This is a genomic window from Sphingobium sp. (assembly GCA_023266575.1).
In the GTDB taxonomy this organism is placed as follows: Bacteria; Pseudomonadota; Alphaproteobacteria; order Sphingomonadales; family Sphingomonadaceae; genus Sphingobium.
In genome coordinates, this window is the sequence record JAHFPV010000002.1 from 225,697 (window position 1) to 281,254 (window position 55,558).

General features: G+C 63.5%; 59 protein-coding genes and 1 pseudogene (2 of these 60 running past the window's edge). 21 read left to right on the top strand and 39 right to left on the bottom strand.

The genetic code is table 11. The features are described 5' to 3' along the window. The 4 genes from Q0D44_RS03510 to Q0D44_RS03525 all read left to right on the top strand — a co-directional run. Positions 1-17 carry the 3' portion of a hypothetical protein gene (locus Q0D44_RS03510; protein WP_294132449.1) on the top strand. The gene continues 364 nt to the left of window position 1, outside the view, so only the last 17 of its 381 coding nucleotides appear in the window; its start codon lies off the left edge, out of view; it ends in the stop codon at positions 15-17. 218 nt (positions 18-235) lie between these two features. Then, positions 236-2,425 carry a phosphoribosylformylglycinamidine synthase subunit PurL gene (purL, locus tag Q0D44_RS03515; protein WP_294132452.1) on the top strand — a complete coding sequence of 730 codons (2,190 nt, stop codon included), beginning with the start codon at positions 236-238 and terminating at the stop codon, positions 2,423-2,425. Positions 2,426-2,808: 383 nt separating this feature from the next. Further along, positions 2,809-3,120 carry a GIY-YIG nuclease family protein gene (locus tag Q0D44_RS03520; protein ID WP_294132455.1) on the top strand — a complete coding sequence of 104 codons (312 nt, stop codon included), beginning with the start codon at positions 2,809-2,811 and terminating at the stop codon, positions 3,118-3,120. Between the two features lie 181 nt (positions 3,121-3,301). Next, on the top strand, positions 3,302-3,706 hold the full coding sequence (locus Q0D44_RS03525; protein ID WP_294132458.1) for a hypothetical protein: 405 nt from the start codon (positions 3,302-3,304) through the stop codon (positions 3,704-3,706). Here the strand turns inward: Q0D44_RS03525 and Q0D44_RS03530 are convergent. Further along, the gene (locus Q0D44_RS03530; RefSeq protein WP_294132461.1) at positions 3,695-4,465 is read right to left on the bottom strand and encodes a methyltransferase domain-containing protein; all 771 of its coding nucleotides are present in this window, start codon (positions 4,463-4,465) and stop codon (positions 3,695-3,697) included. The genes Q0D44_RS03525 and Q0D44_RS03530 overlap by 12 nt on opposite strands. Positions 4,466-4,524: 59 nt before the next feature. On the opposite strand from Q0D44_RS03530, the gene Q0D44_RS03535 reads away from it, so the two are divergent. The 3 genes from Q0D44_RS03535 to bfr all read left to right on the top strand — a co-directional run bounded on the left by Q0D44_RS03535 (position 4,525) and on the right by bfr (position 6,621). Beyond that, on the top strand, positions 4,525-5,763 hold the full coding sequence (locus Q0D44_RS03535) for a DUF418 domain-containing protein (protein ID WP_294132464.1): 1,239 nt from the start codon (positions 4,525-4,527) through the stop codon (positions 5,761-5,763). A 58-nt stretch (positions 5,764-5,821) separates the two neighbouring features. Beyond that, a complete protein-coding gene (locus Q0D44_RS03540; protein ID WP_006954746.1) occupies positions 5,822-5,992 on the top strand; it encodes a (2Fe-2S)-binding protein in 171 nt (56 codons plus the stop codon). A gap of 149 nt (positions 5,993-6,141) precedes the next feature. Next, a complete protein-coding gene (gene bfr, locus Q0D44_RS03545) occupies positions 6,142-6,621 on the top strand; it encodes a bacterioferritin (protein ID WP_217671781.1) in 480 nt (159 codons plus the stop codon). Positions 6,622-6,654: 33 nt separating this feature from the next. Here the strand turns inward: bfr and Q0D44_RS03550 are convergent, their stop codons facing one another. Next, positions 6,655-7,062: a (deoxy)nucleoside triphosphate pyrophosphohydrolase gene (locus Q0D44_RS03550; RefSeq protein WP_294132475.1), complete on the bottom strand. Its 408-nt coding sequence runs from the start codon at positions 7,060-7,062 to the stop codon at positions 6,655-6,657. 81 nt (positions 7,063-7,143) lie between these two features. Here Q0D44_RS03550 and Q0D44_RS03555 point away from each other — a divergent pair, with 81 nt between their 5' ends. Together Q0D44_RS03555 and Q0D44_RS03560 are read left to right on the top strand one after the other, a co-directional pair. Next, complete coding sequence (locus Q0D44_RS03555; protein ID WP_217671779.1) at positions 7,144-7,329, top strand: Flp family type IVb pilin; 186 nt, start codon at positions 7,144-7,146, stop codon at positions 7,327-7,329. 137 nt (positions 7,330-7,466) lie between these two features. Continuing rightward, entirely contained in the window at positions 7,467-7,628 is a 162-nt protein-coding gene (locus Q0D44_RS03560) for a Flp family type IVb pilin (RefSeq protein ID WP_006954731.1), read from the top strand. A 214-nt stretch (positions 7,629-7,842) separates the two neighbouring features. Here Q0D44_RS03560 and Q0D44_RS03565 read toward each other — a convergent pair whose 3' ends face one another. The 5 genes from Q0D44_RS03565 to Q0D44_RS03585 all read right to left on the bottom strand — a co-directional run bounded on the left by Q0D44_RS03565 (position 7,843) and on the right by Q0D44_RS03585 (position 13,283). Continuing rightward, positions 7,843-9,321, bottom strand: a complete 1,479-nt coding sequence (locus Q0D44_RS03565; protein WP_294132478.1) for a M48 family metalloprotease — start codon at positions 9,319-9,321, stop codon at positions 7,843-7,845. A gap of 71 nt (positions 9,322-9,392) precedes the next feature. Next, positions 9,393-10,337 carry an acetyl-CoA carboxylase carboxyltransferase subunit alpha gene (locus tag Q0D44_RS03570; RefSeq protein WP_294132479.1) on the bottom strand — a complete coding sequence of 315 codons (945 nt, stop codon included), beginning with the start codon at positions 10,335-10,337 and terminating at the stop codon, positions 9,393-9,395. A gap of 11 nt (positions 10,338-10,348) precedes the next feature. After that, positions 10,349-11,278 (bottom strand): tyrosine recombinase, encoded by a 930-nt coding sequence (locus Q0D44_RS03575; RefSeq protein ID WP_294132480.1) that lies wholly within the window; start codon positions 11,276-11,278, stop codon positions 10,349-10,351. Then, positions 11,278-13,089, bottom strand: coding sequence for a hypothetical protein (locus Q0D44_RS03580; protein ID WP_294132483.1), 1,812 nt, complete (start codon positions 13,087-13,089; stop codon positions 11,278-11,280). The genes Q0D44_RS03575 and Q0D44_RS03580 overlap by 1 nt, the downstream gene beginning before the upstream one ends. Before the next feature lie 5 nt (positions 13,090-13,094). Then, positions 13,095-13,283, bottom strand: a complete 189-nt coding sequence (locus Q0D44_RS03585; RefSeq protein ID WP_217671775.1) for a hypothetical protein — start codon at positions 13,281-13,283, stop codon at positions 13,095-13,097. 94 nt (positions 13,284-13,377) lie between these two features. Between Q0D44_RS03585 and Q0D44_RS03590 the strand changes: the two genes are divergently transcribed. Next, a complete protein-coding gene (locus tag Q0D44_RS03590) occupies positions 13,378-13,926 on the top strand; it encodes a shikimate kinase (RefSeq protein ID WP_217672384.1) in 549 nt (182 codons plus the stop codon). Continuing rightward, the gene (gene aroB, locus Q0D44_RS03595; RefSeq protein WP_294132486.1) at positions 13,917-15,023 is read left to right on the top strand and encodes a 3-dehydroquinate synthase; all 1,107 of its coding nucleotides are present in this window, start codon (positions 13,917-13,919) and stop codon (positions 15,021-15,023) included. Before Q0D44_RS03590 ends, aroB begins: the two co-directional genes overlap by 10 nt. A 157-nt stretch (positions 15,024-15,180) precedes the next feature. Here the strand turns inward: aroB and rpmE are convergent, their stop codons facing one another. The 12 genes from rpmE to rpsB form a co-directional block, all read right to left on the bottom strand. After that, the gene (gene rpmE / locus Q0D44_RS03600; protein WP_006954711.1) at positions 15,181-15,405 is read right to left on the bottom strand and encodes a 50S ribosomal protein L31; all 225 of its coding nucleotides are present in this window, start codon (positions 15,403-15,405) and stop codon (positions 15,181-15,183) included. Positions 15,406-15,528: 123 nt separating this feature from the next. Next, positions 15,529-16,008, bottom strand: a complete 480-nt coding sequence (gene fabZ, locus Q0D44_RS03605; RefSeq protein ID WP_119745545.1) for a 3-hydroxyacyl-ACP dehydratase FabZ — start codon at positions 16,006-16,008, stop codon at positions 15,529-15,531. A 6-nt stretch (positions 16,009-16,014) separates the two neighbouring features. After that, a complete protein-coding gene (locus Q0D44_RS03610; RefSeq protein WP_294132506.1) occupies positions 16,015-16,668 on the bottom strand; it encodes an OmpH family outer membrane protein in 654 nt (217 codons plus the stop codon). After that, positions 16,668-19,328: an outer membrane protein assembly factor BamA gene (gene bamA / locus Q0D44_RS03615; protein ID WP_294132515.1), complete on the bottom strand. Its 2,661-nt coding sequence runs from the start codon at positions 19,326-19,328 to the stop codon at positions 16,668-16,670. The genes Q0D44_RS03610 and bamA overlap by 1 nt, the downstream gene beginning before the upstream one ends. Before the next feature lie 87 nt (positions 19,329-19,415). Then, positions 19,416-20,549, bottom strand: coding sequence for an RIP metalloprotease RseP (gene rseP / locus Q0D44_RS03620; RefSeq protein ID WP_294132518.1), 1,134 nt, complete (start codon positions 20,547-20,549; stop codon positions 19,416-19,418). Beyond that, positions 20,546-21,706, bottom strand: a complete 1,161-nt coding sequence (locus Q0D44_RS03625; RefSeq protein ID WP_294132521.1) for a 1-deoxy-D-xylulose-5-phosphate reductoisomerase — start codon at positions 21,704-21,706, stop codon at positions 20,546-20,548. The genes rseP and Q0D44_RS03625 overlap by 4 nt, the downstream gene beginning before the upstream one ends. After that, positions 21,703-22,479 (bottom strand): phosphatidate cytidylyltransferase, encoded by a 777-nt coding sequence (locus tag Q0D44_RS03630; protein ID WP_294132524.1) that lies wholly within the window; start codon positions 22,477-22,479, stop codon positions 21,703-21,705. Before Q0D44_RS03630 ends, Q0D44_RS03625 begins: the two co-directional genes overlap by 4 nt. Before the next feature lie 5 nt (positions 22,480-22,484). Further along, positions 22,485-23,225 (bottom strand): isoprenyl transferase, encoded by a 741-nt coding sequence (locus Q0D44_RS03635; RefSeq protein WP_294132527.1) that lies wholly within the window; start codon positions 23,223-23,225, stop codon positions 22,485-22,487. A gap of 44 nt (positions 23,226-23,269) precedes the next feature. Then, positions 23,270-23,827 (bottom strand): ribosome recycling factor, encoded by a 558-nt coding sequence (frr, locus tag Q0D44_RS03640; RefSeq protein WP_294132531.1) that lies wholly within the window; start codon positions 23,825-23,827, stop codon positions 23,270-23,272. Between the two features lie 4 nt (positions 23,828-23,831). After that, positions 23,832-24,557: a UMP kinase gene (gene pyrH / locus Q0D44_RS03645; RefSeq protein ID WP_006954692.1), complete on the bottom strand. Its 726-nt coding sequence runs from the start codon at positions 24,555-24,557 to the stop codon at positions 23,832-23,834. Between the two features lie 169 nt (positions 24,558-24,726). Further along, positions 24,727-25,656 (bottom strand): translation elongation factor Ts, encoded by a 930-nt coding sequence (gene tsf / locus Q0D44_RS03650; RefSeq protein WP_294132539.1) that lies wholly within the window; start codon positions 25,654-25,656, stop codon positions 24,727-24,729. Positions 25,657-25,769: 113 nt separating this feature from the next. Beyond that, on the bottom strand, positions 25,770-26,528 hold the full coding sequence (rpsB, locus tag Q0D44_RS03655) for a 30S ribosomal protein S2 (protein ID WP_006954689.1): 759 nt from the start codon (positions 26,526-26,528) through the stop codon (positions 25,770-25,772). A gap of 257 nt (positions 26,529-26,785) precedes the next feature. Here rpsB and Q0D44_RS03660 point away from each other — a divergent pair, with 257 nt between their 5' ends. Beyond that, positions 26,786-27,013, top strand: coding sequence for a hypothetical protein (locus Q0D44_RS03660; RefSeq protein ID WP_294132543.1), 228 nt, complete (start codon positions 26,786-26,788; stop codon positions 27,011-27,013). A 6-nt stretch (positions 27,014-27,019) separates the two neighbouring features. Here Q0D44_RS03660 and Q0D44_RS03665 read toward each other — a convergent pair whose 3' ends face one another. Together Q0D44_RS03665 and Q0D44_RS03670 are read right to left on the bottom strand one after the other, a co-directional pair. Continuing rightward, a complete protein-coding gene (locus Q0D44_RS03665; protein WP_294133193.1) occupies positions 27,020-27,748 on the bottom strand; it encodes a phosphatidylcholine/phosphatidylserine synthase in 729 nt (242 codons plus the stop codon). 50 nt (positions 27,749-27,798) lie between these two features. Beyond that, positions 27,799-28,533, bottom strand: a complete 735-nt coding sequence (locus tag Q0D44_RS03670) for a phosphatidylserine decarboxylase (RefSeq protein ID WP_294132545.1) — start codon at positions 28,531-28,533, stop codon at positions 27,799-27,801. Positions 28,534-28,701: 168 nt separating this feature from the next. Between Q0D44_RS03670 and Q0D44_RS03675 the strand changes: the two genes are divergently transcribed. From Q0D44_RS03675 to Q0D44_RS03685, 3 genes and pseudogenes are all read left to right on the top strand, one after another. Further along, positions 28,702-29,922, top strand: coding sequence for an NADP-dependent isocitrate dehydrogenase (locus Q0D44_RS03675; protein ID WP_294132547.1), 1,221 nt, complete (start codon positions 28,702-28,704; stop codon positions 29,920-29,922). A gap of 95 nt (positions 29,923-30,017) precedes the next feature. After that, positions 30,018-31,631: a carbon-nitrogen hydrolase family protein gene (locus tag Q0D44_RS03680; protein WP_294132549.1), complete on the top strand. Its 1,614-nt coding sequence runs from the start codon at positions 30,018-30,020 to the stop codon at positions 31,629-31,631. 315 nt (positions 31,632-31,946) lie between these two features. Beyond that, positions 31,947-32,066: pseudogene (locus Q0D44_RS03685) on the top strand (biopolymer transporter ExbD); the annotation flags it as partial. 82 nt (positions 32,067-32,148) lie between these two features. Here the strand turns inward: Q0D44_RS03685 and Q0D44_RS03690 are convergent. The 7 genes from Q0D44_RS03690 to glmU are packed head-to-tail and all read right to left on the bottom strand — an operon-like array spanning position 32,149 to position 37,606. After that, a complete protein-coding gene (locus Q0D44_RS03690) occupies positions 32,149-32,499 on the bottom strand; it encodes a toxin-antitoxin system HicB family antitoxin (protein ID WP_294132552.1) in 351 nt (116 codons plus the stop codon). Next, positions 32,492-32,740, bottom strand: a complete 249-nt coding sequence (locus Q0D44_RS03695; RefSeq protein ID WP_119745578.1) for a type II toxin-antitoxin system HicA family toxin — start codon at positions 32,738-32,740, stop codon at positions 32,492-32,494. The genes Q0D44_RS03690 and Q0D44_RS03695 overlap by 8 nt, the downstream gene beginning before the upstream one ends. A 46-nt stretch (positions 32,741-32,786) precedes the next feature. Beyond that, positions 32,787-34,610: a glutamine--fructose-6-phosphate transaminase (isomerizing) gene (glmS, locus tag Q0D44_RS03700; protein ID WP_294132558.1), complete on the bottom strand. Its 1,824-nt coding sequence runs from the start codon at positions 34,608-34,610 to the stop codon at positions 32,787-32,789. 16 nt (positions 34,611-34,626) lie between these two features. Further along, entirely contained in the window at positions 34,627-35,007 is a 381-nt protein-coding gene (locus Q0D44_RS03705; protein ID WP_294132562.1) for a type II toxin-antitoxin system VapC family toxin, read from the bottom strand. Continuing rightward, positions 35,004-35,378 carry a ribbon-helix-helix domain-containing protein gene (locus Q0D44_RS03710; protein ID WP_366008927.1) on the bottom strand — a complete coding sequence of 125 codons (375 nt, stop codon included), beginning with the start codon at positions 35,376-35,378 and terminating at the stop codon, positions 35,004-35,006. Before Q0D44_RS03710 ends, Q0D44_RS03705 begins: the two co-directional genes overlap by 4 nt. 33 nt (positions 35,379-35,411) lie before the next feature. Further along, on the bottom strand, positions 35,412-36,311 hold the full coding sequence (locus Q0D44_RS03715) for a metallophosphoesterase (protein ID WP_294132566.1): 900 nt from the start codon (positions 36,309-36,311) through the stop codon (positions 35,412-35,414). After that, positions 36,308-37,606 (bottom strand): bifunctional UDP-N-acetylglucosamine diphosphorylase/glucosamine-1-phosphate N-acetyltransferase GlmU, encoded by a 1,299-nt coding sequence (glmU, locus tag Q0D44_RS03720; RefSeq protein ID WP_294133198.1) that lies wholly within the window; start codon positions 37,604-37,606, stop codon positions 36,308-36,310. The genes Q0D44_RS03715 and glmU overlap by 4 nt, the downstream gene beginning before the upstream one ends. A 148-nt stretch (positions 37,607-37,754) precedes the next feature. Between glmU and Q0D44_RS03725 the strand changes: the two genes are divergently transcribed. Then, positions 37,755-38,423, top strand: coding sequence for an HAD family hydrolase (locus Q0D44_RS03725; RefSeq protein WP_294132571.1), 669 nt, complete (start codon positions 37,755-37,757; stop codon positions 38,421-38,423). Beyond that, the gene (locus tag Q0D44_RS03730; RefSeq protein ID WP_294132574.1) at positions 38,420-39,181 is read left to right on the top strand and encodes an enoyl-CoA hydratase-related protein; all 762 of its coding nucleotides are present in this window, start codon (positions 38,420-38,422) and stop codon (positions 39,179-39,181) included. Before Q0D44_RS03725 ends, Q0D44_RS03730 begins: the two co-directional genes overlap by 4 nt. Positions 39,182-39,254: 73 nt before the next feature. Here the strand turns inward: Q0D44_RS03730 and lpdA are convergent, their stop codons facing one another. The 8 genes from lpdA to Q0D44_RS03770 all read right to left on the bottom strand — a co-directional run bounded on the left by lpdA (position 39,255) and on the right by Q0D44_RS03770 (position 49,535). After that, positions 39,255-40,655: a dihydrolipoyl dehydrogenase gene (lpdA, locus tag Q0D44_RS03735; protein ID WP_294132577.1), complete on the bottom strand. Its 1,401-nt coding sequence runs from the start codon at positions 40,653-40,655 to the stop codon at positions 39,255-39,257. Positions 40,656-40,786: 131 nt separating this feature from the next. After that, the gene (odhB, locus tag Q0D44_RS03740; protein ID WP_294132581.1) at positions 40,787-42,037 is read right to left on the bottom strand and encodes a 2-oxoglutarate dehydrogenase complex dihydrolipoyllysine-residue succinyltransferase; all 1,251 of its coding nucleotides are present in this window, start codon (positions 42,035-42,037) and stop codon (positions 40,787-40,789) included. Between the two features lie 8 nt (positions 42,038-42,045). Beyond that, a complete protein-coding gene (locus Q0D44_RS03745) occupies positions 42,046-44,841 on the bottom strand; it encodes a 2-oxoglutarate dehydrogenase E1 component (protein WP_294133201.1) in 2,796 nt (931 codons plus the stop codon). An 82-nt stretch (positions 44,842-44,923) separates the two neighbouring features. Then, a complete protein-coding gene (sucD, locus tag Q0D44_RS03750; RefSeq protein WP_119745596.1) occupies positions 44,924-45,808 on the bottom strand; it encodes a succinate--CoA ligase subunit alpha in 885 nt (294 codons plus the stop codon). Between the two features lie 96 nt (positions 45,809-45,904). Continuing rightward, entirely contained in the window at positions 45,905-46,867 is a 963-nt protein-coding gene (mdh, locus tag Q0D44_RS03755) for a malate dehydrogenase (RefSeq protein ID WP_294132586.1), read from the bottom strand. Between the two features lie 306 nt (positions 46,868-47,173). Beyond that, on the bottom strand, positions 47,174-48,286 hold the full coding sequence (gene zapE, locus Q0D44_RS03760) for a cell division protein ZapE (protein ID WP_294132588.1): 1,113 nt from the start codon (positions 48,284-48,286) through the stop codon (positions 47,174-47,176). Further along, positions 48,283-48,741 (bottom strand): PaaI family thioesterase, encoded by a 459-nt coding sequence (locus tag Q0D44_RS03765; protein ID WP_294132590.1) that lies wholly within the window; start codon positions 48,739-48,741, stop codon positions 48,283-48,285. Before Q0D44_RS03765 ends, zapE begins: the two co-directional genes overlap by 4 nt. A gap of 5 nt (positions 48,742-48,746) precedes the next feature. Beyond that, a complete protein-coding gene (locus Q0D44_RS03770; protein ID WP_017182650.1) occupies positions 48,747-49,535 on the bottom strand; it encodes a succinate dehydrogenase iron-sulfur subunit in 789 nt (262 codons plus the stop codon). Positions 49,536-49,694: 159 nt separating this feature from the next. Between Q0D44_RS03770 and Q0D44_RS03775 the strand changes: the two genes are divergently transcribed. The 3 genes from Q0D44_RS03775 to Q0D44_RS03785 are packed head-to-tail and all read left to right on the top strand — an operon-like array spanning position 49,695 to position 52,290. Further along, positions 49,695-50,762: a glycosyl transferase gene (locus Q0D44_RS03775; protein ID WP_294132594.1), complete on the top strand. Its 1,068-nt coding sequence runs from the start codon at positions 49,695-49,697 to the stop codon at positions 50,760-50,762. Continuing rightward, positions 50,759-51,856: a CDP-alcohol phosphatidyltransferase family protein gene (locus tag Q0D44_RS03780; RefSeq protein ID WP_294132597.1), complete on the top strand. Its 1,098-nt coding sequence runs from the start codon at positions 50,759-50,761 to the stop codon at positions 51,854-51,856. Before Q0D44_RS03775 ends, Q0D44_RS03780 begins: the two co-directional genes overlap by 4 nt. Continuing rightward, positions 51,853-52,290, top strand: a complete 438-nt coding sequence (locus Q0D44_RS03785; protein ID WP_294132600.1) for an HIT family protein — start codon at positions 51,853-51,855, stop codon at positions 52,288-52,290. Before Q0D44_RS03780 ends, Q0D44_RS03785 begins: the two co-directional genes overlap by 4 nt. 28 nt (positions 52,291-52,318) lie before the next feature. On the opposite strand, the gene Q0D44_RS03790 is transcribed toward Q0D44_RS03785, so the two are convergent. Continuing rightward, positions 52,319-53,083: a phosphocholine cytidylyltransferase family protein gene (locus tag Q0D44_RS03790; RefSeq protein WP_294132602.1), complete on the bottom strand. Its 765-nt coding sequence runs from the start codon at positions 53,081-53,083 to the stop codon at positions 52,319-52,321. 197 nt (positions 53,084-53,280) lie between these two features. On the opposite strand from Q0D44_RS03790, the gene Q0D44_RS03795 reads away from it, so the two are divergent. Next, a complete protein-coding gene (locus Q0D44_RS03795; RefSeq protein ID WP_294132605.1) occupies positions 53,281-54,621 on the top strand; it encodes a lipopolysaccharide biosynthesis protein in 1,341 nt (446 codons plus the stop codon). Positions 54,622-54,827: 206 nt separating this feature from the next. Here the strand turns inward: Q0D44_RS03795 and rpsI are convergent, their stop codons facing one another. After that, positions 54,828-55,394, bottom strand: a complete 567-nt coding sequence (rpsI, locus tag Q0D44_RS03800; protein WP_294132608.1) for a 30S ribosomal protein S9 — start codon at positions 55,392-55,394, stop codon at positions 54,828-54,830. Beyond that, positions 55,394-55,558 carry the end of a 50S ribosomal protein L13 gene (gene rplM / locus Q0D44_RS03805; RefSeq protein ID WP_217671740.1) on the bottom strand. The gene runs 315 nt beyond the window's last position, so only the last 165 of its 480 coding nucleotides appear in the window; its start codon lies off the right edge, out of view; its stop codon occupies positions 55,394-55,396. The genes rpsI and rplM overlap by 1 nt, the downstream gene beginning before the upstream one ends.

Below are 55,558 nucleotides of genomic sequence, written 5' to 3' on the forward strand. Positions count from 1 at the left end.
AGGCCTGCCACGTCTAAGACGCGCGCAGCCTCATCCTCTTCCCAGGCCGGACCTTCCCAAAGGTCCGGCCTTTTTCTTATCCCACCTACCTTCTCCCCGCTGGGGAGAAGGATAGTAAGCCTTGCCGAACGCAGTGAGGTTAGGCGCACTTGGAAGAGGGGGTTCGACGCGGGTGCTGCGCGCCCCCCCACACCCACCATTGTGAATCCCGCTTGGCCCAGCTAAAGGCGCGCACATGTCCAGCACCGCTCCCCACATCACCCCGGATATCGTCGCCGAACATGGCCTCAGCCCGGAAGAATATGACCGCGTCCTGAAGGCGATCGGCCGCGAGCCGAACCTCACGGAACTGGGCATATTCTCGGTCATGTGGTCGGAGCATTGCAGCTATAAAAGCTCCAAAATCCACCTGATGAAGCTGCCGACCACCGGACCGCAGGTCATCTGCGGCCCCGGCGAAAATGCCGGCGTCGTGGACATTGGCGATGGTCAGGCGGCGATCTTCAAGATGGAGAGCCACAACCACCCGTCCTATATCGAACCCTATCAGGGCGCGGCAACGGGCGTTGGCGGCATATTGCGCGACGTGTTCACCATGGGCGCGCGCCCCATTGCCAACATGAACGCGCTGCGCTTCGGACGGCCCGATCATCCCAAGATGCGCCACCTGATCAGCGGCGTTGTGCGCGGCATTGGCGGCTATGGCAATTGCGTCGGCGTCCCGACCGTAGGCGGCGAAGTCAATTTCCACCCCGCCTATGACGGCAATATCCTGGTCAACGCCATGACCGTGGGCATCGCCGACACCGACAAGATTTTCTATTCGGCCGCGTCAGGCGTCGGCAACTCCATCGTCTATGTCGGCTCCAAGACCGGCCGCGACGGCATCCATGGCGCGACCATGGCCAGCGCCGATTTCGGCGACGACGCCGACGCCAAGCGCCCCACCGTACAGGTCGGCGACCCCTTCACCGAAAAGCTGCTGATCGAGGCGTGCCTGGAACTCATGGCGTCCGATGCGATCGTTGCCATTCAGGATATGGGCGCGGCGGGTCTCACCTCCTCCAGCGTCGAAATGGCGTCCAAGGGCGGCGTCGGTCTGCTCCTCAACATGGACGCCGTACCGCAACGCGAAACCGGTATGACCGCCTATGAAATGATGCTCTCCGAAAGTCAGGAGCGCATGTTGATGGTGCTGAAGCCCGGCCGCGAAGCCTTTGCCGAAGCCATTTTCCACAAATGGGAACTGGATTTCGCGGTGATCGGCACTGTCACCGACACGGGCCGCATGGTCCTCGTCCATCATGGCGAAACCGTCTGCGACATTCCGCTCGCCCCGCTGGCCGACGACGCCCCGCTCTATGATCGCCCCTCCATGCCGGTGGACGACTATAAAGCCTGGTCGGGCGTAAAGCCGCTCGGCGACATCCCCGAAAGCACCGACATCGGCGCGGACCTGCTTAAGCTGATGGGCAGCCCCGACATCGCCAGCCGTCGCTGGATCTGGGAGCAATATGACCATATGGTCGGCGCCGACACCGTCCAGCGCCCCGGCGGCGACGCCGCGGTCGTGCGCGTCCACGGATCGAACAAGGGCATCGCGATCAGCACCGATTGCACCCCGCGCTATTGCTATGCCGACCCCTATGAAGGCGGCAAGCAGGCGATCGCCGAATGTTACCGCAACCTGTCCGCCGTCGGCGCGACGCCGCTAGCGGTCACCAACTGCCTCAACTTCGCCAACCCCCAGCGCCCCGAAATCATGGCCCAGCTGACCGGCTGCCTCGACGGCATGGGCGACGCCTGCCGCGCACTGGACTTCCCGATCGTGAGCGGCAACGTCTCGCTTTACAACGAGAGCAAGGCGACCGGCGGCGGCAGCGCGATTTTGCCGACACCCGCGATCGGCGGGATTGGCTTGCTGGCGGATGTCGATGTGATGGCAACGGTGGCGTTCAAGAATGAAGGCGACGCCATCTGGCTGATCGGCGGGCCAGAAGGAGCTTTGGGCACGCATCTGGGCCAGTCCATCTGGCTGCGCGAAATCGCCGGACGTGAAGCGGGCGAAGCGCCCAGGGTCGATCTGACCGCCGAGCGCGCCAACGCCGACACGATCCGCGCGCTGGTCGCGGCAGGCACCGTCAATGCCGTCCATGATATTGCCGACGGCGGCCTGATCGTCACGATCACGGAAATGGCGCTGGCGGGCAAGATCGGCGCAAAGCTCGACACCACCCTCACCACGGCTTCCGCCTTTGGCGAAGATCAGGGTCGGTACGTCGTTGCTGCGCCACAAGGCATCGACATTCCGGGCGCTGTCCGCATCGGCACTACCGGCGGACTGGAAGTGGCGGGCGTCCCCCTCACCGACCTGCGCGCCGTGCATGAAGGCTTCTTCCCCAAACTGATGGACAGCGAACTCTAACCCCAACCCCACGAACCCCCGTCATCCCCGCGGACGCGGGGCCCCAACTCTCGTGAAGCGCCTTCGATCGCAGTGTTCGTTGACGCAGGCGCTGCTTCGTGGGTCCCCAAGCGCCGCGCTTCTGGAAAACCTCCGGTAGCCACGACCAAAGGCGCATGGCCCAACTTGGGTCCCCGCCTCCGCGGGGATGACGAACAAGGAAGAACGCAGGCCCTCCGTCGTCCCCGCAAAAGCGGGGACCCAACGCCCGTTGCGCACCTTGATACAATCGACGCGCAACGCGCTCCGCCGTAACGCAACCCTATTTCGCTCCCCGCCCCTAACGCCGGACGAAATTTGGTTCCCACTTCCTTGGACACGACGGGTATTGTTAAAACCACGCAATGCGAATCCTCCAGCCTTGCGTCTATATCCTGGCCAGCCAGCGCAACGGCACCCTCTATATCGGCGTTACATCAGACCTCATCACCCGCCTGCACCAGCATCGCACCGGTGCCGTCCCCGGCTTCACCCATGATTACAACGTCAACCGCCTCATGTGGTTCGAGCAACATGGCACGATGGACGAAGCCATCCTGCGCGAGAAGCGCGTGAAAAAATGGAACCGCGCCTGGAAAATTGCGCTGATTCAAGACCGCAACCCGTACTGGGATGATCTGGCAATAGGCTTGGGGTTCGAGCGCTTACCTGATTAGTCCCCCGTCGTCCCCGCGCAGGCGGGGACCCAACTATCGGCTCGCACATTGGCATTGTTGGCGCAGCTTGGTCGCACCACGCGCCAATCCAGTCGCGCAACGAAAGCTGGACTCCCGCCTTCGCGGGAACGACGAAGCTGGTTATACAGACGGGGGCAAATCCCTAAAGGAGCCAAGCCTCATGACCACCGGCTACTCCACCACCCCACTTGCCAAAAAGCTCAGCCTGAAACCCGGCCAGCGCGCCTGGTGGGATGCCATGCCCGCGTCGGTCGCGGCCGAACTGGCCGACTCTGGCGTCATCCGCCTGCCCCACCCGCAAGCGCCGATCGACGCCGCCCATATCTTCGTCACCGACCGCGCTGACATGACCGCGAAAATCGCCGCACTCCGCCCGCTGCTAGCGCCCACCGGCTTCCTCTGGATCAGCTGGCCCAAAAAGGCCTCCAAAGTCCCGACCGATATCACCGAGGACGTGATCCGCGCCGTCATCCTGCCCGCGACCGATCTGGTCGATGTCAAGGTCTGCGCCATCGACGCCATCTGGTCGGGCCTCAAACTGATGATCCGCAAATCAGCGCGCTGATCGCGTCACCCGCCCGAACAGTATCTGATAGCCGTCATCGCCGCCCGCGGCTTCAAACGCCGCCATCACCCGCCGCAAATCGCCCGGGACAAGCGGCGCGCGCCCCGCGCCCGGCACCACCGCGCCAATACCGCGCAAATGCGCGATCAACCCGCGCGCCCCGCCGCAATCCAGCGCATACTCCTCGTCAAAGGCGAACGCATCGCCGAACCCCGCCAGCATCGCGCGCAGCTCGTCCAGCGTCGGATAGTCCGGCACCCCCGCCACCAGCCCGCATCGCGCGTGCGCCGCCCGCCAGCGCGCGAAACTCCCCTGCCCCATGGTCGAGAAGATCAGGCTCCCGCCCGGCCGCAACAGCCCCGCCAGCCGCGATATTCCGCTGCCCAGATCATCGAACCATTGAAACGCCAGACTGGACAGGATCAGGTCGAACCACGGCCCGTCGAAAATCGGCGCTTCCCCGTCCATCGTCAGGAAACGGCCCGCGACATGGCCGTGCGATGCCGCCTGTTCCAGCATCCCCGGCGACAGGTCGGTCACCACCATCTCCGCCCCCGGCCAGCGCGCCTGCACGTCGCGCGTCAGGAAACCGGTGCCGCATCCAATCTCCAATATGCGCCCGACCCCGTCGGGCTTCTGCCGCTGAGCCAGCTCCGCCACCAGCGCCGCCGCCTGCCGTTGCGGCCCGGCATGGTCATCATAATGCGCTGCCGCCGCGCCGAAGGCGTCGCTGATCCGTTGCTTGCGGGCATCAATCATGGCTACGCGCCTTGGCAGAGGCTTGCGCCGCTGACCAGTCCCCTTCATGGATGGCTCCCATGACATCCCCCCGCATCCCCGCCATGGACGTGCTGCGCGGCTGCGCGGTGATGGGCATCCTGTGGATGAACATCACCGCCTTCGCCCTGCCGCAATCGGCCTATTTCAACCCGGCCGCATCGGGATCGCTCGGCACCGGCGACATTGCCTTTTGGCTCAGCAGCCTGATCCTGTTCGACGGCAAGATGCGCGGCCTGTTCGCCATGCTGTTCGGCGCCTCGATGCTGCTGCTGATCGACCGGGAAGAAATGGCCGGGCGCGACGGTCGCCGCAGCCAGTTGATCCGCGCGGGCTGGCTCTTCGCCATCGGCATGGCCCATTATCTGCTGCTCTGGTGGGGCGACATTTTGGCGATCTACGCGCTGGTCAGCCTTGTCGCGCTCCGTTTCGTGCGACAGGAGCCGATGGCGCTGGTCAAGAGCGCCTTCCTCATCTTCCTTCTCCACTTCCTTCTCTGCGCCGCCTTCATCGCCACCCTCTACGCCTGGGGCCATGCCGCAGCCCTTCCCGACGCCAGCGCCGCCACGCGCGATGGCTTTGCGACCTTCATGGCGACCATGGCCGACCCCGCCAGCCCCGGCGTCCAGGCGGACCTCGCCACCTATCGTAGCGGCTATGGTGCAATCCTGGCGCACAAGCTCGCATCCTTCCCCGGCGAATGGGTCTGGGGTTTCCTGTTCACCGGCCTCGACGTTCTGGGCTTCATGCTGCTCGGTATGGCGATGCTGAAGGGCGGCTTCCTCACCGGACGCTGGCCCGCCGATCAATATTGGCGCACCGCGCGCCATTGCTTCCTCATCGGCCTGCCGCCGATGATCGGCCTTGCCATCTGGATCATCGCCAGCGGCTTTGCCCCGCTGCCCGCTTTCGGCACCGTCCTGCTCTGGTCCTTCCCCTTCCGCATCCCGCTTGCCGTGGGCTGGGCGGCGCTCATCCTGTGGCTGCTTGCCCGCCATCGCGATCATCCGCTGGTCGCGCGCCTCGCCGCCACCGGGCGGATGGCGCTCAGCAATTATCTGGGCTCCAGCCTGCTGATGACCGCGCTCTTCTACGGTTGGGGGCTGGGCCTGTTCGGCCATGTCCGCCCTGCACTGTTGCTTCCCTTCGTCCTGGGTGCCTGGGGGTTGATGCTGCTCTGGTCGCCGTTATGGCTGTCGCGATTCGCGCTTGGCCCGGCGGAATGGCTCTGGCGCAGCCTGATCCGCGGCCAAGCGCAAAAGATTCGCAAGAGCAGCTGATTACTATTGCGACCTATTATCATCTGCGCTATCTCTCTCCCAACAGGAGAGTGTTTCGATGGTCGTCTGTATCTGCAATGCCATTCGTGAAAAGGACTTGAAGGAAGCCGTGCGCGACGGCGCGGATACGCCATGCAGCGCCTATGCCCGCTTTGGCCACCGCCCCAAATGCGGCCAGTGCGTCCCCTTCGCCCGCACGATCATCGCCGCAGAGCGCGCATCGGCCTGACACGACTGCAAATCATCCGCATGAAAGCATCGCGAAGCCGACGCAATAGCGTGCGATAAAATGGCGAAATATCAAGGCTTTTCAGCTTAACAGCGCCGATCCTAACGCCTATAGTCCGGCGGCATTTCCCCCCAGCCGGAGTATCCGCCATGAAAGGCGACCCGAAGGTCATCGACTATCTGAACGAGGTGCTCAAAAATGAGCTGACCGCGATCAACCAATATTTCCTCCACTATCGCATCCTCAATCACTGGGGCGTCGAAAAACTCGCCAAGTTCGAATATGAGGAATCGATCGACGAGATGAAGCACGCCGACAAGCTGGCGGAGCGCATCCTCTTCCTCGACGGCCTGCCCAATTTCCAGCTGCTGGGTCGACTCAAGATTGGCGAAACGGTCGAGGAAATCCTCAAGGCTGATCTCGCGCTCGAATATGAAGCTCTGCCCCCGCTCAAGGACGGCATCGCCTATTGCGAATCGATTCGCGACTATGTGACCCGTGACCTGTTCCAGTACATCCTCGAAAGCGAGGAAGAGCATATCGACACGCTGGAAACCCAGTTCGAAATGATCGAACGCATGGGCATCCAAAATTACATCCAGCTCCAGAGCAAGGCACGCGAAGAGTGACGCGCAGGCGGGAGGGGATCAACCCTCCCGCTATTACAGCAACGCTTCCAATATCCCGATCAGCGGCAGGTCGGCGGGCGGCATGTCGAGCGCGTACATTTGCGCCGGGCGCACCCATTGCAGCGCCGTGGCATGGCGTGCCTGCGCCACCCCTTCCCATTTGCGGCATACATAAAGCAGCAGCAGCAGATGCCTGTCGCCCAGCGCTTCGCTGGCAAAGGTCGCGGGCGCTAGGCAGCTCGCATGGGTGCGGATACCCAGCTCCTCCTCCAACTCGCGGATCAGCGCCGCTTCAGGGGTTTCTCCCGGCTCCAGCTTCCCTCCCGGAAACTCCCACAGCCCCGCCATCGACCCACCCGGCGGCCGTTGCTGCACCAGAACGCGGCCATCCGCATCGATCAGGGCGGCGGCCACCACCAGCAAAGGCGAAAAACTATCCATAAAGGTCCAATGAAAGGGCTTTGTTAACCGTGGGTCTTTTACAGGTCTGTCGGGGACTGTCTGTAGTGAACTGGGGACCGTATGCGCGGGATCATCGAAATCATCGCCCGCCTGGGCCTTACGCGATGCGAACGCGGCGCGACCGCGGTCGAATATGGACTCATCATCGCGATGGTCGTTCTGGCCATGATCACGGCGCTGACCAACGTCGCCAACAAGACCACCGGCATGTGGAACAACGTGTCCAATGAAGTAACGTCGCGTTAACCATCAATATCTGACAGCAGCTTGATCCTCATTAACAGTTTTTCAACTGACCTCCTCTAATCCGTTCCTTGCTGACCACATTTATCTAGCGGGGCGGCCGGGTAGTTAAACGCAGTTTCAAGACAAGGAGACCTAACATGCAGTTCATCCGTAAGATGCTGAAGAACGACAAGGGCGCGACTGCCATTGAATATGGCCTGATCGCGGCTCTGATCGCTGTCGCCGCCATTGGCGCGATGACCAGCCTGGGCACGAAGCTCGGCAGCACCTTCAACAATGTTTCGGGCAACCTCAAGTAAGCCCGACACACTGTCGAATCAGGGGGCGGCGAAGGCAACTTCGCCGCCCCTTTTCGTGTGATGACGTCGGAGAATGTGCCATCGCACATCCATACCGCACCGGTCCGCTCGCCCATCCGGCCAGCCAACGTCAGTATCATATGGGTGGCCGGGTGGTGGAGCGGGCCGGTGCGGCTCTAAAAATGCGCTCTTTCGCGCATTTTTCAAATGAGTTTCACCAGGTCACGATCTTGACCCGCTGCCCCGGCCGCAGCGACGCATTGGCCGCCAGCGCGTTGATCGTCAGAAACCGCTCCAGCTGATAGTCGCTATAGGCCATGCGGCGGCTGAGCAACTGGACCGTATCCCCCGCCTTCACCGTCACCACATCCACCCGGCGCGGCTTGATCGCGGCGGCTTCCTGCACCGAAAGACGCTGGACCGACTGCACCATGGCGTTGAACGGGCCAATGCCCTGGCCCGCCGCGGTCAGCAGCAGGAAGTGATAGGCTTTGCCGCCACCAAAATCATAAGCAAACACCGTCGCATCCACCGCGCCCGACTGGCTGTTCGCGCGCACCGTGCGCCACGCAGCAGGCAGCCCATTAACAGTCGTCCGCCGCACCTCGCCCTCCGGCACGCCGCCATTCGCCCCGCCCAGCTTGGCAAAGACGCTGTCGATATAGGCTGCCAGATTGCCGGAATAGGGGGCCGCGCCAAATTGCGCCTGCCCGCCCGATCCGGTCACCGACACCGCGTCCGCGCCATTTTCCATGCCAAAACCGGTCGGCGCGGTGAAGGTCAGGCGCAGGTCGGGATGACGAAAGCGATTACCCTCAATCACGCCCTGCCGGGGATCATCGCCATAGAGCAGCCCGTCGAGCGCGTTGAGGAAGGCGTCCCGGTTGCGCACGACGCTCTTCGATCCGCTGCCTGCCGCGCCCTTGGCTGCGCGCGCGACGCGGGACGCCGGGTCGGGATGGGTGCTGGCCCATTCCGGCATTGTCCGCGCACTGCCCGCGACTCGCGCATCCAAATTGCTCTGCGCCGCCAGCGACGCCAGCATCCCCGACAGCGCGCGCGGATCATAGCCACCAGACGCCAGATAACGGATGCCCAGATCGTCCGCCTCATATTCCTGCGTGCGGGAGAATCGCAGCGTCAGCAACTGGCTGCCCGTGCCAATCCCCTTCTGGATCAGCCCGGCAAAGCCCGAATCGCCCAGCAGCGCCCCCGTCAGCACGCCCAGCAAAGCCCCGCCAATCGCGTTGCGTTGCGCCGCCTGTTGCCGCCGCTGGCCATGGCGGGCCGCTACATGGCCCACTTCATGCCCCAAAACCCCGGCCAGTTCCGCCTCATCATTCATCAACGCCATCAGCTGGCGCGTGACATAGACATAGCCGCCCGGAATCGCGAAAGCATTGTTGACCGGCGAATTGAGCAGGCTGACGGTAAAATCGCTCTGCGCATTGGAGAGGCCGGACTGCACCGCGATGCGCCGTCCGACACTCTCGACATAGCGCGCCTGCGGCCCGGCATAGGGACCGCCAAATTCCTTGAGCAGTTCGGGATGCTGCTTCGCACCCGTAGCCTTGTCCTGCGCGCTGATCGACGAGACAGTGCGTATCGCGCGCTGCTGACCGATCACGGCAGGCGCAGCCACCAGCGCGGCCATACCCACACCGGCGCACGCCAGCGACAATTTCCAGTTCATCCCCTAACCTCCACCTCTGTTACCTCATCGTAACGAGAAGAGGGGCCGGAGCGTTCCCCGTCAAGCGTCCGTCAGGCACCAATGGCGAGAAATTTGTCCGCCCGGTCGGTGCGCAGCGCCAGCGCGTCCATGCCGTCCATCGCCGCCAGTTCCGCCTCGATCGCCGCACCCAGGCTGGCAATCGCCGCAACGGGATCGCGATGCGCCCCCCCCACCGGTTCCGGCACGATCGTGTCGATGACGCCCAGATTTTTCAAATGCTGCGCGGTCACCTGCATCGCCGTTGCCGCGTCGCTGGCCTTGTCGGCAGTGCGCCACAGGATCGACGCGCAGCCTTCGGGCGAAATCACCGAATAGACCGCATGTTCGAACATCAGCACCCGATTGGCCGCCGCCAGCGCAATCGCGCCGCCCGACCCGCCTTCGCCGACCACCGCCGCGACCATCGGCACGCCCAGTTTCAGGCAGGCCTCGGTCGACCGCGCAATCGCTTCGGCTTGCCCGCGCTCTTCGGCTTGCACGCCGGGAAAAGCGCCCGACGTATCCACCAGCGTCACCACCGGCAGGCCGAACCGGTCGGCTAATTCCATCAGGCGGATCGCCTTGCGATAGCCTTCGGGCTTCGCCATGCCGAAATTGTGCCGCACCCGGCTGGCGGTATCATCGCCCTTTTCATGGCCGATCACCATCACCCGCCGTTCGCCCAGCGTCGCAAAGCCGCCCAATATCGCCTGATCGTCGGCAAAGGCGCGATCGCCCGCTAAGGGAAGGAAATTATCGAACATGCCCGCGACATAATCCTTGAAGTGCGGGCGTTCGGGGTGGCGCGCCACCTGCGTCTTTTGCCAGGGCGTCAGCTTGGCATAGGTGTCGCCCAGCATCTTGGCCGCGCGCTGCTCCAGCGTCGCGATCTCACCGTCAATATTGATGTCACCGACACTGGCAGTGGCGCGCAGTTCGACAATGCGCGCTTCCAGTTCGGCAACGGGCTTTTCAAATTCCAGAAAGCTGACCATGGCGCATGGCGTTAGGGCGATGTCGCGTCGTCGTCAACGCGCTGCAGCGGCATTTTCGGCACCATCTGCCCCAACGGATGGCGGCTATTGACCAGTTCAACGAGGCGGCGGCTATCGACATGGGTATAGATTTGCGTCGTGCCAATGTCGGCATGGCCCAGCATCGACTGGAGCGCGCGCAGATCCGCGCCGCCCTCCAGCAAATGGGTGGCAAAGGCGTGGCGCAGCACATGCGGGCTGACCCGTTCGGGCGCGATTCCCGCCGCCCCCGCCAGCGCCTTGACGATCTGGTAGAGCCGTATGCGGCTGAGGTAACTTTTCCCCGACGGAAACAGCCAGGCGCTATCCGTCGGCACATGCGCCAGCCAGGTCGCGACAGCCGCCCGCGCCCGGTCGGAAATCGGCACCAGCCGCTCGCGCCCGCCCTTGCCCTTCAGGATCAGGAAGGGCCGGTCCGCCGCCAGCGCCCGGCGCGGCAGCGACACCAGTTCGGTGGCGCGCAGCCCGGAGCCATAGAGCAGCTCGATCAGCGCTGACAGCCGCAGGTCGCCGGGCGCAGGATGCGCCACCGCCAGCCGCTCGGCGATCAGCGCGAACAGCCTATCGACTTCGGCACCCGACAATATTTTGGGCAGTGGCCGCCGCATCACCGGGCGCGGCAGCGCACTGGCGGGATTGTCCGCGCGCAGCCCTTCTTCCTCCAGAAAACCGTAAAAGGCCCGCAGCGCCGACGCCTTGCGCGCCACGGACGATGCCGCCAGCGTCGCCCATTCGCCCGCCAGTCTGCCCAGCGCCTCCTTGCTCGCCCCGGCCAGCCCGCCGATCAGCGCCGCCGCACCGTTCAGGTCAGCCCGATAGGCCAGCAAGGTATTGCGCGACGCGCCCCGCTCCGCCGCCATCATTTCCAGAAAGCGGTCGATCAGGGCATCATCGTCACCCATCAGAGCCGCGTGATCGCCTCCGCCGCGATCATCCGCGCTTCGGGGTCCAGCCCGACGCGATGCAGCGCGGCGACGACATGGTAGAGATGCCCCGGCGGCAGGCGGTTCCAGTCGCTCCCCTGCATCCCCACCGCCGCCAGCAGTGCTACGGTGCCCTTTTCGCCCCGCTGCGCCGCCGCACCGATCGCGCGCGCCCAGCGGCTGTTGGCGGCAAGGTTCACGCCATTCTCCTGCGCCAGACTGGCCGCATCATCAGCCGACAGCCGCGCCAGACCGGCCAGCGCCGCGATCAGCATCCGGCCCTTCGCCGGCCCGGCCTCGCCAACATAGGTCGATACCCGGCCTTCGTTGATGTCCACGACCGGGCTTGGTGCGCCGACCGCCAGCAGGCCCCAAAATTGCGCCGCGCCATCGCCGTTCAGTTGCCCCAGCGCCCGCGCCCAGCGCGCCGCGTTGCGATCATAACCGGCGGTCATCATCGCCGCGACCAGATTGGCCGCGTCGCGCGCGTCTGCCTGCGCCACGGGCAGGGCCGCCGCTGCCCGCGCCGTCGCGATCAGCCCGACATAGTCGGGCCGCGCGCCATCCTGCCACCATGTCTGCATCGCGCCGATCCGCTCGCCCACCGTCGCCCCGGCATAGGCGGTGCGCAGCGCGTCTATCCGGTCGGCGATCTCCGCCGGGGCGTCGCCATCGGCCGCCAGCTGGCTGTAGAAACCGACCAGCGCGGCGTTGGAAAACACCCCCAGCCGCGCCGCAATCTCCGCCGCAGGCCGCCGCCGCACCGCTGCCAGCGCGGGCGCACGTGCTTCCCACGCCCGCACATGCGACCCAACCGTGCCATAAAGCGTATCGGGAATCTCGACATTCAGCGCCGTCGCCAGACCAAAGCGCCAGGCGGTCAGCTTGTCGACCCCGTCCCACTCGATCTTCACCGAACGGCGCGCATTGAAACCGGTGCCGACCACCTTTTCGGCCAGCCGATAGTCGATGCCGCGCACCACGCCGCGCCGCTGCGCCTGATTGAGCGCGCCGCTGGCTGATCCCTGATCGCCCGACAATGCCGGGCAGATCGCCCGCGTCATGTCCCAGCCCGGCTCTTTGCTGAAACGCAACGCACCCTCAGACAGCGGGCACAGCCCGGCGGGGTCCGCGCTTGCCAGATAGGTCTGCATCGCAATGGCATAGAGGCGAGGCGAATAGCGGTCGGGATCGACGCTCTGCACCATCATCCGCGCGCTGTCCGCCTCACCCATGCGCAGCAGCAGCCAGGCGCGCTCCGCCGCCCAGTCCGCCCCGTCAATGTCGCGCGGCGTATCGACCGCAGACAACAACGTCCGCCGCAACAGGATCGCGGCCCAGCGCGACATGATCGGCGCATGGGTCTGCTGCATCAGCGTGGCCAGAAACTTGCCCGACTGCCCGCCAAAGGCGTTCGGCTCCATCCCGCGCGTGGCGGGCGTCAGCGGGCCGATGCGGTCCAGCGACCGACGCGCCGTATCGGGCAGGTCATATTTCGCCTTCTGCGCCGCCAGCTCTTCAGGCGTCAATTCTTCGTCGGCCGCATTGGCCGCCGTCGGTGGCAACAGCGCCAGATCGGGCGGGGTCGCAGGATTGAGCGACGGGGCAGGCGCGACACCCGGCGTTGATCCCGGCGCAGGGCGCGCGGGCGTTGGCGCAGGCGCTTCAGGCGCGTCGCCAAAACCGGGCGGCAACAGCGATTCGGGCGCCTGTTGCGCCACGACCGGCAGCGCCAGTGCCAGCGCAAAGCTGCCCAGCGCCCATTTCGCCTTACCCCCGGACCTGCGCATGGGCTTTACTGGCCCAGCTTCTCGGCGGGGATGGCTTTCTCGACACGCTGCTGCGGCTGCTCGCCGCCGCGCGACCACAGGAAGGCCAGCAGCGCGACGACCAGCACCACCAGGACGATGGGCAGGATCGGCAGGCGCGTGCCACGACGGCGGCCAGCGCCCTCAAAACTGCTGAAATTGCGGTTGTTCTTCATGAGTCCTTGCTACGGCTGGTCCCGCCATCGCGCAAAACGACAGGGAAAGATGCGATTTGCCTCTGTGACGGGTCGCTGTATAGCCCCGGTCGCCATGCAGCGAAACAGCAAATTCCCGGCAACCAACGCCAAGCGCGGTCCCATCGTCCTGGTGGGCATGATGGGCGTGGGCAAATCCACCGTCGGACGGCGGCTCGCCGCGCGGCTGGGCGTGACTTTCGTCGATGCGGATGAGGAGATTGAGAAAGCCGCCGGGCTGTCCATCACCGAAATTTTCGCCCGCTATGGCGAACCCCATTTCCGCGACGGCGAACGCCGCGTCATCGCCCGGCTGATGGACGGCGCGCCCAAGGTGATCGCGACCGGCGGCGGCGCGTTCATGCAGGATGATACCCGCGCGCTGATCCTGGATCAGGCGACCGCCATCTGGCTGGACGCGGACATTGACGTGCTGGTCGATCGCGTGTCCCGCCGCGAAGGCCGCCCCCTGCTCAAGGATCGCGATCCCCGCACTGTGCTGACCGATCTGGCGGCGGTCCGCAATCCGGTTTACGCGCTCGCCCCCATTCATGTGAAGAGCATCGCTGCCCCGCATGACATCACGGTCGACCGCATCATGGAGCATCTGACGGCATGGCAATAGTCCCGGTCGCGCTCGGCGCGCGCAGTTACGATATTCTCGTCGAACAGGGCGCGCTCGACCGTGCGGGCGACATCCTGGCCCCCTATGCGCGCAAGGGGCGGCTGGTCGTCGTCACCGACGCCCATGTCGCCGCCGCGCAACTCCCCCGCCTCGACGCCAGCCTGCGCGCTGCCAATGTGACGCTCGAACCGATCATCCTGCCGCCCGGCGAACAGACCAAGAGCTGGCGGCATCTGGAACAATTGCTCGACGCGCTGCTGGCGCTGGAGATTGAGCGCGGCGATCATGTCGTGGCGCTGGGCGGCGGCGTGATCGGCGACCTCGTCGGCTTTGCCGCCTCCATCCTCAAGCGCGGCTGCCACTTCATCCAGGTGCCGACTACCCTGCTGGCCCAGGTCGATTCGTCGGTCGGCGGCAAGACCGCGATCAACACCGCGGCAGGCAAGAATCTGATCGGCAGCTTCTACCAGCCCGCCCTCGTCCTGATCGACCCCTCGACCCTCGATAGCCTGCCCCAACGCGAAACCCGCGCGGGCTATGCCGAAGTCGTCAAATATGGGCTGATCGACGATCCCGATTTCTTCGGCTGGTGCGAAGCCAATGCCCAGGCGCTGCTGGCCGGTGATCCCGACGCCCGCACGATCGCCATCGAACGCAGCGTCCGCGCGAAAGCCGCGATCGTCGCCGATGACGAGCGCGAAACATCGGGCCGCCGCGCCCTGCTCAACCTTGGCCACACATTCGGCCACGCGCTGGAGGCCGACACCGGCTTTTGCGATACCCTGCTCCATGGCGAAGGCGTCGCGGCAGGCATGGCGCTGGCCTTCCGCTACTCAGCGCGCCTCGGCCTCTGCCCCCAATCTGATGCAGACCGCGTCACCGCGCACCTCAAAGCCGTCGGTCTGCCCCACAACCTCGCCACCGCCCACGTCACCGCCGATGGCCCAACACTGGTCGGCCACATGCTCCACGACAAGAAGATGGCGGCAGGCACCCTCCCCTTCCTGCTGGCGCGCGGCATCGGCCAGACCTTCCTGTCAAAGGATGTCGTGCTGGACGATGTAGCGGCGTTTCTGGACGCGGATCGGGCTTCCTAAGTCCCCCTCCCGCTTGCGGGAGGGGTTAGGGGAGGGTCTGTAAATCCCCTCGCGCCCGCACAAGCCCTCGCCCGACCCCTCCCGCAAGCGGAAGGGGAGAAGAAACAAAAAAAGGGCGCCACATCGGGCGCCCTTTCCTTGAACCTTGTAAGGCCGATTACTTCTTCAGCGTCAGACCGCCAAAGCGCTTGTTGAAGCGCGCCACCTGGCCGCCCTGATCCAGCTGGCGCTGGCCACCGATCCATGCGGGATGCGACTTGGGGTCGATGTCGAGCGCCATCTTGTCGCCTTCCTTGCCCCAGGTCGAACGGGTCTGGAACGTCGTGCCATCCGTCATCTGGACGGTGATCATGTGGTAGTCGGGGTGAATATCGGCCTTCATGGCGTCATGCTCCGTAGTGCGCCGGTTCCGACCGGCTGTGGATGCGGGAAAAGTGCGAAGGCGCGCCGTTAGCCGGTTTGGCGCGCCATGGCAAGCGCGATGCGCCATCCCGCCCCCTCGCCCTCAATCCTTGGGCGGATCGCTGATCATCGCGACGAACTGCGCCTCGGCGGCCAGCTTGTCGCCCAGCATCGCCTTGCCAGCAAATTTGCAGATCGCGCCGCGATTCTGGGTCACCTCGACATGCAGGTCGAGCAGGCAGCCCGGCTCAACTGGCGATCGGAACTTCGCGCCGTCGATGCTCATGAAATAGACGAGCTTGCCCGAATCGGCCAAATTCATTGATTCCACCGCCAGCACGCCCGCCGCCTGCGCCATCGCTTCGACGATCAGCACGCCCGGCATGATCGGCCGGGTCGGGAAATGCCCCTGGAAAAAAGGTTCGTTCACCGACACCGCCTTGATCGCGTGGATCGACTGGTTCGGCACCAGCGACACCACACGGTCGATCAGCAGCATCGGGTAACGATGCGGCAGCGCGGCCATGACCCGACGGATATCCATCGGGCCACGCGCGCCTTCATTTTCAACTGCCCCCGTCATGCTGGATCAGCGCGACTTGGGCGCCTGCGCCGGGTTCGCCGGTGCGGGCTGGCCTGCAGCCTGACCCTGACGGCCCGGCTGCCAGCCGGCGGGCGGGGTGATCGAAACGCTGGGGACCAGCGCGTTGATTTCGGTCACGACGGCAGCCGTAATATCGACGGTCGGCTGGTAGGACACGGTCGCGTCGGGGGCCAGCACCAGGTCAACCTTGGCCTTCGCCATCGCGGCCTTCAGCGCGTCCGAAAGCTTGGCGGTGATCTGCTCCTCGACATAGGCGTTGGCGAGCGCGATCGGCTGGCCCATGCGCTGCAATTCCGCCTGTGCGCTCTGCTGCGACTGCTGGAACGCCTGATACTGGGTCTCGATCGCCGGGGTGGGTTTGTTGCCCGCCGCGGTCAGCGCCTTCTGGATCGCATCGCCCTTGGTCTTGAGGTCGGCGTCGATCGCCGTCTTGCGCGTGTTGAACGCATCGATCTGCGGCTTGTAGGTCGTCTGCATCTGGGTGCGGGCGACGGTGTAGGCCGCGCTGGTGCCAACCGCGCGTTGCAGGTCGGCGACGGCGATGCCCAACTTGGACTGCGCAGCGGCGGGAACGGCGGTCAGTGCAATGGCGGTCATCGGCGCGAGAACGAGCGCCGCAGCCTTGATAATGGTCTTCATCAGAATTGAGTCCCTACGTTGAAGGTGATGAGCTTGTTGTCGTCCCCTGGTTCTTTCAGCAGCGCCTTGGCGATATCGATACGGAACGGGCCGAACGGCGAGTTCCAGTTGACGCCAAAGCCAACCGACAGGCGGGGTTTGAGCGTATCGCCGAGATATTCTTCCACGAAATTGCCGCCGGAGAAGGTGTAGTTCACGTCGCAGGTCGGTTGATAGGGCGTGCCCCCGGCCCGCACCGTAGCGCCAGTCCCCGATGTGGGTGAACAATAGCCAGCAAAGGCGATTGTGCCGGGATTTTTCAGTCCGGCCACGGCGCCTGCATCCATGAAGATCGAGGGGCGCAGGCCCATTTCGCGCGCACCCGATCCCAGCGGAATTTCGACTTCGGCGCGGGCCAGATAATAGATTTTGCCGCCCAGCGCGTCGTCCGACACATTATTATTATCGGTATTCTTGACATAGCCGGTGGTGTTGCCGTTCGCATCCGTCTCCGCCGTCAGGTAGAAGCGCTTGACGCGGGGGCCGACACCGCGAATGTCAAAGCCCCTGAATTGCGGTTCGCCCAGGAAGAAACGGTCAGTCAGGCGGATCTTGTCGACCGACTGCCCGGTCGAATCCAGACGTTCGCCTTCCAGGCTGTGGATATAACCACCCTCGCCGGTCAGCGAGAAAATGAAGCCGCCACCCAGCGGGAAGAATTTGGAGGCGTTCAGGCGCGTGCGCACATATTTGACGCTACCGCCAAGCCCGGCAAAATCCTGGCTCAACACGATATTATGTCCGCGCGTCGGACGAATACGATTGTCGCGCGTGTCGTAGATCAGCGAATAGCCGAGCGACGATGTCGTCCGCTTGCCGATCGCATCGCAGAGATAGCGGCCCGCCAGCAACGGATCGCATTCGGTGATGCCATCGCCATTGGTGTCCGAATAATAAGTATCCTTGTCGAGCGTCACATCGTCCAGATTGAGGCTGTAACGCAGCGCCAGCGACATGAACTCGGTGATCGGCACACCCGCGCGGATCTGGAAACCCGTCGTCGTCTGTTCGTAGGTCGTATCGCGGTCATTATTGGTCAAATAGCGGAAGCTATTGAGATCGCGGCGATAAATATCACCGCCCAGCGCGATATTCTTGTCGAGAAAATAGGGTTCGGTAAACCCGACTTCCACCGACTTGCTATAGGCCGAATAATTGACCGAGGTGCGCAGTTCCTGGCCCTTGCCGCGGAAGTTGCGCTGGGTGATCGAAGCCGACACGATGAAGCGTTCCAACGACGAGAAACCGGCCGACAGCGACAATTCGCCGGTCGATTTTTCCTGCACATTGGTTTCCAAGATGATGCGATCAGGCGCTGAACCCGGCTTCTGCTCCACGTCCAGCTTTTCCTGGAAGAAGCCGAGCGAATTGATCCGGTCCTTCGACCGCTTGACCAGGAAGCTGTTGAACGCGTCCCCTTCGGCCAGACGGAATTCGCGGCGCACGACCTTGTCCTGCGTCAGCGTATTGCCGTTGATGTCGACCCGCTCGACATAGACGCGCGGCGCATTGGCGATGCGGAAATTAATCCCCATCGTCAGCGTATCTTTGTCGCGCTGGAAATCGGGCGACACATCGGCAAAGGCGTAACCGAACAGGCCAGCCGTCTCGCTGAGCGTGTCGACCGTATCCTCGACCTGCTTGGCGTTATACCAGTCGCCCTTCTTCATCGGCAGACGCTTGGTCAGGCCATCGCCCGACAGGTCGCGAATGTCCGATTCGACCTTCACGTCGCCAAATTTATAGCGGTCGCCTTCTTCCACCACATAAGTGATGATGAAGTCCTGCTTGTCGGGGGTCAGTTCCGCCACGGCGGAAATCACGCGGAAATCGGCATAGCCCTCAGTCAGATAATATTGGCGCAGCTTCTGCTGGTCATAAGCCAGACGATCGGGATCATAACTGGTGCCCGACGAAAACAGGCGGAACCAGCGCGACTGCTTGGTCACCATCTGGCTGCGCAGCGCGCCGTCCTTGAACTTCTCGTTGCCGATGATGTTGATCTGGCGGACCTTGGACTTCGGCCCTTCGGTAATTTCGAACACGATATCGACGCGATTCTGGTCCAGCTGCACCATCTTCGGCTCGACGCTGGCGGCAAAACGGCCCTGGCGGCGATAGAGTTCGATGATGCGCGCCACGTCGGCGCGAACCTTGGAGCGCGTATAGATTTGCCGCGGGGCCAGCTTGATTTCCGGCCGAATCTTATCCTCTTTCAGCCGCTTATTGCCTTCCAGCACGATGCGGTTGATGACCGGATTTTCCTTCACCTCGACAATCAGCGCGCCATTGTCGTTGCGGATCTGGACATCGGCGAACAGCTCGGTCTCATACAGGTCGCGCAGACCCTGATCGAGCGTTTCCTGGGTGAAGGGCTGGCCAACGCGCAGCTTGGTGTAGGACAGGATCGTGTCCGGCTCCAGCCGCTGGGTGCCGGTCACGGTGATCGCGCTGATCGTGCCGACCGGCGCGGGAGCGACGGGCGGGGCCAGCGTCGGCGCGGGTGCGCGGGCAGGCGCTGCCGCCTGCTGCGCCATCGCGGGCACCGTCGCAAAGCCAGCGATCATCGTCGTCGCCAACAGGGCCGTGACGACCGGGCGCTGCCTCTTGCTGCTCATCATCGCTGTCACCCGCATCACCTCAAACCATATAAAATTGTTTCCGCCGACACAGACGACGCCAAACCGCGTCTCCCTGCCCGAAGCGGCTCAGCCGATCAAGCCGGACAGGCTTTTCCACAGTCCGAAAGACGACAAATCGTTGAAAGTCACCAGCACCATCATGGTCAGCAGCACAGCCAGACCCGATTTATAGGCCCATTCCTGCACCCGTTCGCTGACCGGCCGCCGCTGCACTGCCTCTATTCCGTAAAACAGCAGATGCCCGCCATCCAGCATCGGGATTGGCAACAAATTGATGAACCCCAAGTTAATCGAGATGAGCGCGGCAAAGAAGATGAAGCTTTCGATGCCCAGCGTCGCCGCCTGCCCGGAAACCTGCGCGATCTTCAACGGCCCGCCCAGTTCCTTGACCGACCGACCGCCGCTGACGATCTGGCCCATCGTCTCGACCATGGTGCGGACAATCTGTCCTGTCCGCTCCACCGCGACGACCGGTGCGCGCAGCAGGCTGACCGGCTCGATCACGGGATCGCCGGGGGCCAGCCCAAGGCGACCGATCTGGAATGTGTTGCCGAAACCGTCATCCTCGGTCACGCTGCCGATCTTGCCGCCCTTGGCAAAGGTCTTGCCGTTCCGCTCGATCACCATGGCGACCGTCTCGCCGGGCCGGATCTGCGCATAGAGGCGAATATCGTCGAACGTCGCCATTTCGCGCCCGCCTAGCGACACGATCCGGTCGCCCGGCAGGATACCCGCCGCCGCCGCCGCGCTGCCGGGCTGCACCTGACCCGCAACCGCAGGCGTCCGGCTCTCGCCATGCACGAAGGCAAAGGTCGCCAATATCAGAATCGCGAACAGAAAATTGATCGCCGGTCCCGCCGCGACGATCGCCGCGCGCTGCCATAGCGGCTTGGACGGAAAGCTCTGCGCCCGCTCGGCAGCGGGCAGTTCCAGCCAGGCTGGGTCAGTCATGCTCGCCGCATTCATGTCGCCCTTGAAGCGGACATAGCCGCCCAAGGGGAGCGCCGCGACGCGCCAGCGTGTGCCGCGCTTGTCGACCCAGGCGAACAGTTCCGGCCCGAAGCCGATCGAAAACGCCTCCGCCTTCACCCCGCACCAGCGTCCGACCAGATAATGGCCCAGCTCATGCACGAAAACGAGCGGCCCGATGACCGCCACAAATGCCAGAACAGTCAGCAGAAAACCGGGATTGTGGATCAAACCGTCAATCTTTCCATCACATTGCCCGCCATGGCACGCGCCCCGGCGTCGGCCGCCAGCACATCGTCAATCGTGGAGGGCATTGGCGCGCTATAGCGGGTCAACACCTCCTCCACAATCATGGCGATATCAAGGAAGCCGATCGCCCCGCCCAGAAACGCGGCAACCGCGACCTCATTGGCCGCGTTCAGGATCGCGGGCACCGCCCCGCCCGCCGCCGCCGCCTCGCGCGTCAGGCGCAAAGCAGGGAAGCGATCCTCATCGGGTGCCTCGAAATCCAGCCGCCCAATCCGCGCGAGATCGAGCGGCAGGCAGGGCGTGGCGATCCGCTGCGGCCAGGCCAGCGCATGGGCGATCGGTATTCGCATGTCCGGCGATCCGAGCTGCGCCAGCGTCGACCGGTCGCGATATTCGACCATCGAATGGATCACCGATTGCGGGTGGACGAGTATCTCGATCCGGTCGAGGCCGACCGGGAACAGATGCGCCGCCTCGATCAGTTCCAGACCCTTGTTCATCATCGTCGCGCTATCGACGCTGATCTTGGCCCCCATCGACCAGTTGGGATGCGCCACCGCCTGCGCGGGCGTGATATTGGCCATCTCCGCGCGGCTGCGCGTGCGGAACGGCCCGCCGCTGGCGGTCAGGGTAATTCTTGCGACATCTTCCAAACGACTGCCAGCAAGGCACTGGAAAATGGCATTATGCTCACTATCCACCGGCAGCAAGGTCGTGCCGGAAACCCCAGCCGCCGCCATCATCAGCCCACCAGCCGACACCAGCGACTCCTTGTTCGCCAGCGCCACGGTGCCGCCAGCCTTCAGCGCCGCCATCGTCGGTCGCAGCCCCGCGCAACCAACAATCGCCGCCATGGTCCAGTCCGCGCCAGCCCCTGCGACATCGACCAGCGCCTGTTCGCCCGCCGCCGCCTCGATCCCCGTTCCGGCCAGCGCCTCCTTCAACGCCCCGTACAGCCGCTCCTGGCCGATGACCGCGACCTTGGCCCCGGTCTCCCGCGCCAGTGCCGCCAGGCTGTCCAGCTCACTGTTCGCCGTCAGCGCCACCACCTCATAGGCATCGCGATCCCGCCGGATCAGGTCCAGCGTTGACTGCCCCACCGACCCGGTCGCGCCAAAGATCGAAACCTTCCGGGTCATCGCAGCACCAGCAGCAGATACAGCAAGGCCGCCAGCGGCGCAGCGGTCGCCACCCCGTCCAGCCGGTCCATCACCCCGCCATGGCCGGGCAGCAGCGATCCGCTATCCTTAACCCCCGCCCGCCGCTTCATCGCGCTTTCCAGCAGATCGCCCCCCTGCGCCGCCACCGCCAGCAGGCCGCTGGCCGCCGCCAGTTCGATCGGCAGCCCGGCAAAACGGTGCAGCGCAAAGCCGACCAGCAACGCCGCCAGCACGCCCCCGCCCAGCCCCGACCAGGTCTTGGACGGGCTGATCCGCGGCGCCAGCTTCGGCCCGCCGATCGACCGGCCCGCAAAATAGGCACCAATGTCTGTCGCCCACACCAAAGCCAGCGCCCACAGCGCCAGCGTCAGGCCAAAGATATTCGGTGCCTGCCCGCGCAGGAACAGCAAAGCCATCACCGGCAGGCAGACGTAGATCACGCCCAGCGCCAGCCGGACCGATCGCGTCGCCACGATCACGAACAGGAACGCCGCCACCAGCAGCCCGATCGCAAACCAGGACAGCCCCGCCGCCAGCGGACAAAGAATCGCCAACGGCACCGACACCGCATACATGGACAATTTCTTGTGATCTGCCGACGCGCCGCTCAGATCAGCCCATTCGGCCTGCATCAGCACGCCTGCCGCCGACAGCAACACCCAGAAGAGCAGCCCACCCGACAGCAAAGCGCCCAGCGCCACCGCAATCAGCACGACGCCCACAATAGCGCGGGTGCGCAATTCGCTTGCCATCCCGCTCACAGCCCGCCGAAACGGCGGTCCCTCAAGCGGAAAGCATCCAGCGCCTTGGCCAGTGCATGGGCGTCGAAATCGGGCCACAGCATGTCGGTGAAATAGAGTTCGGCATAGGCCGCCTGCCACAGCATGAAGTTGCTCAAGCGCTGCTCGCCCGACGTGCGGATCAGCAGGTCGAGCGGCGGCAGGTCAGCCGTATCGAGCGCCGCGTCAATATCCCCCACGCCAATCGCGTCCGCCGCAATCTCGCCCGCCACGACCCGCTGCGCCAGCGCCTGTGCCGCGCGGACCATCTCGTCCTGCGCGCCATAGTTGAGCGCAATCGCGATGATCGGCCCGCTATTGCCCGCCGTGCGCGCCACCGCATCCTCGATCAGCGCGACCAGCGAAGGCTCCAGCGCCTTATAATTGCCGATAATCCGCAACCGCACGCCATTGGCATGAAATTCGTCCAGATCCGCCTGGATGAAGTGGCGCAGCAGCCCCATCAGGTCCGCGACTTCGCTCGCCGGGCGCTTCCAGTTTTCCGACGAGAAAGCGTAGAGCGTCAGGCACTCCAGCCCCATGTCCCGCGCCGCGCGCGACACGCGGCGGACCGCCTCCACCCCGGCACGATGCCCGGCGATGCGCGGCAGCAACCGCTTCTTCGCCCAGCGACCATTGCCGTCCATGATGATGGCGACATGGCGCGCGCCATGGGCGGGCGCGGCCTGGGGCAGATCGGGCCGGACTTGCGTGGCCATCAGCTGGTGGGGATTGCGCGGATCATGGGCGGAACAGTCCCGGCTTACTGGCCGAGAATTTCCTTTTCCTTGGCCGCAAAGGTCGCGTCCAGTTCCGCAATGACGCCGTCGGTCAGCTTCTGGACCTCGGTTTCCTTGCGCTTGCGCTCATCCTCGCTGATTTCGCCCTTCTTCTCGTCGGCCTTCAGGCTGTCCATGCCATCACGCCGCACGTTGCGCACCGCGATGCGGGCGGCTTCGGCATATTTGCTCGCCAGCTTGGCCAGTTCCTTGCGACGATCCTCGGTCAGGTCAGGGATCGGCAGGCGCAGCGTCTGCCCGTCGACGATGGGATTGAGGCCGAGGCCCGCCGACCGGATCGCCTTGTCCACCGGACCCACATTGGTCTTGTCCCACACCTGCACCGATAACATGCGCGGCTCAGGAGCGGACACGGTCGCCACCTGATTGAGCGGCATCGACGCGCCATAGACGGTCACTGTCACCGGATCGAGCAGCATCACATTGGCGCGCCCGGTGCGCAGGCCCGAAAGGTCGCCCTTGAGCGATTCGACCGCACCCGCCATGCGGCGTTCCAGGTCCGATTTGTCATATTGCGGCATGTGATCAGCTCTCCTGATTTTGGACGATCGTCGCCACGCCCTGCCCGGCCAGCACAGTCGCCAGATTGCCGGTTTCGCGGATGTTGAACACGACGATGGGAATATGATTGTCACGGCACAGCGCAATCGCGCTGGCGTCCATGACCTTGAGATTGTCTGTCAGCACCCGATCGAAACTGATTTCGTCATAACGGGTCGCACTGGCCACCTTCTTGGGATCGGCATCATAGACGCCATCCACGCTGGTGCCCTTGAAGATCGCATCGCAATTCATCTCCGCCGCGCGGAGCGCTGCCGTCGTGTCGGTGGTGAAGAAGGGATTACCGGTGCCCGCCGCGAATATGACGATCCGGCCCTTTTCCATATGCCGCACCGCTTTGCGCCGGATATAGGGTTCGCACACCGACGCCATCGGGATGGCCGACTGGACACGCGTGTCGCAGCCAATCTTCTCCAGCGCATTCTGCACCGCCAGCGCGTTCATGACCGTCGCCAGCATCCCCATATAATCGGCGCTGGTACGGTCAAAACCCTTGGCCGCGCCCGCCAGACCGCGGAAGATATTGCCACCGCCCACCACGACGCACAGCTCGAACCCGGCCTCCTTGGCCGCCGCGATCTCGCCAGCGACGCGATCGACGGTTTCGGGGTCGATGCCGAACTGGCCCGAACCCATCAGCACCTCGCCCGACAATTTCAGCAATATGCGCTTGAAGGATGGGCGGGTCATGCGGGGCAAAATTCCATCTAATCTGGGCAAGGAAATGGCGCGCACCTTAGCAGTGCGCGCCAGTATGTGAAGCGGGGTTTTGGCGATTCACGCCACCCCCATGTCCGTTCACTGCGCGCCTGTCGAGAGAAGTTTCCCGACAGGCGTGCGAAAGCGAACCGACTATGCGTCAGGCAACGCCAGCCGCCGCAGCAACTTCAGCGGCGAAGTCGCTGACTTCCTTTTCGATGCCTTCGCCCAGCTGGAAGCGGACATAGCTCGTCAGGGTGATCGACGCGCCCGCTTCCTTGGCGGCCTTGGCCACCACGTCGGCGATCGGGGTCTTGTTGTCCATCACGAACAGCTGCGACAGCAGGGCATTTTCCTTGGCGTATTTGGCGACCGCACCATCGACCATCTTGGCGATGATTTCAGCGGGCTTGCCCGATTCGGCAGCCTTTTCGGTCGCGATGGCGCGCTCACGCTCCAGCTGTACCGGATCGATGTCGGCAGCCGACAGCGCCAGCGGGAAGGCAGCGGCGATATGCATCGCAATCTGCTTGCCCAGCGGTTCCAGAACGTCGGCAGGCGCATCGCCTTCCAGCGCGACCAGCACGCCGATCTTGCCCAGGCCCGGTGCGGCAGCGTTGTGAACATAGGGAACGACGATGCCCTGGTTCACCGACACATGGCCCACGCGGCGGACATTCTGGTTTTCGCCGATGGTCGCGATGTTGGCGACCAGCTTTTCGGACACGGTGCCGCCCGACGGATAGGGCGACGCCAGCAGCGCTTCAGCGTCCGCCACGCCGCTGTCTAGCGCGATGGTGGATACGGTGCGGACGAAATCCTGGAACTGGTCGTTCTTGGCGACGAAGTCGGTTTCGCTGTTCACTTCAACGGCAACGCCCTTGGTGCCCGAAACGGCCACGCCGACCAGACCTTCGGCTGCGGTGCGGCTCGACTTCTTCTGCGCAGCGGCCAGACCCTTGGCGCGCAGCCAGTCGGTTGCCGCTTCGATATCGCCATTGGTTTCGGTCAGCGCCTTCTTGCAATCCATCATGCCGGCGCCCGAACGGTCGCGCAGTTCCTTGACGGTGGCGGCAGTAATATCGGCCATGTTTCGGCTCCTAATATATCTGTGGTTCAAATAAGCGGGTCTTGAACAAGCACTAGGGCGCGTCTCCAAAGAGCGCGCCCTAGCCTGTCATTCTTGCAGTTGTGCGACGCCTTTTAGGCTTCGGCGACAACCTCTTCAGCCAGCGGCTCGTCCATCGCACCCAGGTCGACGCCCGAAGCCTGCTGCGCACCACGGTTGCCCTTGGTGGCGGCGGCGGCAATGGCGTCGCAATAGAGGCGGATAGCGCGGCTGGCGTCGTCGTTCGCGGGAACCGGGAAGGCGATGCCGTCGGGCGAGACGTTGGAATCGAGGATCGCAACGACCGGGATACCCAGCGTGTTGGCTTCCTTGATCGCCAGCTCTTCCTTGTTGGCGTCGATCACGAACATGACATCGGGGATGCCGTTCATGTCGCGAATGCCGCCCAGCGACATTTCCAGCTTCTCGCGTTCGCGAGTCATCTGGAGGACTTCCTTTTTGGTAAAGCCATGGGTGTCACCCGACAGCTTTTCCTCAAGGGTCTTGAGACGCTTGATCGAACCCGAAATCGTTTTCCAGTTGGTGAGCATCCCGCCCAGCCAGCGATGGTTGACGAAATGCTGGCCGGACTTGCGCGCCGCGTCGGCGATCGGGTCCTGCGCCTGGCGCTTGGTGCCAACGAACAGCACCTTGCCGCCAGCGGCAACGGTCGACGACACGAAGTCGAGCGCACGGCCGAACAAAGGCACGGTCTGCGACAGGTCAAGGATGTGGATGCCGTTGCGCTCGCCGAAAATGTACGGCTTCATGCGCGGATTCCAGCGATGCGTCTGGTGGCCAAAATGCGCGCCAGCGTCGATCAATTGGTGCATGGTGACGACAGGTGCCGCCATAAGATAATCTCCTTCCGGTTGTGCCTCTGGGAATCAGGAACCGGGAAAGAGCCTGAAAGACCCCGCCGGCACCGGATATGTCGATTCCCATGTGGAATAGGGCGCGCCTTTAACGACACGCGAAACATTGCGCAAGGGGTTGACTTGCGTCAAAGACAGGAACATATAGTGAACAAACGGAACAAATATGCTTAACCGCCGTTTGCACGGGTATAGTGGGACTAACCGTGCAAATGGCAAGATAGAAAGTGATCTCCATGTTCACATTCGTTGCAGTGACCCTGTTTTCTACGGCCTTCATGATGGCCATCGGCACGATCGCGTGGATGTTTCTCCACTATCATGACAAGATGGTGGCCGCTTTGCTGTTCCAGCCGATCCCGCAGGACGCGCCGGTCTATCATGTTCGCATCCGTCGCCCGCGCGTCGTGCCATCCGCACGTCGCGCCACCCTGCCACTGCCAAGCGGCATTCTTGCCGCCTGACAGGATTTAGAGAGGGTCGGGTGCAGCCTCGCGCTGACGCCGGACCTTGGCATAGGACAGTATGCCGAACGGGATCAGCGCCACATAGATGCCGCAGATCAGCAGCAGCGTCAGCCAGGGATCGGTTACCAGCAAAGCCGCCAGCAACCCGGCAAGGGCAATCGCCTCCAGCCTGATCCGCTTGCGCAGCCGCAGCGCCGACCAGGTATAGGTCGCAATGTTGGAGATCATCAGGAAAGCGATGAACGCGGTCCACGGCGCCACGACATACCAGGCGCGGAAGATCTCCTCCCCCGTCACCAGCCACAGATAAAGCGGCACGAAGGCGAGGCCCGCGCCAGCCGGCGCAGGCACGCCGGTCAGGAACCCCGCCGATTTGTGCGGCTGCACATCGACATCGATATTGGCGTTGAACCGCGCCAGCCGCAGCGCGCAGGACAGCGCATGGGCCAGCGCGAAGATCCAGCCGAATTTGGGCATCGCATGAAGCGACCAGAGATAGAGGATCAGCGCCGGGGCGACCCCGAACGCAATCGAATCGGACAGCGAATCCAGTTCGGCCCCGAATCGGCTCTCGCCACGCAGCAGCCGGGCGATCCGCCCGTCCAGTCCATCCAGCACGCCTGCAAATAGGATGGACAACACCGCCCGCTCCCATTCGCCCGATATGCCATAACGCACGCCGGTCAGGCCAAAGCAGAGCGCCATAGCCGTCACCGCATTGGGCGCGACCATCCGCAGGGTGATCCCCCGGCGCAAACCCCGTGGCACGGCGCGGCGCTGCCTCACTGTTGAATACCCGCGATCACGCGACGGTCGCCAATTTGGCCCAGGATCGTTTCACCCGCGACCGTCCGCTGGCCCAATATCACGCGCGGCGCAGTCCCGGCGGGCAGATAGACGTCCACCCGGCTGCCAAAGCGGATAAGCCCGATACGCTGCCCCGCCGCGACCATATCGCCGGGCTTGACGAACGGCACGATCCGCCGCGCGACCAGACCCGCAATCTGGGTAAAGCCGACCCGCAAGCCATCATGCCGCTCGACCAATATATGCTGGCGCTCATTATCCTCGCTCGCCTTGTCCAGGTCAGCGTTCAGGAATTTGCCGGAGATATAGACGACCGACTTGATCGTCCCGCCAATCGGCGTGCGATTGATATGGACGTCGAACACACTCATGAAGATCGACACGCGGATCAACGGCTGATCGCCCAGCCCCGCCGCACCCGCCATCTCGCGCGGCGGCGGCACCTTCTGGATCAGCGTCACCAGCCCGTCGGCGGGCGCGATGATCGCGCCTTCATCCTGCGGCACCGCGCGCACCGGATCGCGGAAGAAAGCCAGCACCCACATCGTCACGATCAGCATCAGCCAGCCGATCACGTCCCAGCCCAGCAGGAAGAAAACGCCGGTAATGGCCGCTGCAATCAGGCCGAATTTCACCCCTTCCGGGTGAACCGGGGGGAAGCGCCATTTGATATTGCCGCCAGTGGCAATGCTGATCTCATCATGTTCCATAGTCACCGTCTTTAGGGAGAGACCCTCGCCCTGACAACGACCGATGCCGTCCATGTGTCCCTCACCCCGCTCGCATCGCCAAAATCCCGCCTGAACGGTTGAACATTGGCCGCGCTTTGCCTAGGGCGTTTCGCAAATCCACCCAAAATGAAGAAGGCGAACAGGCGCATGGCGAAGATCAAGGTGAAAAACCCCGTCGTGGAGATTGACGGCGATGAAATGACCCGGATCATCTGGCAGTGGATTCGCGAACGCCTGATCCTCCCCTATCTCGACATTGACCTGAAATATTATGACCTGAGCGTCGAAAAGCGCGACGAGACCAACGACCAGATCACCATCGATTCCGCCAACGCGATTAAGCAATATGGCGTCGGCGTAAAGTGCGCGACCATCACCCCGGACGAACAGCGGGTCGAGGAATTCAACCTCAAGTCGATGTGGAAGTCGCCCAACGGCACGATCCGCAACATCCTGGGCGGCGTCGTGTTCCGCGAACCCATCGTCATCAAGAACGTCCCCCGCCTCGTCCCCGGCTGGACCGATCCGATCGTCATCGGCCGTCACGCTTTTGGCGACCAGTATAAGGCGACCGACTTCCTGGTCCCCAGCGCTGGCAAGCTGACCATGGTGTGGGACGGCGACAATGGCGAAAAGATCGAAAAGGAAGTGTTCAACTTCCCGGCCGCCGGCGTCGCCATGGGCATGTACAACCTGGACCAGTCGATCATCGATTTTGCCAAGGCGAGCATGAACTATGCGCTCGACCGCAAATGGCCGCTGTATTTGTCGACCAAGAACACCATCCTCAAGGCCTATGACGGCCGCTTCAAGGATCTGTTCCAGCAGGTGTTCGACGAAGAATTTGCCGACCGGTTCAAGGCAGCGGGCATCGTCTATGAGCATCGCCTGATCGACGACATGGTCGCCTCCGCGCTCAAGTGGAGCGGCAAGTTCGTCTGGGCCTGCAAGAACTATGACGGCGACGTCCAGTCCGACACGGTCGCGCAGGGCTTCGGCTCGCTGGGCCTCATGACCTCGGTCCTGCTCTCGCCCGACGGCAAGACGGTCGAGGCCGAAGCCGCGCACGGCACCGTCACCCGCCACTATCGCCAGCATCAGCAGGGCAAGGCAACCTCGACCAACCCGATCGCGTCGATCTTTGCCTGGACGCAAGGGTTGGCCTTCCGCGGCAAGTTCGACGGCACCCCCGACGTCACCAAATTCGCCGAAACGCTGGAGCGCGTCTGCATCAAGACGGTCGAGGATGGCGCGATGACCAAGGATCTGGCGCTGCTGATCGGCCCGGAACAGGCCTGGATGACCACGGAACAGTTTTTCGAAACGATCCGCGTCAATCTGGAAGCCGAAATGGCGAAATGGAACTGATAGCCGCCTGAGGCTTTCAATACGCAAACGGAACGAGGCGGCGCCGTATGACGGGGCCGCCTTTTTCATGACAATTGCCGCAGGGGAATGAAGCGATGACAACGACAGCCCGCAAACGCCTGGAAGTCCGCACCGCCGTCCCGTCCGACGTGCGCGCGATCCTGCGGCTGATAGCCCGCGTCTATCCGGGCTTGCCTAACTATTCCCCCGCGACCGTCCGGGGCCAGATCAACAATTTCCCCGACGGCTGTTTCGTCGCGCTCTACGACAATAAGGTGGTGGGCTATTGCGCGACCATGCGGGTCAGCAAGTCGATGGCCTTTGCCTGGCACGATTGGGAAGAAATTACCGCCAACGGCTTTGGCACCCGCCACAGCGCTGCAGGCGAATGGCTCTACGGCTATGAAATGGCGGTCGATCCCAAGCTGCGCGGCCTGCGCATCGGCCAGCGCCTCTATGACGAGCGCAAGGAACTGGCCGAACAGCTCGACCTGCATGGCATCGTCATCGCCGGACGGATGCCGGGCTATCTGCGCGCGAAACGCAAGGTCGAAGGACCAAAGGATTATCTGGACAAGGTCGTCCAGGGCAAGATCCGCGATCAGGTCGTCAGCTTTCAGCTCAAGAACCAGTTTGAACCGCTCGGCGTCCTCGAAAATTACCTGCCGGAAGATAAGCAGTCGGACGGCCACGCCGCCCATCTGGTCTGGCGCAACCCCTATGTCGACCCGGACGAAGCGCCCGAAATGCGGGTGCCGCGCGGGGTCGAAAGCGTCCGCCTCGCCACCTGCCAGTTACAGGCCCGCGCCGTGACGGATTTTGAGGGGTTCGTTCGCAACATCGAATATTTCGTCGATGTGGCGGCAGATTACCGGTCGGACTTCATCGTCTTTCCCGAACTCTTCACCCTGCCCCTCCTGTCGTTCGAGACGAAAAAGCTCAACCCGATGGAGGCGATCGACAAGCTGACCAATTACACCCCGCGCCTGACCAAGGAACTGACGCGGATGGCGCTGGAATATAATATCAACATTATCGGCGGCTCCCACCCGACCCGCGCCGATGATGGCGACATTCAGAATATCGCCTATGTGGCGCTGCGCGACGGATCGCTCCACACCCAGGAAAAAATCCACCCCACCCCCAACGAAGCCTTTTGGTGGAATATCAAGGGCGGCGACGCGCTCGACGTGATCCAGACCGACTGTGGGCCGATCGGCGTCCTCATCTGCTATGACAGCGAATTTCCCGAACTCGCCCGCCGCCTGGTCGATCAAGGCGCGCGCATCATCTTCGTCCCCTTCTGCACCGATTCCCGGTCAGGCTATATGCGCGTCCGCTACTGCGCGCAGGCCCGCGCGATCGAGAACCAATGCTATGTCGTGATGTCGGGCAATGTCGGCAATCTGCCCAATGTCGACAATATGGACATCCAATATGCCCAGAGCGCCATCCTGACCCCCTGCGACCTCCCCTTCGCGCGGGACGGCATTGCGGCGGAATCAACCGAAAATGTCGAAACCCTGACCATGGCCGACGTCAACCTCGCCGACCTCAGCTGGGCCCGCGCCGAAGGCACCGTCCGCAACCTGCGCGACCGGCGCTTCGATCTCTATCATATCGAATGGGACAACAACCCCGACCACGCCCACGCCCAAAGCGGCGGGCCGGTGCCAGCGGGCGGGCATAATTCGCCGGGGGGTGGGTGATGGGTTGGGAGCGGACTGTAGATCGCAAACTCAGCGTCCAACGTTGATTGCTCGTATGGCTGACATTAGAAAGGCAAGATGAGCTTCCGTAAAACCGCCATTTCCGCGCTACTCTGCTTCACCGCGCTGTTGCCGATAGCAGTCATTGCGCGCGCGGCTACCGGAACCAAAACAAGAGATGTCCTTCAATTGACGATCACTTTTGAAGCGCCCGACACCTGCCGTATCAACGTTGGCGATCAATCATTCTTGATGCCAAAGCAGGATGACGCTCTACTCGCGACGCTCAAGCCGCTCGTTAAGAGGGGACAAATTCTCTCCATCGTGGGTGGCATGGATATTCCGTACCGATGTATCGGCCATACGATCTATACCGCGCAACGGGCTGGTTTTAAGAAAGTAGGATTTGTCGCAGAACCGCCCGAAGCCAAATAGCGAGCAATACCAGCACGCATTGGTGGGGACTTACGGCATGTTCAGTCGCAATCACCGCAATCTGGTATAAAGCTGCTGCGGTTTACCCCGCCCGCCCGATACTCTCGGCCAGCACATTGGCGACATAAGCGTTCAGCGACACGCCCTCTCGCGCGGCCACGAACTTCAGCTTTTCATGCAGAGACCGTGGCACGCGCTGCCGCCATTGGCCCAGCGCGCCGGGACCAGGAACATCACGTCCCAATGCCTTGGCTGCATCATGCCATTCGGCAATAGCCGCCGCCGCATCGGCCAGTGCCGCCGCCGGCGTGTCGCCATCACCCATACAACCGGGCAGCGCGGGAACGGTCGCCAGCCAGCCGCCGCCGTCCGCCTCCGACAATGGCTCGACCATGATCGCATATTCGGCCTGCCGCGCCTTTGTTTTAGCCATGCTTGCTGTCCTTCACAAATGCCATCAGCTTACGCACATAGACCGGCTTGATCGGGCGCTTGGCCGGAATGGTCAGGATCGTATCACTGCCCGGCACCGCCACTTTCCAGTGCGACCCGCCCCCTGTCGGCGGCAGGCAAGCCCAACCTAACTGTGCGCATAGCGTCTGAATATCCGATATCGTCCAATCCCCGGCAGGATTACGCAGCATCCGGTCCAGCAGCTTGTCCGCCTTGGTCATACAAATATGATACCGTATATGGTGCCAAATTGCAATAACTAAGCGCTCACTCCACCGTCACACTCTTCGCCAAATTCCGTGGCTGGTCCACATCGGTCCCCTTGGCCACCGCGACATGATAGGCCAGCAACTGCACCGGCACCGCATAGACCAACGGCGCGATCAGGGGATGCACCTTGGGCATCTCGATCGTCGCCATGCAGCCCTCGCCCGCCAGCGCAATGCCTTCCGCGTCGGAAATCAGCACCACCTTGCCACCGCGCGCCTGCACTTCCTGCATATTGCTTACGGTTTTCTCGAACAGCGGGCCTGACGGCGCGATCACGATCACCGGCACCGCCTCGTCGATCAGCGCGATCGGCCCATGCTTCATCTCGCCAGCCGCATAGCCCTCGGCATGGATATAACTGATTTCCTTGAGTTTCAGCGCGCCTTCCAGCGCCATCGGATAATCCGGCCCGCGCCCCAGATACAGCACGTCGCGCGCCGGTGCGATGAGGTGCGCCATCGCCTCGATATCGCCATCATGGCCCAGCGCCTCGTTCATCGCGGCCGGCGCTTCGGACAGGTGCCAGACGATCTCGGCCTCCTCTTCCGGGGTCAGCAGCCCCTTGGCCCGCGCCAGATTGGCGGCCAGCGCGGCCAGCACGGCGAGTTGGCAAGTGAAGGCCTTGGTCGACGCCACGCCGATTTCCGGCCCGGCATGGGTCGGCAGCAACAGGTCGGCCTCGCGCGCCATCGAACTGGTCGGCACATTGACCACCACCGCGATGATCTGGTCCGCCGCCCTGGCATGGCGCAGCGCCGCCAGCGTATCCGCCGTCTCGCCCGACTGGCTGATGAACAAGGCGAGGCCGCCCTTCTCCAGCACCGGGTCGCGATAGCGGAACTCGCTCGCCACATCGATGTCCACTGGCACGCGCGCAAATTTCTCGAACCAATATTTGGCGACCATGCCGGCATAGAAGCTGGTGCCGCAGGCAACGATGGTGATGCGCTTCACCGCTCCCAGATCGAAATCCATGTCCGGCATGGCGACTTCATTTTCCATCCGGCGCAGATAGGCGCGCAGCGTCTGGGCGACGACGACCGGCTGCTCGTAAATTTCCTTCTGCATGAAGTGGCGATGATTGCCCTTGTCGATCATCGCCCCCGACACGCCGGACAGGGTCACAGGCCGTTCGACCGGCGCATTATCCTTGTCGAAAATCTCCGCGCCGTCCTTCGTAATGACGACCCAGTCGCCCTCTTCCAGATAGGCGATCTTCTGCGTCAGCGGTGCCAGCGCCAAGGCATCCGACCCCAGATAGGTCTCGCCATCGCCATAGCCCACCACCAAAGGCGACCCCAGCCGCGCGCCGATCAGCATGTCGGGATGGCTGCGGAACAAGATCGCCAGCGCAAATGCGCCATGCAGGCGCGGCAACACTTGGCGCACCGCCTCCTTGGGTGACGCCCCCTGCTCCACCAGCTCGCTCACCAGATGGGCGACCACTTCGGTGTCGGTCTGGCTATCGAAGATGCGGCCCCGCGCGATCAGTTCGGCGCGCAGCGGCTTGAAATTCTCGATGATGCCATTGTGGACCAGCGCCACTTCGCGCGTCGCATGGGGATGCGCATTACTGGTCGTCGGCGCGCCATGGGTCGCCCAGCGTGTATGGGCAATGCCGGTGGTGCCGGGCAGCGGCTCGTCGCGCAACTCGGTCACCAGATTGGCGAGTTTCCCCTCCGCCCGCCGCCGCTCGATCGCGCCGTCATGGACGGTGGCGACCCCTGCGCTGTCATAGCCGCGATATTCCAGCCGCTTGAGCCCATCGACCAGCCGCTCCGCCACGTCGCTATTGCTGATGATGCCAATGATGCCGCACATGTGCCGGGGGAGCCTTTCAGAGTTGATAGGGAACGCGGATGCCCGGCATCTGTGCCGGAAAATCCTTAGTATTGCGTGTCACCAGCACACGACCGCGCGTCTGGGCTGTCGCCAATATGATCGCATCCATGGCTTTGAGCCGGGGGCGCTCGCGACGCAAGGCCGCAGCACGGCTGCCGATCTCCGCGTCAACTTCGTCCACGCCGAAGCCGGACAGCAAAGTCTCCGCGCGCCACAGCCCGTCGCCTGCGCCTTTCGACATGACCTCGATCCAGACCGCCCGGCTGATCCACGCCCGCGCGCCAAAATCCGTCGCGCGGTCAATCTCCGTGCGCGCCGGTGGAAAGCCCGCCAACGCATCAATGATGATATTGGAATCGAAGCTGAAGCCGCTCACCGCGAAGCCGGCTTCTTGGGATCGGGATATTTGCCCGCCACCATATCGAGATAAATCTGGCGCTGCCGATCATCTTCCGCGTCGAACAGGTCGGGAAACTCGGCCTTGGTGGCTTCATAATCATCGTCCCAGGGCCGGGTCGATGACGCGCGTTCCCGCCGCTGCCACTCGACCGAATCGCCAGCATCGACCTGGCCCTTCCACGCGCCAAAGCCGATATCGAGCCACTTCTTGTTCCCCGCCGATTGCGCGTCTGCCCGATAATCCCGCACCGCCTCCCGCAACACAGCCGCCCGCGACTTGCCCTGTTCGCGGGCAAGCTGGTCCAGCCATTTGACGTCATCGTCGGGTATGTCAGCCAGAAAACGCATGATGATATTTTGATATCATATCATGATATCAAGTCAAGATGCCGCAGAATTGCTCACATATGTCCGGCTCACTGTCGGCTTTATCCTGATCAGCCAGATATCCGGCGGCGCCAGCATCCGAATCGGCAATCCGCTGGTGCCGACGCCAGCCGCCACGATCATCGTTTTGGCCCCGTCGCGATACAGGCCACAGGCATAGCGCGTGCCATATTTCGACGGCACATAGACGACCCCGGCAAAGGGCAGCGCCACCTGCCCGCAATGGGTATGCCCCACCAGCGTCAGCGACGGCGCGTCCGGCAGTGCGGGGAACACATCCGGCCCATGCGACAGAATCAGCGGCGCGCCACCCAGTCGCGCCATCGCCGCCAGCGTGTCGGGCAGGTCGGGCCTGCGCGTGTAAATGTCCTGCAACCCGCCAATCACCAGCGGCCCGCGCCGCACCACGCCATCCTGCAACAGGGTGATGCCCAGCCGCGCAAAAGCCGCTGCCCAGTCCCGACCACTCAGCGCAACCCGGTTCAGCTTGCTGCGGCTGTCATGATTGCCCAGCACCGCCACCACGCCCAGCGGTGCGCGCAACTTGCCAAACGGCGCAATGCTCGCCCGCGCGTCATAGGTCGCCCCGCCCTTGGCATCGCCGATATAGTCCCCGCCCAGCAGGATCAGGTCAGGCCGCAGCGCATTGATCTGCGCCACGATCCGCGCCATCCGCGCCGGGCTATTGTCCGGCCCGGACAAATGCGTGTCAGTCAGCAGCGCGACCGTAACCGGATCACGCGGCGCATCCGCCGGAAAGGGCAGCGCAATCTCCGCCCGCCGCACCACCGGCATGGCGCTGGCGTTCATCACCAGCCAGCCAGCAAAGGCCAGCAGAACGATCATCACGCCAACCAACCCCGCCAGCCAGGGATGCCGCTGGACCAGCTTCATCCCTTGGCAGCCGCCTTCCGCGCCATCATCCGCGCCCGGAACCGCGCCGCCCAGCCCGGCTTGGCTTCCTGCGCAGGCCGCACCAGGCACAGCGCATCCGCCTCGACCGCCTTGGTCACCACGCTCCCCGCCGCGACGATCGCGCCCTCACCGATCGACACCGGCGCAACCAGCGCACTGTTCGACCCGACGAACGCCCCCGCGCCGATCTCGGTCTTATATTTGAAGAAGCCGTCATAATTGCAGGTGATCGTCCCCGCGCCGATATTGGCCCCCGCCCCCACGCTGGCGTCGCCGATATAGGACAGGTGATTGACCTTGGCCCCTTCGCCCAGCACCGCCTTCTTGATCTCGACAAAATTGCCGACCTTGGCCTTCACCCCGATCTGCGCGCCGGGCCGCAGCCGCGCATAGGGACCGATCGCCGCGCCGCTTTCCACGCTTGCCCCTTGCAGATGGGAAAAGGCGTGGATGACCACATCGTCCGCCACACTGACGCCCGGCCCAAACACGACGTTCGGCTCCACCACCACGTCACGGCCCAGCACCGTGTCATGCGCAAAGAACACCGTCTCCGGCGCGACCAAAGTCACCCCCTCGCGCATCGCCTCTACCCGGCGGCGCGCCTGCCACATCGCTTCCACGCCCGCCAGTTCGACCCGGCTGTTGACCCCCGCCACTTCCCAGGCTTCGGTCTCGATGACAGCGCTCGGCGCGCCCGGCAGCATGATGATGTCGGGCAGATAATATTCGCCAGCGGCATTGTCGTTGCCAATCTGGTCGAGCAGCACGAACAGGTCGGTCGATCGCACCGCCATCAGCCCGCTGTTGCAAAGCGTCACCGCCCGCTCGGCCTCGCTGGCGTCCTTATATTCGACCATCTTTTCGATGATGCCCTGCCCGTCGGCGATGATCCGGCCATAGGCGGCGGCGTCATCGGGCCGGAAGCCCAGCACGACCGCGCGCGGATCATCCCCCCGGTTCAGCCGGTCGAGCATCGCCCGCATCGTCGCCCCGCTCACCAGCGGCACGTCGCCATAGAGGATCAGCACATCGCCTGCAAAACCCGCCAGCGCGTCATGCGCCTGCGCGACCGCATGGCCGGTGCCAAGCTGCCTGTCCTGCACCGCAATCACCGCGCCGGTGCCCGCGACCGCTGCCTCGACCTGCTCGCGCCCCGCGCCGACCACGACGACCTGCCGCTCCGGCTCCAGCACGGCGACGCTGGCCAGCAGATGCAGCAGCATCGGCCGCCCCGCGACCGGATGCAGCACCTTGTGCAGCGACGATTTCATGCGCGTGCCCTGCCCGGCGGCAAGGATGATGACAGCAAGAGGACGGCTGGCGGTCACGATAAGGATGTCCCTCATAAATGGGTCTATGGCCCATGGCTCTGCCATGTTTGGCTTGCCTTTGCCACCGCGGTCGCGGCATGGCGCGGCCATGGCAAAAATTCCTTTCGATATTGTTGGCTTCGACCTCGACGGCACGCTGATCGACACCAGCGGAGACCTCGCCGCCGCGGTCAATCATGCCATCGCCACCATCGGCCGCCCGCCCTTCCCGGTCGACGCGATCCGGCCCTTCGTGGGCAAGGGCGCCAAGGTCATGCTTGAACGCGCGCTCGATGCGTCGGGTGGGTATGACGATGCGATACTGGCGCAATTGCTGCCGATCCTGCTCGACTATTATCAGGCGAACCTCAGCGCCCAGTCCGTCCCCTATCCCGGCCTGATCGCGGCGATGGACGGGCTGGCAGCGGCAGGCGTCAAGCTCGCCATCTGCACCAACAAGGCGGAACGCTTCACCCTCCCGCTGATGGACCAGCTTGGCCTCACGTCCCGTTTCGCCAGCATCGTCGGCGGCGACACGGTCGGTATCGCCAAGCCCGATCCCGCGCCGATCCACGCCATGATCGATCGCGCGGGCGGTGGCCGGGCGATCTTCATCGGCGACACGATCAACGACATAGCGGGCGCGCGCAATGCGGGCATCCCCAGCATCGCGGTCAGCTTCGGCTTCCTCGACGGCCCGGTCGAGGATCTCGCCGCCGATGCCATCATCGACCATTTCGATGCGCTACTGCCCTTGCTCGAAAGCTGGCCCGCATGACCCTGCGGCTGGAGCAGGACGGCGCGATCGCCCGCCTGCTGATCGACCGCCCGGCCCGCCGCAACGCGATGACGCAGGCGATGTGGGAAAGCCTCCCCCTGCTGGTGGCGCAGGCGATGGCAGACGACAATGTGCGCGTCCTGATCCTCGCCTCCGCCACACCCGGCCTCTTCTGCGCCGGGGCCGACATCGGCGAATTTGCCAGCCACAGTGGTGAAGAGCGTTGGCGCATCGCCAATCAGGCTGCGATCCGCGCCAGCCAATATGCCCTCGCTCATGCGGCCAAGCCTGTCATCGCCGCGATCGACGGCGATTGCGTAGGCGGCGGCTGCGGCCTCGCCATCGCCTGCGACCTGCGCATCGCCGCCCCCTCCGCGCGATTGGGGATAACGCCAGCAAAGCTCGGCATCGTCTATTCCCTGTTCGACACCAAATTGCTGGTCGATCTGGTCGGCCCGGCCCGCGCCAAGCGCATCCTCTTCACCGGCGCGCTACACAATGCGGACGACGCCCTCGCCATCGGCCTGATCGACGAAATCGCCCCCGATCCCCTCGCCGCTGCCACCGCCCTGGCCCACATCATCGCCACCAACGCGCAGCATAGCATCCGCGCATCCAAAGCGATCATCCGCCGCATATTGGACGGTCAGGCCGATGACGACGACACCACCCTCGCCATGTTCCGCGACGCCTTCACCCTGCCCGACTTTGCCGAAGGCGTGGCCGCGTTTCAGGCGAAGAGGCGGCCTGACTTTTAAGCCTGTATTCTCCCAAAAAGAAAAAGGCCTCCGCAATGCGAAGGCCTTTTCTTATCGCTCGCTGGCTGTCCAATCACATATGGATCGGCTTGCCGGTCACCGCCATCGCCGCTTCCTTGATCGCCTCGCTATGCGTCGGGTGTGCATGGCAGGTATAGGCGATGTCCTCGCTCGACGCGCCAAATTCCATCGCCTGCACCACCTGCGCGATCATCGTGCCAGCCGGGACCGCGATGATCCACACGCCCAGCACCTTGTCGGTTTCGGCGTCGGCGATGACCTTCACGAAACCGTCCGGCTCATGATTGGTCTTGGCACGGCTATTGGCCATCATCGGGAATTTGCCGACCTTGATCGGACCCTTCTCCTTGGCCTGTTCCTCGGTCAGCCCCACGCCCGCAATTTCGGGCTTGGTATAGACGACGCCGGGGATCAGGTCATGGTTCACGATGCCGGTCAGCCCCGCGATATTCTCGGCAACGGCAATGCCTTCATCCTCGGCCTTGTGCGCCAGCATCGGGCCGGGGATCACATCGCCGATCGCCCAGACGCCCGGCACCTTGGTCGCGAAATCATGGTCAGTTTCGATCTGGCCGCGCTTGTTCAGTTCCAGCCCGATCTTGTCGAGGCCAAGGCCATCGGTATTGGCACGACGGCCGATCGACACCAGCACCACGTCCGCCTCGATCGTTTCGGCCGCGCCGCCAGCGGCAGGCTCGACGGTCAGGGTCACGCCCTTCTTGCCTGCCTTCGCGCCGGTGACCTTGGTGCTGAGCTTATATTCAAAACCCTGCTTCTTGAAGATCTTGTTGGCTTCCTTGCGGATTTCGCCATCCATGCCGGGCAGGATCTGGTCGAGATATTCCACGACCGTCACCTTGGACCCCAGCCGACGCCACACGCTGCCCAGTTCCAGACCGATAACGCCGCCGCCAACGACCACCAGATGCCCCGGCACCTTGTCCAGCTCCAGCGCGCCGGTCGAATCGACAATCTGGCCGCCCGCATTGTCGACCTCGACACCCGGCAGCGGCATGACCGACGATCCGGTGGCGATGACGATATTCTTCGCCGTCACCGTCTCGCCACCCACCACAACCGTATTCGCGCCGGTGAAGCTCGCCAGACCCTTGAGCCAGGTCACCTTATTCTTCTTGAACAGAAATTCGATGCCGCCGGTCAGCCCCTTGACCGCGTCAACCCGCTGTTCCTGCATCGTCGGCAGGTCCAGGCTCATCTTGTCGATCTTGACGCCGAGCTTCGCCAGCGTGCCATTGGCCGCTTCGTCATACAGTTCGGACGCATGGAGCAGCGCCTTGGACGGGATGCAGCCGACATTGAGGCAGGTGCCGCCCAGCGTCTCGCGGCTCTCCGCACACGCCACCTTCAGGCCCAGTTGCGCCGCCCGGATCGCGGCGACATAGCCGCCTGGGCCAGCGCCGATCACCAGAACGTCATAATCATACTCGGCCATAAAAATCTCCGTTCGCCCTGAGCCTGTCGAAGGGCTGCACTTCTGTGTTTGCCCTTAGCAACAAGGGCGGGGCTTCGTCAGCCCCGGATCAGGTCCGGGGCCGAACGGATGTAATGCTATCGTCTCGGCTATTACAGGTCGATCAGCAGACGGGTCGGATCCTCGATCGCATTCTTTACCGCGACCAGGAAGGTCACCGCCTCGCGACCGTCGATCAGGCGATGGTCGTAGGACAGCGCCAGATACATCATCGGACGCACCACGACCTGCCCGTCACGCACGACCGGACGGTCCTCGATGCGGTGAAGGCCCAGCACCGCCGACTGGGGCGGGTTTATGATCGGGGTGGACATCAGGCTGCCGAACACGCCGCCGTTGGAGATGGTGAAGGTGCCGCCCTTCATATCTTCCATCGTCAGCTTGCCTTCCTTGGCCTTGCGCCCAAAGTCGCCAATCGTCTTTTCGATCGTCGCCACGCTCATGCTTTCAGCGTTGCGGATGACCGGGACGACCAGACCGGTCGGGGCCGACACCGCGACCGAAATGTCGCAAAAGTCGTTATAGACGATCTCGTCGCCCTCGATCTGCCCGTTGACGCCCGGAATATCCTTCAGCGCCATGCAGACAGCCTTGGTGAAGAAGCCCATGAAGCCCAGACGGACGCCATGCTTCTTCTCGAAAAGGTCCTTATATTTGGCCCGCGCCTCGATGACCGCGGTCATGTCGACATCGTTGAAGGTGGTCAGCAGCGCCGCGTTGTTCTGCGCTTCCTTCAGCCGCTTGGCGACGGTCTGGCGCAGGCGGGTCATCTTGACCCGCTCCTGCGCGCGACCCGGACCGGCAGCCGGGGCAGCAGCGGCAGGTGCCGCCGCCACGGCCGTTGCAGCAGCAGCCTTGGCCGTGCCAGCCGCCACGGCAGCCGTCACGTCATCCTTGGTCAGGCGACCGTCCTTGCCGGTGCCCTTGATCTTGCTGGGGTCCAGTCCATGCTCCAGCACCAGACGACGCACGGCGGGCGACAGGGTCAGGTTACCACCATCATCATCGTCCGAGGCGACAGGCGCAGGAGCCGAAGCGGCTGGCGCAGGCGCAGCGGCCTCCGCCTTGGCAGCGGGCGCAGCGGCAGGCGCGGCCGCAGCGGCAGCGCCTTCGTTGATCAGCGCCAGCAACGCGCCGACATTCACCGTCTCGCCTTCCTTGGCGATGATGTCGCCCAGAGTGCCTGCAACCGGTGCTGGCACGTCGACCGCAACCTTGTCGGTTTCCAGGCTGACGATGGGCTCGTCGAGCGCGACGGCTTCACCGGGCTTTTTGAGCCACTGGCCCACGGTTGCTTCGGTAACGGATTCGCCCAGGGTAGGGACTTTGACTTCGGTGGCCATGAGCTTGTTCAGCCTTTCTTCTGGCGACGGATTTCTTCACGAACGCTGTGACCCAGCGCATCGGCGACGAGGGCGCCCTGTTCGGCGACATGGCGTTTGGCGAGGCCCGTAGCGGGCGACGCCGACGCCTTGCGACCGGCATAGCGGGCGCGCATCGGCGCCTTGCCGGCACTCGCCAGCGCTTCCTCGATATAGGGTTCGACATGGAACCACGCGCCATTGTTGCGTGGCTCCTCCTGGCACCAGATCACTTCGGTCAGGTTGGTCATCCGCTTCAGACGGACGGCCAATGCGTCGGTCGGGAAGGGATAGAGCTGCTCGATACGGACGATCTGGGTATTCTTGTCCCCCGCCGCATCGCGCGCCTCAATCAGGTCATAGGCGACCTTCCCCGAACACAGGACCAGCCGCTTGGTTTCCGCGTCCGGCGCCGGATTACTGTCCGACAGGATGCGCATGAAATGCGTATCGCCCTGGAAATCCTTGGCACTGCTCACCGCCAGCTTGTGCCGCAGCAGCGACTTGGGCGTCATGATGATCAATGGCTTGCGGAAGGGACGCAGCATCTGGCGGCGCAGGACGTGGAAATAATTGGCCGGCGTCGTGATGTTGGCGACCTGGATATTGCCTTCGGCGCAGAGTTGCAGGAAGCGTTCCAGACGCGCCGAACTATGTTCCGGCCCCTGCCCTTCATAGCCATGCGGCAACAGGCAGACGAGGCCGTTGGAGCGCAGCCACTTGGTTTCCGACGAGGCGATATACTGGTCGAAAATGATCTGCGCGCCGTTGGCAAAATCGCCAAATTGCGCCTCCCACAACACCAGGCTCTTGGGGTCGGCCAGCGCATAGCCATATTCGAAACCTAGCACGCCATATTCGGACAAGGGGCTATCCAGCACCTCGAACCGGCCATGCGGCACGGTCGACAGCGGGATATATTTCTTCTCCGTATTCTGGTCGACCCAGACCGAATGCCGCTGGCTGAACGTGCCACGGCCCGAATCCTGCCCCGACAGTCGCACGCCATAGCCTTCCGACAGGAGCGATCCGAAGGCCAAGGCTTCACCGGTCGCCCAGTCGAAATTCGCGCCCGACTTGAACATCTCGGCCTTGGCATCCAGCACGCGCTGGAGCGTCTTGTGGACGACATGCCCCTCCGGCACGGTGGTCAGCGTCTTGCCCAGGCTGTCGAACAGCTTGGGCGCGATAGCCGACTCCACACTCTGGCGGCTGGTTTCGGCGTCAGCAGGCTTGTGCAGCCCGGACCAGCGCCCGGCAAACCAATCGGCCTTGTTGGCCTTGTAGCTTTTGGACGCCTCAAACTCTTCTTCCAGATGATTGACGAAGTCGCCCGTGGCCTTGGTCACATAATCGTCATCGACCACGCCCTGCGCCTTCAGGCGCGTAGCATAGACTTCGCTGACCGGGGGATGCTGGCGGATCTTCGCGTACATCAGCGGCTGGGTGAACGAAGGCTCATCGCCCTCATTGTGACCGAAGCGGCGATAGCACCACATGTCGATCACGATGTCGCGATGGAAGGTCTGGCGATATTCGACCGCCAGCTTGCACGCAAAGGTCACCGCTTCAGGATCGTCGCCATTCACATGCAGGATCGGCGCCTGAACGCCCTTCGCCACGTCGGACGGATAGGGCGAGCCGCGCGAAAATTGCGGGCTGGTGGTGAAGCCGACCTGATTGTTGACGATGAAGTGGATGCAGCCGCCGGTATTGTAACCCGCGACGCCGGAAAAGCCGAGGCATTCCCAGACGATCCCCTGACCCGCAAAGGCCGCGTCGCCATGGATCAGCACCGGCAGGACCTGCTCATGCTTGCCCAGATCGTCGCGGAACGTCTGCTGCGCGCGCACCTTGCCCAGCACCACCGGATCGACCGTTTCAAGGTGCGAGGGGTTGGGGACCAGCGACATATGGACCTTGATCCCGTCAAATTCACGGTCGGTCGATGTACCGAGGTGATATTTGACGTCGCCCGAACCGCCGACATCTTCGGGGTTTGCGGTGCCGCCGGAAAATTCGTGGAAAATGACGCGAAAGCCCTTGGCCATCACATTGGCCAGCACGTTCAGGCGGCCGCGATGGGCCATGCCATAGACGATTTCGCGGATGCCCGACTGACCGCCATATTTGATGACCGCTTCGAGCGCCGGGATCATGGACTCGCCACCATCCAGACCAAAACGCTTGGTGCCGACATATTTGCGGCCCAGGAATTTCTCATATTGCTCGCCCTGGATGACCTTGGCCAGGATCGCCTTCTTGCCTTCCGGCGTGAAGATGATTTCCTTGTCCTTGCCCTCCAGCCGGTCCTGCAGGAACTTGCGCTCCTCCACGTCGGCGATGTGCATATATTCCAGGCCAACATTGCCGCAATAATTGGCGCGCAAAATAGCCACGATCTCACTGACGGTCGCGAACTGAAGGCCCAGCGTCCCGCCCAGGAAAATCTTTTTATTGAGGTCGGTCAGACCATGATATTCGGGTGTCAGATCGGCCGGCAGGTCGCGCTGGGTCAGGCCGAGCGGATCGAGATTGGCGGCCAGATGACCGCGCACGCGATAGGTGCGGATCAGCATCTGCGCGCGGATGGCGTCCTCGGCCGCCTGGGCTATGTCGGCGTCCGGCACTGGCTTGCCCGCGGACTTGGCGGCGGCCTTTACGGCCACCTGCATCTGCGTCGGGTCCAGCGCGCCGGTCAGTTCGTCCGTATCGGACAGCGGCCAGTTCGGGCGGGCCCAGCTTGGGCCTTGCTCGACTTCAAAATCCTGGTTCTCGTAACCCATCATCATATCCCATCCGTGCCGCGTGCAGTCGCGGTCGGGCAAAGGACGGCCGGGGTGCAGCCCGGCCGCCTTACAGGCTTGGTTAGCCCTTCAGCACTTCTAGCAGGGTCGTACCCAGCTCGGACGGGCTGGCAGCGACCTTGATGCCCGCGGCTTCCATCGCTGCGATCTTGCTTTCCGCGTCGCCCTTGCCGCCCGACACGATCGCACCGGCATGGCCCATGCGACGGCCCGGAGGCGCCGTGCGACCAGCGATGAAGCCAGCCATCGGCTTTTTGCGGCCACGCTTGGCCTCGTCGATCAGGAACTGCGCCGCCTGCTCTTCCGCGTCGCCGCCGATTTCACCGATCATGATGATCGATTCGGTGGCGTCATCGGCCAGGAACAGCTCCAGCACGTCGATGAAGTTGGTGCCGTTGACCGGATCGCCGCCGATGCCGACCGCCGTGGTCTGGCCAAGGCCAGCGTTCGAGGTCTGGAACACCGCTTCATAGGTCAAAGTGCCCGAACGCGAGACGACGCCGACGCTGCCCGCCTTGAAGATGGAACCGGGCATGATGCCGATCTTGCATTCATTGGGGGTCAGCACGCCGGGGCAGTTCGGGCCGATCAGGCGCGACTTGCTGCCCGACAGCGCGCGCTTCACGCGGACCATGTCGAGCACCGGGATGCCTTCGGTGATGCAGATGATCAGCGGGATTTCCGCGTCGATCGCTTCCAGGATCGAATCGGCCGCAAATGGTGGCGGCACATAGACGACCGACGCATCCGCGCCAGTCTTGGTCTTGGCTTCCAGCACCGTGTCGAACATGGGCAGGCCAATATGGGTGGAACCACCCTTGCCCGGCGTAACGCCCGCAACCATCTGGGTGCCATAGGCGAGCGCCTGCTCGGTGTGGAAGGTGCCGGTGGCACCGGTCATACCCTGGGTGATGACCTTGGTGTTCTTGTTCACCAGAATGGACATGCGTGTCCCTTTATATTCCGTGGACGTGGCACTTGGTCGAAATCGTTCCGTTCCAGGCTGCGCACTTACCTGGAACGGAACGGTGCAGCTCTAAAGTCAGGCGAGCGAAGGATCGATCGCCTTGCAAGCATCAAGCAATTCCTTGACCGCATCGACCGACACGGTGAGATTCGCCTTGGCTTCGTCGTTCAGCTCGATCTCGATGACCTGCTCGACGCCATCCTTGCCGATGATCACGGGCACGCCGACATAGAGATTGTCGACGCCATATTGACCGGTCAGGTTGGCGGCGCAGGGCAGCAGGCGCTTCTTGTCGCCCAGATAGGATTCGGCCATCGCGATAGCGCTGGTGGCGGGCGCGTAGAAGGCCGAACCGGTCTTGAGCAGCGCAACAATCTCGCCGCCGCCAGACCGGGTGCGCTGCACGATCGCGTCGATGCGCTCCTGGGTCGAACGGCCCTGCTTGATGAGGTCTGGGACAGGGATGCCCGCGACGGTCGAATATTCGATGACCGGCACCATCGTGTCGCCATGGCCGCCCAACACGAAGCTGGTGACGTCCTTGGCCGACACATTGAATTCTTCGGCCAGGAAATGGTTGAAGCGCGAGCTGTCCAGCACGCCAGCCATGCCGACGACCTTGTTGTGGGGCAGGCCCGAAAATTCGCGCAGCGCCCACACCATCGCGTCGAGCGGGTTGGTGATGCAGATGACGAAAGCCTCGGGCGCATTGGCAGCGATGCCCTCACCCACAGCCTTCATGACCTTCAGGTTGATGCCCAGCAGGTCGTCGCGGCTCATACCCGGCTTGCGCGCGACACCGGCGGTGACGATGATGACGTCCGCGCCCGCAATATCGGCATAGTCATTGGAACCGGTGATCTTGGCATCGAAGCCTTCGACCGACGCGCACTGCGACAGGTCGAGCGCCTTGCCTTGGGGTACGCCTTCCACGACGTCGAACAGGACGATGTCGCCCAGACCCTTCAGAGCCGCGAGATGCGCGAGCGTGCCGCCGATGTTACCAGCGCCAATGAGCGCGATCTTGTTACGGGCCATATGTCTGTCATCCTCCAAGACGTAAATTCTGGAATTGATGGCCCGCTTAAGCCGATAAGGCAGGGGTTTCAACTAACAAAGACCGCAGAATCAAATTATCTTTGCAATTCATTCGCAATTGCGTTAAGCGACTGCAACACCCTGTCGCTCCCGGGCTCCTACCCTGGCCGCCGAGCTGTCCCTGCAGCGGTATCCTGCCGGATGCTTTCCCCATGGAAAGCATCCGGCCTGTTTTTCCCGGTTTTCAGCAAGAAGATTGCGCCATGATGACGGCGCCGCACGGCAGGATGTGCCTTGGAGCGCCGCTTATTTAGGGCCGTGGCCCAGCGCCAGATAATCGTCGGACTGCATTTCCATCAGCCGCGACACGGTCCGCTCAAATTCAAACGCGCCATCGCCCTCCGGGTAAAGCCGGGCCGGCTCCGCGTCCGCCGACGCCAGCAATTTGACCTTATATTCGTAGAGCGAGTCGATCAGCGTCACGAAGCGCGCCGCCTCATTGCGGTTTTCCGGTCCCAGCACCGGGATGCCGACAATGATGATCGTATGATATTTGCGCGCGATCGCCAGATAGTCGGGCGCGCCCCGCGCCTCCGCACAGAGGCGCTTGAACGAAAAGACCGCCACCCCCTTCAGGCTCTTGGGGACATGGAGCGTCCGCCCACCCTGCACCTTGATATCCTCCGACGGCACATGAGCGCGGTCGGATGGGGGATAATCGGTCAGGCGGAAGAAAGCAGTGCTGAGCGCTTGCGTCGCCGCCTCGCCATTGGGGCAATGCCACAGCGTCGCGTCGCCCAGCCGATCGCGGCGATAGTCGGTCGGGCCGTTCAACGTCAGCACGTCCAGCCGTTCCTTGATCAGGTCGATAAAGGGCAGGAAAAGCTGGCGGTTGAGGCCGTTCTTGTAGAGTTCGTCAGGTTCGCGATTGGACGTGGTGACGATCGTCACCCGCTTTTCGAGCAGCCCGGTGAACAGCCGCGACATGATCGCCGCGTCCGCCATATTATTGACGACCATCTCGTCAAAGCAGAGCAACCGCGCTTCGTCGGCCAGCGACTCCACCACCGGCGGGATCGGATCGCCCTTCTCCGACTTGCGCGCTTCGGCGAGCCGGGCATGGACGTCCAGCATGAATTCATGGAAATGCGCGCGCTTCTTGCGCTGGATCTTCACCGTGTCAAAGAACAGGTCCATCAGCATCGACTTGCCGCGCCCGACCCCGCCCCACATATAGAGGCCGCGCGGCGGCTCAGGCGCCTTGCGCAGCAATTTCCACAGCGTCGAACCCCGCGCAGGCACGGCTTCCAGCTCGTGCTGCAAGGCATCGAGCCGCAGCGCCGCGGAACGCTGATCGGGATCGGCGCGCAATTCGCCCGCTGCGATCAGCGCCTCATATCGGGCAATAACCCCTGTCACTTGGGCGCGGGCACCTTGCGCAGCGTCACGGTCGAAGCCGCGATCAGGCCATCCCCCTGCGCGATGGTCATCCGCAGGAACATCATCTTCCCGGTTTCCTTGAGCAGTTCGACATTGGCGATCATCGCCACGCCAACCTTGCCTAAACCCAGATATTGCATCGACAGGTCGATCGTCAGCGCGCCCACCTGATCCTTGCGCCCCATCGCCCACAGCGCGATGAAATAGGCGTGGTCGGCAAAGCCTGCCGCAAAGCCACCGTGCAAATGGCCATAGCGGTTCATGTGCAGCGGCTGCACGTCCAGCGCGACTTGCGCCCGGCCCGGCGCATCGCTGCGCGCATAGCCGCTGCCGATGACCGACAGGAAATTGTCCACGTCAGGCTCGCCCCAACGCCGCCAGCCGCTCCAGTCCTCCGCCGGTGTGGCGGAGGCGATCGTCCCTGTTCCGCTCACGACAATCAGAGCTGCCGCTCGACCATCATCTTCTTGGTTTCGGCAATCGCCTTGGCCGGTGACAGACCCTTGGGGCAGACATTGGCGCAGTTCATGATGGTGTGGCAGCGATAGAGGCGGAAGGGATCTTCCAGCTCGTCGAGCCGATCACCGGTATATTCGTCGCGGCTGTCCGCCAGCCAGCGATAGGCCTGCAACAGGATCGCCGGACCCAGGAACTTGTCCGAGTTCCACCAGTAGGACGGGCAGCTGGTCGAGCAGCAGGCGCACAGGATGCACTCGTAGAGGCCGTCCAGCTTCTCACGGTCGGCGGGCGACTGGAGCCGCTCCTTGCCCGACGGCGGCGGCGACACGGTCTTGAGCCACGGCTGGATCGAATTGTACTGCGCGTAGAAATGGGTGAAGTCTGGGACCAGATCCTTGATCACGTCCATATGCGGCAGCGGGGTGATCCGTACATCCTTGCCCGAACATTCCTCGATCGCGGTGGTGCAGGCCAGGCCGTTCTTGCCGTTCATGTTCATCGAACAGCTACCGCAAATGCCTTCGCGGCACGAGCGGCGGAAGGTCAGCGTCGGATCATACTCATTCTTGATCTTGATCAGCGCGTCCAGAACCATCGGCCCGCAATTGTCGAGGTCGATCTCATAGGTGTCGTAACGCGGGTTCTGCCCGGAGTCGGGATCATAGCGATAGACCTTGAAGCTGCGCACCTTCGTCGCACCTGCGGGCGCGGGGTGGGTCACACCCTTGCCGCTGATCTTGCTGTTCTTGGGCAACGCAAATTCGGCCATCGCTCGTCGAGCCTCTTTCAGAGTGTCGTTCGGTCGCGGCCCGCATAACAAAAAATAAGCAAAGGTCCAGCACCTACAAAAGGGAAAGACGCCACCGCCCTTGCATCTGCCCCAGCATCGCCGCTAGGCGACTGGTCCTGTGGGAGCGTTTGTGACCTGATGGATATAGCCTTTCTCGCCATTGCCGAAGCGCAACAGCTCTACCACTGGCTGCCCGCTGCGCTGGCGCTGGCGCACCGCCCCGGCGTGCGGGTCAGCATCCTGTCACCATCGGACCAGATATTGGCGCTGGTCGCCCGCTATGACCCGGAAAAACGGCTGATCCCGGTGCGTTTGCGCCGTCCGCCCGGCCGCACCGACTCGCTGTTCCGCCAGCCCTCGCGGCTCGCCACCCTGCTGCTCAACTACCCCAGCATCGCCCGTTTCCCCGTGCTGGTGACGACCGAGATTTCGACCGCCTGGGCGCGCCGCATCCCCGGTTTTGCCACCCGCCTCATCCTCATCAAACATGGCGCGGGGGATCGCGAAGGCGGCTACAAGAAACGCCATGCCGATTTCGACCTGACGCTTGTCGCAGGCGAAAAGGACCGCCGCCGCCTGATCGAGCGCGGCCTTTGCACCCCCGATAGCGTCGCCGTCGGCGGCTATCCCAAGTTCGAGCTGAAGGCGCCCCGCCAGCGATTCTTCGATAATGACTGGCCGGTGCTGCTCTATAATCCGCATTTCGACCCAAAGCTTTCCTCATGGGTCACCCATGGCCCGGCGGTGCTGGTCGCGCTGGAGGCGCTGACTGGCTGGAACGTCATCATCGCCCCCCACACCAAGCTGGCGCGCGCGATCCCGCCCATCGTCAGCGCCGCGCCGCACATCCGCGTCGACATGGGCAGCCGCCACTCGATCGACATGAGCTATACGATGAGCGCCGACGTCTATCTGGGCGACGTGTCCAGCCAGGTCTATGAGTTCCTGATCCAGCCGCGCCCCTGCATCTTCCTCAATCTCGACCGGCGCGATGCCAGCAGCGAGGCCTTTGCGCACTGGAAGCTGGGACAGCTGATCGAGAGCGCCGACGCCCTGCCCGCAGCGCTCACCCGCGCCGCAGACTTGCAACCGGGCTTCGTTGCTGCTCAGGAAGCGGCCATGCGCGATTCCATCGACCTTTCCCCTATCCCCGCGTCCCAGCGGCAGGCCGACCTCATCCTGAACTTCGCGAAGGCGCATCTATGAGCCAGATCCTCACCACCACCCTTGGTCCCGTCCGCCTGATCGGTGAGAATGTAACGCCGATCTGGGGCATGACCAATGCCGAGCGCAGCCGCCGCATGGCAGAAAGCGCCGCGAAGAATGGCAGCGCGCTGGCGGCCGGCCACGAACTGCTGTTCAACCTGACCTACGCCTTCGATCCGCTGCTGCTGCGCCTCGCGCTCGAAACGCCCGGCACCCTGTTCGTCTGGGGCGACGCGCCGATCGTCGGCCAGGTGCCCCAGGGCAGCGATCCGCTGACCGCACCCCATATCATCGACCTGTCGGACGGCCGCACCCTCTACAACCGCCAACTGCGCAAGCTGGAACAGCCGATGGTGCGCGAATTGACCCCCACGACCCGGCGGGCGATCGAGCGGCAAAGCTATTTCGGTGCCTATAAGGGCGTGACCGACCTGCTCACCAAATATCTCTGGCCCGAACTGGCGCTGGTGCTGACCCGCATCGCCGCACAATTGCGCATGACCCCGAACATGGTCTCGGTGATCGGCGTCACCCTTTGCCTGTTCGCGACTTATCTGTTCGCGCAGGGCATGTATTGGACCGGCTTCCTCTCCGGCTTCATCTTCATGGTGCTGGATACGGTGGACGGCAAACTCGCCCGCTGCACCATCACCTCGTCCAAATGGGGCAATGTGATCGACCATGGCGTCGATCTGGTCCACCCGCCCTTCTGGTGGTATTTCTGGGGCACCGGGCTGGTCTATTGGGGGCTGGCGCTTTCGACCCAGACCTTCGCGCTGGTCATGGCGGCGGTGATTGCAGGCTATGTGCTGCAACGGCTGATCGAGGGGATGTTCCTCAAGGATTTCGGCATGGACATCCATGTCTGGCAGCGCTTCGACAGCCAGTTCCGCCTGATCACCGCGCGGCGTAACCCCAATATGGTCATCCTGTTCGTGTCGCTGCTGTTCGGACGCCCCGACATTGGCCTGATCGCGCTCGCCTGGTGGACGATGATCTCGCTGGTCGTCCACGCCGTGCGGCTCGCGCAGGCCTATAGCGTCAAGCGGTCCGGCCAGCCGATCGTTAGCTGGATGGAGCAAGCCCGGCCATGAACCCTACGATCGAGAAATTCGGCTGGCCCGCCACGCTGATCGCGGAGTTCACCCACTGGGTCGTGCTGCTACGCCCGGCCCAGCCGACGCTGGGGTCGCTGATCCTGGCGGCGAAAAGCGACGCGACGGCGTTCGGTGACCTGCCTGGCGACGCACATGCCGAACTCAAGACCGTCACCGCAGCGATCGAGACGGCGCTGACCAAGGCGGTGGGCTATACGAAGATCAACTATTTGATGCTGATGATGGTCGATCCCCACGTCCATTTCCACGTCATCCCCCGCTATGAGGGGACACGCAGCGCGGCGGGTGTGACCGTGGCGGATGCGGGCTGGCCGGGGCAGCCGGACCTTAGTGCCGCGGTCAAGCTGGACAGTGAGCTGGACAATGTAAAAGCGTGGCTGAAAAATCATTTCGATACCGAAATGATATAGCCGGTCGCTTGTTCAACCCTTGTTTCGCTTACTGCCCGTAACGCCCCTCAGCGACCCACTTGGCCGTCAGCGCCTTCGCCGCCTCGACATCCTGATGGAAGTCGACCTCCTGCCATTCCAGCCCCTCGATCGACACGGTGCCGACGCGGTTACCCTTGGCGATGATGTCGATGGCGCGCAGATACCAGCGTTCGACGCCTTCGGGCGTGCGCATCATCTGGTCGATCTGGTTGCGGAAGATCGCCGGGCCTTCGCCGGTAAAGGCCAGCATCCCGATCGATTCGGCATTGGTGTCGGGCGGCAGCAGTCGCTTGCCGATATGGTGCAGGCGGCCGCTGTCGTCGCGGTTCACCTTCATATCGTCATCGTCATAGTCGGATTTCACATCGACGGTCACGGTGATGGCGTCCTGCGTTCCCGCAATGAGTTTCGCGACGATTTCGTCCGACACGATGGTATCGCCATTCAGGATGATGAAATCCCGGTCCATCTCCTCCCGCACGATCCAGCAGGTGCCAAGATTATCGGCCACCTGAAAGAAGGGATTGAACACGCAGCGGATGCGCGCGCCGGTCTCGCGATACAATTGCAGCGCATGATCCTCGACCCGTTCGGTGCGGAACCCCGTCACCACCACGATATCGGTCACGCCATTGGCGACCAGCGCGGCGATCTGCCAGCTGATCAGGGTGCGACCGTTAAAGTCGATCATGCATTTGGGCACGTCGCGGGTCAGCGGCAACAGGCGCGATCCTTGCCCGGCGGACAGGATGATGGCTTTGGTGATGGTCATGGCGCGGGTCTTTAGAGGGGAAATTGGCCGAAAAAAAGGCGGCGTTTGCACTCGATCCGGCCCGCGCTTAAAGCGCAGCGTGATAGACCAACATCCGTTCGGGCTGAGCTTGTCGAAGCCCTGCTCTTTCTTTTCAGGCCCCCCGGAGAAAGTACGGCCCTTCGACAGGCTCAGGGCGAACGGAGGTTGGATATGCGATGCGTCGATGGAAAGGCCGTGACCCGGTGAAATACAAACGTCGATTGGGAGATAGGCAGGACGGATTTTCCCGTATATTGGCCAATACCGGCTGGCTGCTGGGGGGCAAGGGCGTCGGCGCGGTGCTCAGCCTGGCCTATCTCGCCATCGTTACCCGGACGTTGGGCGTTGCCGATTTCGGGCGGTTCGCGCTGGTGCTGAGCGCCGCGACGGTCATCAAGACGATCACCAGTTTCGACAGCTGGCAGATCGTCGTGCGCTATGGCCAGACCCATCTGGCCACCGGCAACGCCGACGCGCTGAACCGCGTTTTGCGTTTCTGTATCCTCATTGATCTTGCCTCCGCCGTGGTGGGCGGGGCGATTGCCGCTTTCATTATCCTGGCCTTTGGCGGGCTGCTGGAGCTGCCGCCGGGCATGGGGTGGCAGGCCTGGATCTTCTGCATGGTGATGATGATCACCATCCGATCCAGCCCCACCGGCATATTGCGGCTGTTCGACCGGTTCGATTCCGCGGCACTCGCCGAAACCATGATCCCCGTGGGCCGGATGATCGGCGCGGTCGCGGCGCTGTGGCTGATGCCGACGATCACCGGCTTCCTGATCGCCTGGGGTGCGGCGGAACTGCTCTGCGCCATCGCTTATTGGGGACTGGCGCTGCGCGAAGGGCGCGGGCGTATCGGCCAGTGGCGTGCGGGCCGGGCGATGGACGCACGAACCGAGAATCCCGGCATCATCGGCTTCCTGACCGCCACCAACCTCCAGACCAGCCTGTCGTCCATGGGCCAGCAGGTCGCGGTGCTGGTGGTGGGCCTGTTCGTGGGGCCGGTCGGCGCGGGCCTTTATCGCCTCGCCAACCAGCTTGCCAATTCGCTGACCAAGATTTCGGGGCTGCTCTCGCGCAGCATCTTCGTCGAACTGTCGCGCAGCGGCAGTCAGGGGGGCGAAGCGCTGGGCGCGCTGTTCCGCCGCACCAACCGGCTGGCGCTGGTGGCAGGCGCGGTCATCATCGCGCTGATCCTGGTCATCGGCCACCCGCTGCTGGGACTGATCGCGGGCCGCGATTTTCTCCCCGCCTATCCGCTGCTGCTGCTACTGGGCATTGCCGCCTGCATCGACCTGATCGGGGTCAGCTATCGCCCGCTGCTGATGGCGACCGACCGCGCGGGCCTGTCGCTACGCATCACCTTCATCTCGACCGCCCTGCTGCTGGGGATGCAGGCCGCGCTGCTGCCGCTCTACGGCACGATCGGTGCTGCCAGCGCCAACATCATCGCCGCCATCGCCGGCTTCGTAATGATGGGCCTGGCCAGCCGCAACGCGGTGCGCGCGCAGGGGTGAATGGGAGGGTGGGCGTAGGTTCACCTTCCGCCGTTCGTTTCGAGCGCAGTCGAGAAACGTTGCGCGCGGTTTCTCGACTGCGCTCGAAACGAACGGAGGGGGGAAGATGACACCCCGCTCCTGTTCCGTCCCCCCCTCACAACGCCCAACGAAAAAGGGGCCGGAATACCGGCCCCTTCTCGATAGTCTGGCAGTGCCTGAAACGCTTAGCGCTTCGAGAACTGGAAGCTCTTGCGGGCCTTTGCCTTGCCGTACTTCTTACGTTCGACAACGCGGCTGTCGCGGGTCAGGAAGCCTTCGGCCTTGACCGCGCTGCGCAGCGCCGGTTCGTACTTGGTCAGCGCCTGGGCGATGCCATGCTTGACCGCACCGGCCTGACCCGACAGACCGCCGCCCTTGACGGTGCAGATCACGTCATACTGGCCATTGCGATCGGTCACGCCGAACGGCTGGTTGATCACCAGGCGCAGGGTGGGACGGGCGAAGTAGATTTCCTGGTCGCGGCCATTGACCGTGATCTTGCCGGTGCCGGGCTTCACCCAGACGCGGGCAACGGCATCCTTGCGGCGGCCGGTCGCATAAGCGCGGCCAAGATTGTCGATTTCCTGCTGGCGCAGCGGCATGGTCGATACCGGCGGCGCGATCGGCGCATCGGCAACGATGTCGGCTTCAGCAGCAGGCGCTTGCGCAGCGGCAGGCGCGGCAACCGGAGCCGCAGCGGCTTCGGCAGCGATCTGTGCGAGATCGGACAGGGACTGGCGGTTATCGGACATTATGCACCCACCTTGTTCTTGCGGTTGCGCGACGCGAAGTCGAGCACTTCGGGGTTCTGGGCTTCATGCGGATGCTCGGCGCCGCCGAACACGCGCAGGTTGCGCATCTGCTGGCGACCCAGCGGGCCACGCGGGATCATGCGTTCGATCGCCTTTTCCAGCAC

Coding starts and splice junctions, on each gene's coding strand:
- Q0D44_RS03795 (WP_294132605.1), top strand. CDS start 53,281: ATGCGTCGATGGAAAGGCCGTGACCCGGTGAAATACAAACGTCGATTG.
- Q0D44_RS03635 (WP_294132527.1), bottom strand. CDS start 23,225: ATGGCCACGCAAGTCCGGCCCGATCTGCCCCAGGCCGCGCCCGCCCAT.
- Q0D44_RS03660 (WP_294132543.1), top strand. CDS start 26,786: ATGTTCACATTCGTTGCAGTGACCCTGTTTTCTACGGCCTTCATGATG.
- lpdA (WP_294132577.1), bottom strand. CDS start 40,655: ATGGCCGAGTATGATTATGACGTTCTGGTGATCGGCGCTGGCCCAGGC.
- glmS (WP_294132558.1), bottom strand. CDS start 34,610: ATGTGCGGCATCATTGGCATCATCAGCAATAGCGACGTGGCGGAGCGG.
- Q0D44_RS03725 (WP_294132571.1), top strand. CDS start 37,755: ATGGCAAAAATTCCTTTCGATATTGTTGGCTTCGACCTCGACGGCACG.
- glmU (WP_294133198.1), bottom strand. CDS start 37,606: ATGAAATCGTCGCTGCACAAGGTGCTGCATCCGGTCGCGGGGCGGCCG.
- Q0D44_RS03610 (WP_294132506.1), bottom strand. CDS start 16,668: ATGAAGACCATTATCAAGGCTGCGGCGCTCGTTCTCGCGCCGATGACC.
- rpsI (WP_294132608.1), bottom strand. CDS start 55,394: ATGTCCGATAACCGCCAGTCCCTGTCCGATCTCGCACAGATCGCTGCC.
- Q0D44_RS03520 (WP_294132455.1), top strand. CDS start 2,809: ATGCGAATCCTCCAGCCTTGCGTCTATATCCTGGCCAGCCAGCGCAAC.
- tsf (WP_294132539.1), bottom strand. CDS start 25,656: ATGGCCGATATTACTGCCGCCACCGTCAAGGAACTGCGCGACCGTTCG.
- Q0D44_RS03715 (WP_294132566.1), bottom strand. CDS start 36,311: ATGAAGCTGGTCCAGCGGCATCCCTGGCTGGCGGGGTTGGTTGGCGTG.
- bamA (WP_294132515.1), bottom strand. CDS start 19,328: ATGATGAGCAGCAAGAGGCAGCGCCCGGTCGTCACGGCCCTGTTGGCG.
- Q0D44_RS03565 (WP_294132478.1), bottom strand. CDS start 9,321: ATGAACTGGAAATTGTCGCTGGCGTGCGCCGGTGTGGGTATGGCCGCG.
- bfr (WP_217671781.1), top strand. CDS start 6,142: ATGAAAGGCGACCCGAAGGTCATCGACTATCTGAACGAGGTGCTCAAA.
- rpmE (WP_006954711.1), bottom strand. CDS start 15,405: ATGAAGGCCGATATTCACCCCGACTACCACATGATCACCGTCCAGATG.
- Q0D44_RS03670 (WP_294132545.1), bottom strand. CDS start 28,533: ATGGAACATGATGAGATCAGCATTGCCACTGGCGGCAATATCAAATGG.
- Q0D44_RS03680 (WP_294132549.1), top strand. CDS start 30,018: ATGACAACGACAGCCCGCAAACGCCTGGAAGTCCGCACCGCCGTCCCG.
- Q0D44_RS03580 (WP_294132483.1), bottom strand. CDS start 13,089: ATGCGCAGGTCCGGGGGTAAGGCGAAATGGGCGCTGGGCAGCTTTGCG.
- Q0D44_RS03790 (WP_294132602.1), bottom strand. CDS start 53,083: ATGACCATCACCAAAGCCATCATCCTGTCCGCCGGGCAAGGATCGCGC.
- Q0D44_RS03555 (WP_217671779.1), top strand. CDS start 7,144: ATGCGCGGGATCATCGAAATCATCGCCCGCCTGGGCCTTACGCGATGC.
- Q0D44_RS03525 (WP_294132458.1), top strand. CDS start 3,302: ATGACCACCGGCTACTCCACCACCCCACTTGCCAAAAAGCTCAGCCTG.
- frr (WP_294132531.1), bottom strand. CDS start 23,827: ATGCCGCAATATGACAAATCGGACCTGGAACGCCGCATGGCGGGTGCG.
- fabZ (WP_119745545.1), bottom strand. CDS start 16,008: ATGACGGGGGCAGTTGAAAATGAAGGCGCGCGTGGCCCGATGGATATC.
- aroB (WP_294132486.1), top strand. CDS start 13,917: ATGGCAATAGTCCCGGTCGCGCTCGGCGCGCGCAGTTACGATATTCTC.
- pyrH (WP_006954692.1), bottom strand. CDS start 24,557: ATGACCCGCCCATCCTTCAAGCGCATATTGCTGAAATTGTCGGGCGAG.
- Q0D44_RS03550 (WP_294132475.1), bottom strand. CDS start 7,062: ATGGATAGTTTTTCGCCTTTGCTGGTGGTGGCCGCCGCCCTGATCGAT.
- Q0D44_RS03590 (WP_217672384.1), top strand. CDS start 13,378: ATGCAGCGAAACAGCAAATTCCCGGCAACCAACGCCAAGCGCGGTCCC.
- Q0D44_RS03675 (WP_294132547.1), top strand. CDS start 28,702: ATGGCGAAGATCAAGGTGAAAAACCCCGTCGTGGAGATTGACGGCGAT.
- Q0D44_RS03690 (WP_294132552.1), bottom strand. CDS start 32,499: ATGGCTAAAACAAAGGCGCGGCAGGCCGAATATGCGATCATGGTCGAG.
- Q0D44_RS03695 (WP_119745578.1), bottom strand. CDS start 32,740: ATGACCAAGGCGGACAAGCTGCTGGACCGGATGCTGCGTAATCCTGCC.
- Q0D44_RS03585 (WP_217671775.1), bottom strand. CDS start 13,283: ATGAAGAACAACCGCAATTTCAGCAGTTTTGAGGGCGCTGGCCGCCGT.
- Q0D44_RS03710 (WP_366008927.1), bottom strand. CDS start 35,378: ATGCGTTTTCTGGCTGACATACCCGACGATGACGTCAAATGGCTGGAC.
- rpsB (WP_006954689.1), bottom strand. CDS start 26,528: ATGGCGGCACCTGTCGTCACCATGCACCAATTGATCGACGCTGGCGCG.
- Q0D44_RS03630 (WP_294132524.1), bottom strand. CDS start 22,479: ATGGCAAGCGAATTGCGCACCCGCGCTATTGTGGGCGTCGTGCTGATT.
- Q0D44_RS03770 (WP_017182650.1), bottom strand. CDS start 49,535: ATGGCCGAATTTGCGTTGCCCAAGAACAGCAAGATCAGCGGCAAGGGT.
- Q0D44_RS03530 (WP_294132461.1), bottom strand. CDS start 4,465: ATGATTGATGCCCGCAAGCAACGGATCAGCGACGCCTTCGGCGCGGCG.
- Q0D44_RS03575 (WP_294132480.1), bottom strand. CDS start 11,278: ATGGGTGACGATGATGCCCTGATCGACCGCTTTCTGGAAATGATGGCG.
- Q0D44_RS03730 (WP_294132574.1), top strand. CDS start 38,420: ATGACCCTGCGGCTGGAGCAGGACGGCGCGATCGCCCGCCTGCTGATC.
- purL (WP_294132452.1), top strand. CDS start 236: ATGTCCAGCACCGCTCCCCACATCACCCCGGATATCGTCGCCGAACAT.
- Q0D44_RS03665 (WP_294133193.1), bottom strand. CDS start 27,748: ATGGTCGCGCCCAATGCGGTGACGGCTATGGCGCTCTGCTTTGGCCTG.
- Q0D44_RS03785 (WP_294132600.1), top strand. CDS start 51,853: ATGAACCCTACGATCGAGAAATTCGGCTGGCCCGCCACGCTGATCGCG.
- Q0D44_RS03570 (WP_294132479.1), bottom strand. CDS start 10,337: ATGGTCAGCTTTCTGGAATTTGAAAAGCCCGTTGCCGAACTGGAAGCG.
- Q0D44_RS03540 (WP_006954746.1), top strand. CDS start 5,822: ATGGTCGTCTGTATCTGCAATGCCATTCGTGAAAAGGACTTGAAGGAA.
- sucD (WP_119745596.1), bottom strand. CDS start 45,808: ATGTCCATTCTGGTGAACAAGAACACCAAGGTCATCACCCAGGGTATG.
- Q0D44_RS03560 (WP_006954731.1), top strand. CDS start 7,467: ATGCAGTTCATCCGTAAGATGCTGAAGAACGACAAGGGCGCGACTGCC.
- Q0D44_RS03780 (WP_294132597.1), top strand. CDS start 50,759: ATGAGCCAGATCCTCACCACCACCCTTGGTCCCGTCCGCCTGATCGGT.
- Q0D44_RS03775 (WP_294132594.1), top strand. CDS start 49,695: ATGGATATAGCCTTTCTCGCCATTGCCGAAGCGCAACAGCTCTACCAC.
- mdh (WP_294132586.1), bottom strand. CDS start 46,867: ATGGCCCGTAACAAGATCGCGCTCATTGGCGCTGGTAACATCGGCGGC.
- Q0D44_RS03625 (WP_294132521.1), bottom strand. CDS start 21,706: ATGACCCGGAAGGTTTCGATCTTTGGCGCGACCGGGTCGGTGGGGCAG.
- Q0D44_RS03535 (WP_294132464.1), top strand. CDS start 4,525: ATGACATCCCCCCGCATCCCCGCCATGGACGTGCTGCGCGGCTGCGCG.
- odhB (WP_294132581.1), bottom strand. CDS start 42,037: ATGGCCACCGAAGTCAAAGTCCCTACCCTGGGCGAATCCGTTACCGAA.
- Q0D44_RS03745 (WP_294133201.1), bottom strand. CDS start 44,841: ATGGGTTACGAGAACCAGGATTTTGAAGTCGAGCAAGGCCCAAGCTGG.